Genomic DNA, 56,818 nt, shown 5'->3' on the forward strand with positions numbered 1-56,818 from the left:
CGTATACAGTTCTTTAATCATCGGGCCCATGGAATTAAAGACAGGCAGCCATTTGTGTATAGCCCACAAACGATTGATCCTCATTCCAATTATAAAAACAACGAATTCTCCCTCAATCTGAGCTGAATATCTTCCCTTATGTATGTTCGCCACGCACGTCACTTCTCCTCTCGTCAAAAACATTCGATTTCATCTGATCTGAACGACCCTTCCAATCCGCTCATAGGCATCCAAGGGGAAATCAAAACTCCACCTTTTGTGATATTCCTCGGGTCCCAGTTCCTTCAATTTGCTTAATTCCCTGTAGAACAGCTTGGTTAACTTGACCAGGGTTAGCTCTTCAGACATGAGTAACCGACCCTCTGTGACGGCTTAAGTGCTAAAGTTATCACTCATCTCATACACCATAAATTGAACGATTACCTGTGAACGTTTCTTGATCCAGAATCGATATTCTCCAGGTTCGGTCTGCATGGTCATGGTTACTTCAGCTGCTCCTTTGTGCAATGCAACGATATGCCGTGCCACCTCATCAACCGCATCCGACAAAAAAGAAACCGGAATCTCAATCTGTTCTCCTTGATTAGGTTGGATCGTAATATCCATCCATCCGTGTGGTTCAAGCGTCATAACGATGTCCATAGTCATCCTCCTTTATGCGATTCTATGATGCAGAATTAACTGAAGACCATGCCTTTCATTACAGTTATCTTCTAATGAGTCAGGTGGTAAAGCCATGCCCCGATATCCTTACCAACGGCATACACCAAATTTAACACAATGATTGTGTTCATGCCCCTTGTATTATGTTTGTTTCTCTGCTATTAAAACTCTTACGATGCTTGTCGCATTTTTGAATTTCATTCTGTTATTCTTCTGTTGGTGGTCCCAACCATGTCTTATTGCATATTGAATAAGGTTGGATATCAGTTTGGGTTCATAGACAAATATATCCCATGTATCTTCCCAAGCAACATCGAACTCTACAAATGTAGATTTAAGCGCATTCAAATATGCCCGAATGACGATATCGTACGCTTGCTCATCCACAACGTACAGGAACAGTGTATCATTCACTACAATTTTGCGTACTTGTTTCCTGTATACCTTCAGGTAAATCCCTCCCTTGCTTACACAGTGCTGCGTAAATCTTCATACACATTCCATTCTGTATACAATTGTTTTAGCGCTAATCCTGTTGTATGTATGAACTTGTCCATAACTTCCATAGATAAAATATTTAAGTCACCCAAGGGTTCGTTATCAGGATTAGCTAAAAACTCAAGCTTCTCTTCCCTATACTGATACACCTCAGATTCCAGTAATCCACCTATCTCAAATGCTTTTCCCACGTTCAGCTCATTTAACCATTCAAGGACCCCGTTCCAATTCCGTAGAATCATAAACTCCAGCTTCGTGACATCCTGTGTATACACGCTTCTTCCATTGGGGTGGACTTCATATGCAGGATAAATATCGAAAGTCCACACGCGATCCGTATAGATATGGGCGATGTAACCGCACAGATATTGCAGGAATTTGGGATCCCTATAAGCTAACTTCTTATTGGACTCAAAAAATCCTTTAAGTTCTTCGTCTGTTGCGAACCTTCCTGCCTCTGGCATGAGGTGGGTTTTTGCCTTCTCAGTACGAAGATTAGTTCTTACGTGAATGGAATCAGGAGCGAGGCTACCCAATAACAATTCAGGGGATGGCTTGGATATCAATTCGGATGCAATTGCAAAATGAACCATCGGCCAAGGCATTTACAAACTCCTTTCTTTATTAAAAGGCTCAACTATGATGTTCTACGATTTACAAAGCTAAGTGCTCACTCTCTTGTACATGTGTCAATTCAATATCTGTCCAATCCTCTTAATTCATCATAACCCATGTATTGGTAAATGGAAATTGAAAAAGATCCTGTCCACCTCCTAACTCAGGAGAAGCAAATAGGATCTTGATAATAAATTTGGTTATATTAAAAAATCTTCGGTATTCAGAAATGATGTCCCTTCTTCTCGGTACTTCTCTATAACGTCATTGGTCACATGAGCATGCCGCAATATGCCCATATAGTCTGTACCTGGTTTCTTCGGTCTATAGTCGGAATCAATCGAGTAAATATTGAAATGCACCTCATCTTCATCCTCTGACACATCTGTTTTATCGAAAAGTGCAATCACTCCATCTTTGCCAAGAAACCTAAATGGAGATTCCTGACGCTCTATAATATAAAAAGGATATGTGATATTCTCTATCTGAATGAATTCCTGATACGCCTTAAGCTCATCAGGTATTAGATCCATGTACTGTCTAGCTACATCTTCTGCCTGAAATACACCTGAGACCCACTTCCAATTCCCCTTGGTTGCTACGATAATAAACAAACGAATCACCTTCTAATTTTAATTAGGATATCTATATTCCACGCACAAAAGTCTGGGACAAAATCTGATGGCTGCCAGCGATGTTGTCAATCTCAATGCTATATTCAGACTTGGTATATTCAATCTGATGCTGCTCATAGTATTTCTTCCAGAACGAGACCGCTGCTCCATTGTTAGCAAGCTGTTCTACTTTGAATGTACCCCAAAATTGGGCAAACACCAAGTCAATCGCTTGTGCTGCCAGCCCCTGACCGCGATACTTTTTGACCAGAAATAGCTCCTGCACCGTGTAATCCACATCTTCTGGCACGTATGGAGGTGAGCACACCAACACGAATCCAATAACTTTCCCATCATATTGAATCAAAAATGGATATAATTCATCGCGTTCCAGATAGAGATACGTGTTCGTTGGATCATATGTGCCCTCTTCAAGCAGATCCTCACCAGAAAATTCGGACAGGTCATATAAATACAAGTTATACAGGTTGAGGAACAGTTCCTTCTGTTCTGCCAAAATGCTCGTGATTTGTACGTTCATCTTCATTGCACACATCTCCCTTAGTTAGTTAGTTAGTGTTCCATCACGACCTTACCGATGTCCACAGCCTGCTTGCTGTGCCCTGATCTCAATATATCGTTTCAATCACGGCAGATATAGGCAAAGTTTGATTTAAATCGTGAAGTAACCATAACTGTCGTTGTGGGGATGTACATATGTGCATAAAAATAGACCCTTTACAGGGTTGGTCAAGACCCCATTTTGTAAGCCGACAAGCTTATCCATTGAACTGAATCACTTCCCGGTAAACGGGCAAATATACTGATCTCGTGTCTCCAGGACAGCATTTTCAGCTTGGTTCGGGTACAGCACTTTATACATGGATTGTTTTGCGGCTTCTATTATTTCATCAGTCGCCAGCTCTTCCTCACTCGAAAAGCTTCGGTAAATATCCCAACGTTCTTCCGCGTAACGCCGGGGATAGTCAACGATTCTGCGTTCCCGTTCCCATTGTGTACTGGGGGGCTGTGGGGAGCTGGCTTCCGGAACAGCGTCTTTTTTCATTCTATCTTTTACGAAGGCTCCGGGGGTTAGGCCCGACTGCTCAATTTCGTTCCATTCTTCTTTTATTAGCGTGAGCGAAACTTTCTTCGTTATCCCTTGGGACGGGCGGCCAACGGGTCGCCGTTCTTGGCTATTTGGTGATCGCATTAAATGTTTCATCATTTTCGCTTATTTCTCGCTGAAAGAAAAAAAGCATCTCCAGGAGATGCCTTTTTCTTGAGTAGAAACATTGTTAGGATTGCTACTAGGAATCATGCGTCCTAAATTGAGGAAGTATAAATATATTACTCTCTTTTTTCAGCATCTAATCGCCGACGAAATACCAAAGCCGAGACAGCAAATATAATAAAAGATAATGTTGAAGCAGCAGTAACCATCTTCAACACATTTCCTATTGGGGGGTTAAATAACAGAGCAATTGAGATGATTAAAACGGCACCAGTTAAACCCATTCCCAAAATCGAGAACGCTAAAATCTTGATCATCGAATCACCTCACAGGTAATTGAAACAAGCTACTGCTCCAGCGATACCACCAACACCAAGAGCTGCATATGCACTAATACATGCAGCACATATCGGAGCAGTCACTGGTGTCGGTACTGCACACGAACCACCGCACGCAACAGCAATAATATAAGCCACCGTACCACCAACGCCAAGCACTGCTCCAAGACAACCTGCCACTGCGCCTACACTCTGCGGTTGAATTCCAGAGTTAACTGGCTCTTCTGCAAGCATTTCTTCATCTGTGATATAAGGTCTGTCAGTGTCCACGGATTTAACAACTGATCCATTCAAATACGTCTCAACTCGGAAGTTTCCTGCCTCATTCTTGGTCACCAACATTTCATTTGTATGCAATACGTATTATCCTCATCGAAGAATACTGTTACGTTACTAGGAAGGCTATAATCCCCATGCAAAGGAACTGTAACAACCGTAACTCCACCGCCAACCGTGTACACACTCGATTTTTCCAAATCAAAAGCAGACACAGGGGCGATATTCTCAATTTCACCTGCTTCTACTCCATGTAGCGTTGCATCGATCAATTCCTTGGCTTCATTACCTATAACTACAGCAAAATCTTGGCTGTTATCCGCTTGTGCTGTAACACTCAAATTTGGAGATAAACTTAAACAGAAAATAGACAAAATCATTAATACTGGCAAAAAGACCTTTTTCGCCTTTAACATAATTAAAAAAACTCCTATTTTTTAATATTTCGTCATAACATTTCCTCTTCAAGATTGATACCATCTGTATGCAATTGCTTAGATACCAGTTCGATAGCCTAGGCCCGAATTTGGATTTCTTTTCCTGCCCTGAGTTGGTCTCCTGACACGTTGCCCATTAAGCTGAAGCTTAGGGCAAACGTACCCGCAATTAACCAAGTCTTCTTAAATTTCAATAACATTCACGCTCCTTATAACCAGATTTGAGGATTCCCCTCACATATATAGACACCCAAAAGGAAAATAGTTACTTTTTTATTTATTATTTTGTCATAAAGTCCAAAAAAAAGTTAGAATAACTGCCTATAAGGACGACAAACCGTAGAAACAAATTCCACATACTAAGTACGAAAACCCGTCCCTAAAGGTATACATAAACATAAACACGAACAAAATATAGTGTTGTGGTCATGCTGCAAAGAGATTAAAAAAGACCCTAGGCGGCAAACTGGCGTCGGTACTCCACCGGCGTCAGTTTTTTTAGTTTTCGTTGTGGCCGTTTTCGGTTGTAAAAACGAATATATTTCTCAGTTTTGCTTTGTGCTTCGGCGATCGTTCGGATATGATAAGGGTAGAGTCCTTCCGTTTTAAGATGCGAGAAGAAGCTCTCCATGGAGGCATTGTCTAGGCAATTGCCTCGACGAGACATGCTGATTTGGGCGCCAACCTTTGACAGCATGTCGTGGTAAGCATGAGACGTGTACTGGAATCCTTGGTCGCTGTGAACGACCAGTCCGGTTACGTCTTTTTGCTTAGCAAACGCTTTGCTGAATGTGCGGAGCACGAGTTCATTGTCGTTGCGTTCGCCGATTTCGTAAGCCACAATTTCGTTATTATACAGATCTTTAATGGCCGAGAGGTACACCCAGCGCTCTCCAACACGATACTGGGGAATGTCGGTTACCCATTTCTGGTTTGGCTTTTCCGCAGTAAAATCCCTTTTCAAAGGGTTCTCTGCTACACGCTCAGCTACTATATACGATCCTCTAAAACGTCTCTTACGGCGAATTCGAGATTGAATCCCGAGTGCTTGCATGAGACGAAGCACCTTCTTATGATTCATCCAAATCCCTTGATCTTGCCAGAGGAATAACTGAATCTGCTGATAGCCATATTCCCCTTCATAACGCTGATAAGCTTGGAGCACTTGCTTCTTTGCCTTCGCATCGCGATCGATTCGTTTGCGCTTTAAATAGGCGTAATACCCACTTCGGGACACACCTAACACGAGAGAAAGTTTCTCGATATTTCCGCATGCGGCTACTTTTTCCATGATCTGATATCTCTCTTGTTTGCTTCCTCCTTCCAGATTGCCAAGCACTTTTTTAGCAATTCATTCTCCCGTTTCAGGTTTTGCACATACCGATCCTGACTCACATATTGCTTCCGACGCCTCCGCCCATCCAGTAGTCCAAACTCACCTTGCTCCCTATATTTCTTCATCCACTTTTTCACACGATCTGCATCCTGAATCTCCAAGTGTTCCGTAATTCGGCGATACGTCCATTTCTCTTCGACGTGAAGACGAATAGCCTCTTTTTTTCATTGCAACAGAGTACGTCTTAAACTTTTGTCCCATAAAAATACACCCCCTAGAATTTATCGGTTAAACCCAGGGTTTTTTCCAATGTCTATTCTAAGGGGTGCACTTCAGGTCCGGTCGGTGCCTTGTCTTTATTTTTCACCAAGTATCCAACTTAATGGATTAGATAATCAACCACAGGATATGAGATCACATTGCGATCCCTGTACGTTGAAGTCACAGCTTCGGGATGTGTACTAAGAATTCCATTTTGTAACATCACCGGACGGAAACCTCGCTCCATCGCACCGTTGTAGGTGAATAGAACACATTCCTCTGCAGCAAAACCGGCGATAATCACCAATTCAATTCCGTGACTCTTCAACACCTGTTCCAGATCAGTTTGCCAGAAGGCATTGGAAGCTTCTTTGGTAACTGTGATATCCTTCTCATTCACATCTACCTCGGGAATAATACGATATTCTTCCGGTGGTGCCTCCTCCATGCCCTCCACATCCTGCACGTGAACGACCACATGATCATTTGAGCGTAGCACGTTAGCCACATGGTTAATGTACTCGCAAGCATGGTCTATGGATCTTTGATCCATCTTTTTCCGCACAATACTCTCTTGCATATCAACAATTAAAAATCCTACTTTCATCCAATCTCTCCTCATAAAATGTAGTATTAATCTTGGTATCGCAATCTCAACTTAGTCTTTAAATAATTCATTCAGCATCCGGTCACGGTTCTCCAGAAAGCTGCGGGTAATCTGGTAGTGATCGGTATCCTCATAGACTACCTCTTGAATATGGTTATCGTCAAAACTTAAAATCTCCGCCCCCGGATACCCGAGTAAAATGGGTGAGTGGGTCGCAATAATGAACTGCGAAGTGCCTGACAGATCATGGAGAATCCGCAACAGGGAGAGCTGTCTTGCTGGAGATAAAGCGGCTTCGGGCTCGTCGAGCAGATAGATGCCTTTGGAACTGAAGCGGTTGACGAACAGGTTGAGAAAAGACTCGCCATGGGATTGTTCATGCAATGAACGCCCGCCATAATACGGAAGCGATGCCGGCATCTCATCGACATGCGATGCGAATTGATAGAACGATTCAGAGCGCATGAAGAAGCCATTCGTTATTTTGGGCAACCATGCCAGTCTGAGATAACTCCCGAGCGAGGATTCCGAAGCATGTGTCTCATAGGTATTATTCCTGCCGCCCCCTGCGGTATTGAATCCACATTGATGAGCGATGCCTTCCAGCAGCGTAGATTTCCCTGAACCATTCTCACCTACAAAAAAAGTAATGTTATTCGTGAGCTCCAACCGTTCCAAGGACCGGATCGAGGGGATGTCAAAAGGGTATTGATCCCGATTCTCGATCTTGGACGACAAGAGTTCCACACTTCGAAGATACATAGGCATGCTCCTATTCATGTTAGATTTGGCTCCATCTCCTTTTCGTTTACACATTCCCTATATTAAACGACGAACAGATGGATGACAAAATTATGGTTGACAGTGGCAGATCAGCTTCTATATTATGTAGGAAGAACGTTCTGCATAAAAACATAAATGAATTGGCGTGTTACCACCCCAGAGGGCATGAGCCAAGAAGCGAACATGAGACTATACTCGCTTCTTGGCTCTTTTTGCGTTCCGGAGGCATGAAAGCGTTAACTTTAGAAACGAGGAGGCGGTGAACCGTGAGTAAAGGAATGATTCTGCAGGTGGAGCGGGTCGTCGGCAGCAATATTGTTCTGGCCCGGTCGCACCAGAATACCAAGGAGTACGTACTGATCGGCAAAGGGTTGGGATTTGCGTTCAAGGTGGAAAGCACCGTTCAGGCCGATGATCCGCGGATTGAGAAAAGGTTCCGGCTGGAAGACCGGGAGGAGTGGGGGCAGGCGCAGGAGCTGATGAAGGACTTGGACCCCAATGTCATCGACATCTCTGACCGAATTATCCGTCTCATCGCTGATCAGTTTCCCGGGAAGCTGAATGACAAGATCTACCTTGCTCTTCCGAGTCATATTCAGTTCACCTTATATCGTATCCGCAACGGGATGGAGATTCTGAATCCTTTCCTTACGGAGACAAAGCTCAGTTTTCCGAAAGAATTCGAAATCGCCTTGGAAGCGGCGGCCATGATCGGAGAGGCCTTTGGCGTAGAGGTACCGGAGGATGAGGCCGGGTTCCTGACATACCATGTGTACTCCTCCGTAAATCACGTCCCTGTCGGACAGTTGGTTAAGGTATCCAATGTGATCAGCAAGCTTCAGTCCATTATTGAAGAGGAGGGTGGCGTTCGCTTTGAGCAGGGCAGCCTTAGCCAGGCAAGACTCATGATACACCTGCGCTTCTCCATGGAACGCCTGTATCAGCAGTCGATGACGGCCCCCACCTTCGCACAATATGTGAAAAATGAATATCCGTCCGAATACCAGCTGGCCAGAAAACTGAGCGCTGTAATGGCCGAGGATTTGGGTACAGAAGTGCCCGAGGAAGAAACGGCTTTTCTCGCCATGCATTTATACCGGCTTTTTCAAACCCATGCCAAAACCAACAACAGAAAGGACCACACACAATGATCTGGAAATGGAAAAACAACAAATCTGCTAAAACATCTGAAACAATATCCGTCGCCTCCCCGCTCACCGGAACCTGCGTCAGTTTGGAAGAAGTACCCGACGAAGCGTTCGCGCAAGGACTTATGGGACCGGGAGTTGCAATGATTCCCCAGGAGGGCAGGCTGGTCGCCCCTATCGACGGCACTGTGGTGCACCTGATCAAATCGCACCATGCCGTAATGATTGAGCATGCTTCCGGGCTGCAGCTGCTGCTGCATATCGGTATGAATACTGTCAGCCTGAAAGGACAGGGCTTCACACCCCAAGTGCAGACCGGGGATCAGGTCACTATCGGTCAGACCCTGATTGAATTTGACCTGAATGCGATCACTTCGGCCGGTTATCCGGTCATCACCCCTGTCATCGTTGCAAATGCGGCAGAACAGCCGTGGGAGTCGCACCCGGAGTATGGCAGCGTAGAAGCAGGCAAGGGAACTATCATGAAAGTCAGCTTGTCCAAATAACCTAAATCAAAAAAAGAAAGGAAGAACAATATGCTGAAATCACTGCAAAAGCTGGGAAAATCCCTGATGCTTCCTGTAGCAACCCTGCCTGCGGCAGGTATTCTTCAAGGCCTCGGTCTTCTTAATTATGAAAAGGACATTCCGCTCGGTCCCGTGATCGGGGGATTCCTTAATCAGTATGTAGTTCCATTCCTGAATGAAGGAGCGGGGGCGATCTTCGGTAACCTTGCGCTCATCTTCGCCATTGGGGTGGCAATCGGACTGGCGGGGGATGCGGTCGCCGCGCTTTCCGCCCTGATCGCTTATATGGTGCTGACGCGGATTCTGGGAGCCGTTCCAGGTGTATTCGGCTACATTCCTGACGATGTCAAGCTGGATATGGGCGTATTGGGCGGGATATTTGCCGGACTGCTTGCAGCCTATATGTATAAAAAATACCATAATATCAAGCTTCCTGACTGGCTCGGCTTCTTCTCCGGCAAACGCTTTGTGCCGATGGTCACCGCCGGCTCCATGCTGGTGTTGGCCATCCTGTTCGGCATGGTCTGGAGCCCGATTCAGGATGCCATCGGCGCTTTCGGCGCCTGGATTGTAGGTTTTGGCGGCGTTGGCTCCATGGTGTTCATGATCGCCAACCGCCTGCTCATTCCGCTCGGTCTGCATCATGTCCTCAACTCCATCGCCTGGTTCCAGATTGGAGATTATACCAATGCAGCCGGGGAAGTCGTGCACGGCGACCTGACCCGCTTCTTCAACGGAGACCCTACTGCAGGCATGTTCATGTCTGGCTTCTTCCCGATTATGATGTTTGCTCTTCCGGCGGCGGCGCTGGCCTTGATTCATACAGCCCGGCCTGAAAAGCGCAAAATGGTCGCTTCGATCTTTATCGGCGCAGCGGTGGCTTCGTTCTTAACGGGTATTACCGAGCCGCTCGAGTTCTCCTTCATGTTCGCGGCGCCTCTGCTGTATGTGGTGCACGCTATTCTTACCGGTGCAGCGGCCCTGATCATGTACCTGCTGAATGTTAAGCTGGGCTTCGCCTTCTCTGCAGGTCTGATCGATTACCTCGTGAACATGAAGCTGTCGACCAATCCGCTGCTCATGATTCCGGTCGGACTCGCATTTGCGGTCGTCTATTATTTCCTGTTCCGGTTCATGATTATCAAGTTCAACCTGAAAACGCCGGGGCGCGAGGATGACGCTTATGATGCCGCTCCCCCCACTGATACTTCCGCCGTGGCAGCGTCTGCCGACACCAAGGCTGGAAAAGTGCTCGCCGAGATCGGGGGAACAGATAATATCGAGAGCATTGACGCCTGTATCACTCGCCTCCGGCTAGTTGTTAGGGACGACAAAGCCGTCAACGATCGGGCGCTCAAACTGCTTGGCGCTTCCGGCGTCATGAGGCTCGGTGGTGGAGCTGTGCAGGTCATCTTCGGCACCCAGTCCGAAATCCTCAAGGATGAGATTAAGAAGCTGATGTAACGCTCGTCCTCCTGTGAGTGTAAAAGGTCGAGAACAAGGGTATGCTTACCCCTGTTCTCGACCTTTTTGGTTAACCAAGAAGCGCAGGATATTCTTTTGAAACGGTTTTGATTGAAAAAAGAGAGCAGGCTATACGCCCACTCTCTCTGTGTTAATAGACAAATCTGCGCTGCGCCCAGTAGCTGAACAGGAAGATGGATACCTCGGTCAGCAGCTTGGCTGCGAGTAGCGGGATAATCAGTTTTTCATTATAAAAATACAGTAAACCGTAGTTTAATAGCAGCACCAGAATGACCAGTGAAAAGTATTTCGGTAGTGACAGGCGCACCTTGGACGTTTTCCCGGCAGAGAATACGTACTTCCGATTCATCGTATAGTTGAAGATGGAGCTGCACAGTCTTGCTGCAACGACTGATAGAAACAGATTATGCGTGAAATACTGAATGACGAATAATAATCCAAAATCAATCAGAGCGGACAGCACCGAAGATGTGCTGAACATCAGGATTGGCATATAGATCCGGAATGAATCCACCAGTGGGCGGAAATGAGAGGACTCATTGTGATCCAGATACACCGTATCTATAAACTCTTCCGTAATTTCATACCCTTCCTTGTGTGCCGTTAACAGCATGTTCATCTCGTATTCAAACCGATCCCCCGGAATCTGGTTCAGCCAGTCCAGCATGGAGTAGGGGAATCCGCGTAATCCCGTCTGCGTGTCATATACTTTGGTACCTGTCGTGAGGGAAAAAACCGCCCGTGTGACTGTGTTGCCAAAACGGCTGCGTGCTGGGATTTTCCCGCTGAAGCGACGGCTACCGAGTACAATTCCTGGTGTCGTCTGTCCAAGCAGGACTTCGAAGATACGCTTAATATCATGTGGCAGATGCTGTCCGTCACTGTCTGCGCACACCACACCGCTCTGAGGTCCATACTCCTTAATATGCTGAAAGCCTGTCTTCAAGGCCCTTCCTTTGCCCAAATTGATGGGATGTGTCAGAACCGTACAGCCATAGGCTTCTGCCGTTTCAAAAATTCCACGGTACCCGGGGCCACTGCCATCATCCACAATCACAATGGGACCAAGTTTAAATGTTTGCAGTTGCAGAACGAGATTCAGTAAACGTACATCGGGTTCATATGATGGAATTAATATCGTCATGATCCTTGCCCCTCCGTCAGATATAGAATGTCACTTACCCCACGTTCCTGATTACGACCCAGCGGGTTATTGACGACTCTGCCCATAAAATACATTGTGGATGAACCACCGCCGTCCAGATTGTAGGCTTCGGTTGCTCCGAGGCCTTTCATGACATCAGCCAGTTCCGCTAGAGTCATGCCACGGCTGTCATCCTGCCGTCCGTCCACCACCACGAAGACGTAATGATTCGGAGCAATCATGCCGATCGCTGTTCTTGGATTCGCATCCTGGATGGAGCGGTTACCGAAGTTATTATCGATTTTCACACTGCTAAAATCACTGACGATCTCGCCATTCTGAATCAGAATCGGTCCAAAGGATAGTGTATTGGTTGCACCTTCGCCCAGCAGTTCCGAGGATGAAATCTCGTTCTCGTTATATGTTTTCATCGTACCGTCGTTGAACAGGGCAAGTGCGTCCCGCGTTGGGCTGTCCCGGTACAACGTTCCATTTCGGATAATGACACCATCTTCACGGAATCCGTAGTAGTCACCATTAATGGCAAAGATCGCATGATTTGCAGCGGCAATCTCTGACGTATTTTCGGTAATGTTCGTTCCAAAACTATTGTCCGCCAGCGCAGTTCGCAGACTGCTTGCATCCGTCAGCTGAACATCGGCGACATAATATGTAATCTGATCCGACCCGGAACCGGTCTGTACCTTTTCAATACTGACCTTCATATCATCACTCGAGTAATTCCAATCATCTGACGTTGCATTCACTTCCGTCGGGATCGTCGAAGTGCTGTTGGAATCATTGGCGTTGTCCGTTGCTGCCGTTGCCGTGTTCTCATCTGCTACAACCACCTGTACATGCCGGATCAGGTAACGGTCCGCCAGGCTGTACAGGATTCCACCTACCCCGAGCACGATGACAAGTGTAATAATGAGCCATCGGCGCTTTCTTAGGGGGATCGGTCTTTTATGTGGGTTTTTCCGGGTTGGTTTCTCATAGATCTTCATCATGTGAAGCTCACCTCTTCATCTAAGTTCTTAAGGCCATATTAGGCCTGGTAGCTTAAATGAATCTGAAACCATATCAATTGGACTAAAGATTATTTACACTGACACTACGATGACAGAACAACCTTCCAATCGCTGTTACCCCCAGATTTTCTTGATTCCCTTTTCTAAAGGGGAAAATCCGGGGATAAAGGCGAACGCTTCGCTTTTTCAGGTTTTTTCTGTCCTCTCCGTTATTGTGTAAATGAATAGTTCAATCCAAAAAGGCCATCCGTTTTCCCATTGAGGAAATCAGATCACCTGGATTTCAATCTATACAATCTTAACGGTCACTAATATCGTGTACATATTTCGTTCAACATACATATCTTCAACAGTTCTTCCTGTTATGCGTCTGCAAAAAGTGCATCGTACGCGGGACAAGGCCGCTTTTCCAGGAATTCTGTTAACGCCGGCGGCTGTTGGGCATAGATATCCTTCAACGACGTTCCATTATAGATGTTACCAATCACAACAGGGTGGCATAACTCACAGATAAGAATATCCCCGTTGCCGTGCAAGTGCAGCTGTTTCGTGCCATCCACACAATTAGAGAAATACACCCCAGGTTGTTCGCTCAAATTCAACTGTTCAGCAAAGCGATCCATACAGGTAAAATAGAGCGTTGTATCCGGCTTTTTATGTTCAATCAGCTCCTTAACAGATCGAACAAGGGACTCTCTCGAGACAATCTGACTCCAATCCGTATGTGGCATCTTAATGCTGTTCTGGATCTCATGGATGCGCACCCCCAGGTCATACACCTTATCGCTAATGGTCTGCATGTTCGCTTGGTTACCTTCAAACAGTAACGTTTCCAATACCGTCTCCAGACCGGCTTCCGTGCACAAACGGATGTTCTGCTCCAGTCTCTCATACATGCGAGGATGCACACGGTAGTACGCAGCATAGGCCTCCGCATCCGTATAATTGAACGAGATATGAATGTTGGACAAGCCTGCATCACGCAACGCAATGATCCGTTCTTCTGTCAGCAGACTGGCATTACTGTTCAATTGTGTATCGATGCCATGTGCCGCGCAGTACGTAACGATCTCCAGACAATCCTTATATTTCAGGGTTACTTCACCCCCGGACAATCGCACTCGCTTGAGACGAGGAAGCTCACTAATAATACGGATGACTTCCTGACTATTAATGCACGCTCCATCATCCCGATTGTAGGCGCAGCAATAGTCGCATTTATAGTTGCAGTTCGATGTCACTCCCACCTCAAGCCCTTCCAGCTCATATACGCCGGGTGTCTCCAGTTCGAGTGATTTATATCTGTTTTTGGCTATCAATTCGTTGTACCTCCTGGTTCCTTCATTCATTCCACGTTTGGATAACTAGAGGATTATAGAGGAAGGAGCCTAGTTGACGATATGACATTATGTACGCTTCTTGCCGGAAAACAAAATCCCCCCCCTCGCGAAAGAAACTCAACACCAAACATATTACTTGTATGGCGCTGAGTATATCATAGTCAGTTAGGGTGATTTTAGTTATTTCTTGCCTTAGAAATGCCTACTACTAAGCTAAGTATAGTAGCATTAATTATGTTTGCCCAATGATCGATCTCAACCCAAGTCCTATGCCATAATAACATATTGATTCCGATAAACAATATGGCAGAGAGTATGAAGAATCCTAAGAAGTTTTTAAGGAAAATTTTCAATTTCATTTTAATTCGCTACATACCCGTTTAATTTTTTCACAGAAAGAATCTCCCTTCAAACTTCATCATTTCACAAACAACCCTTAAATGACTATATATTCTATTTTATAGTATTAAATAGATTTATTTGTATTATTAATGTTGACATAAGGTAAAATTAGATTAATGTTCCTCGCTCACCTGACTGGAACGGATTGAATATCTATTCCCCCCTGAAAATGCAGAAGGAGGCAGACCCTATAAACCCAATCGAGATGGCATCCACGATACCCTCTTTGTAATGAATTCTCCTATCTTTGCACTGGTAGACATTCACGTTCTTTATTTAATACGAGTATAGAAGTCTTCTTTTAAAATAGCACTGGCCTGAATTCGCTCGAGTCCCACTTCGTCAAACCCAAAATGGGACGATTCGTTTCACGACTTCGGTCATGATGCCTTGATTCCAATATTGGTCAGATAAGACATATCCCAGCTCGACTCTTCTGTTATCGCTATCACACCCTAAATAGTTACAACTACCAATCAGCCTCTTGCTTTGCTTATCTTCAATCCCCCATGGGCCTATTAGATCTATCTCATACCGAGTCATGACAAAATCTAAAAAAGCTTTTGTGTCTTCTTTGCTCTGATGCGCGTCCAGGTGGTGAATTCCGAGATAGCAGGTACAGCACAGTAACTATACATATCCTCCAGATCATCATAGCTAAGCGGCCGGAGCAACGTTCGTTCGGTTTCTAATATCGGAAATGGTTCGAAGAAGCTTTCAATCGTTCTCATAGATTCATCCTCCCTTTAATTCACTACACTGACATCTATAACAGATAGACGAATATCGAAATAACCAGCACTAAATTGTAATTCTTTTTATCAAAAAAATTAATCCCTTTCCTACGTATTATCAAAGATGTCCTTCGATCTACAGATCCTTATATACCAATTCTCTATATTGTGTATATCCGTTCTTCTCATAGAAACCCTTCGCTTGATCATTCCTCGACCAGTAATCTAGTTCAATTTTCTTAATATGATTCAAGCCAGCAATTTCCTCCACTTTGTCCATCAATCTCTTCCCTAGTCCTTTACCTTTGTACTCCTTCAGAATATTGAGTTGATGAATATAAATGGAACGATATGCTTTCTTGAAAGCAGTCTCGTTATACTCCTTGATCTCAAACCAGATATAACCGAGTACATTCTCAGCTTGTTCAAGAACATAGAACTGGAAATTCGCGTTAGTCATGATAGATCTAAAGAATTGATTAACTGCATCATAATCATATGCTTTGAAATGTTCTGGATACATGGTGGCGTGCAGAGTCTGCACTTCGTGATTAAGTCGACTTATTAGCTCGTGATCCAGTGTTTGTTTGATGTTCATCTGAGTTCCCTCCAAGGTAAAACAATTAATCTAGATGACTCAAGCCATTTGCGCTGCTAAATTTCCAACCATGCCTTCCTTTTTCAACGGTATGTACACTGGTGTTGTCCATGGGATAAAAGCTGGATTTATTGCTCCATTCCCTATTCTCAAGCAGATAATACAGGATGTTAATCACTCCGCCGTGAGTAATTAACAGAACATTGGACTTTACTTTTTCCTCCTCCATACCTTTGAAAAGACTCTCGAAAGCTGTGCTTATCCGGCTATAAAAATCCCTTGGACTTTCTCCTCCCGGAAACGGGGAATCCATCTCAAGGGTGTTGAAATAAACGCCTGGGTAATTCACTTCAGCATCCTTATGTAGCATGCCTGCCAAATCTCCGTTATTCATCTCCCTCCAATCTTTCATTAAACTAGCCTGCATGTTTAATTTCTTCTCAATTTCCCGTGTTGTCTGCACTGCACGAGGAAGATCACTGCTAATAATCGTATGTATGTTGTACTCCTCAGCGTGATGATGTAACTGCTCTCCTAGTTTCTTGGATTGATTGATTCCCTGTTCCGCAAGTCCACGCTCACTCCATCCGCCTCGATACCCTTCCTCATCCATCCCATGCCTTACCAGATAAATTTTCAAGATCTCTCCTCCTTTTCACTTCTTTAATGAACAGAATACCTTTACACTGTATAACTAGCCTGGCATATATAAAATAAACCCGACCTCAGATAGCTTCTATCCAAGATCGGGTATTTCCTGCCTACTCTTTATCTTACAAATGTATTCTGAACTCGTTCAGACTTGATAAAGTAAGGAATCCAGATGGCGCAAGTGATTACAGATTTTGCAATTTCTCTGATCGAGCTTCCATCTTCCAATTCTTTTGCTAACGGAATCTGGAGTAATAATAGATAATCAATAATTCCAACAATCAGACTGAGACCATAGAAGATGATCATCAGACGGGGTAATATTGCTTTCTTGCTATAAAACGTAAAAATTGTATAGACACTGAATAATAAAAACAGCGTGTTGTACACCATCTCAAAAATAAGTACTGGGCCCCATAACGGGTGATAATAGTCCGATTGTTTGGAAGTTAGCATTTCCCAAGTCTCCGTTGTGAATGTGGGGATTATCTGTTGAAATAATTGCACTGCAAGCAGAATTACCGTAAGAAATAATCCAATCTGGATGAGAATCAGCCAACCGCCCAATCCCGACACGCCTAGGGGACGGTAATCTGTCTTTTGCTCTTCAATATGTGGTTCCATTTCGTAACACTTCCTTATACCGTTTTGTTTTTCCGAGGTGAGTTTTCTTCGTCTTCGTAACGTCTGAAATCTACAAGTGCTTCCCTCCGTTGTTCACGTACATGTATGTATGTTCTCACACTCGTTTCTAGCTGTATCTCTGTCCTCCCTCTTATATAGAATTTGACACAACTTCCTTATTGTACTACGCGTGTCAAGGAAGAAGCATCAATTTCATAACAACATACTCATTCGCTGTAAGGGCCATAGAAGACCTTCGCTATACTTCCGCCATGTTCAGCAATGTACGCGTACGCCGATTAAGCTAGAATGACAGGATTTTCGCCAACATCGTCTGCTACTCAGTGAAGGTAACTTGTTGTATCGGGTAACGATGGAGGAGATTACTTCCGCTTCTGGTTTGGATTAGTGGAACAGCGTGAAGAGGGTTATTTCTTAAAAGACATTCCCTCTTCTTCCAAAGCGTTTCGCAATTTAGGTATGGCAGATGGCCCGATTCCATGCAGCTTCAGGATCTCTTTCTCCGTGTACTCTGTAAGTTGCTGTAGTGTTGTAATCCCTTCATTCTCCAATGCAAGTCTGGCGGGAGATGACAGCAAGGCCAGAAAGCCCGATGTCGGTTTACGTTCAGCTTCGCACGTCGGACAGGTTGGGCAATCACTTTTTTTATAATGCGAATGTCCTCGTTCACATGTTCTGAGTGTTCCTTTATCGTTTGCCATATGGGCATCACTCCTGAATTAAGTATTCAACCAGTTCTTAATATCTGAAATCATATTTTCGTATTGTTTCAAAGCCTCTAAAGTCCAAATGACTTGTGATGTTCCTACTAGCTGTTCCTCTATGTCCGTACATTCAATCCACAGTGACCGTTTAAGACTATATTCGAGCCAGTCCAACTTTCCAGCAAAACCATTATCCAGAACCACTTCCCAATTGGCTGTTAGACTCCCCACTCGCTTCTTATATCCACCTATAAAAGCCAAGAACTTTTCCTTGTTTATACTTCCGGAGCTATCAACTGACCAATACACAGCTGTTTCTACCAGATCATGCATCGGATTAATATAACCTGCCGATTCCCAATCGATAATAATAGGTTTGTCTTGTCTCCACATCACATTCTTAGGTTCCAGATCTCTGTGACTAATAACATTCTCGGATGCTAGCATTGAAGATGACTTCTTAGCCTTCGTGCTCCACTCATACAGCTTATCCATACTGGAATGCAAAATCTCAATCCATTCCGAATTCTCATTTTTTCCTTTGTTCAGATAAAACATCCAATCTATTTTTTTAGAATTAGTCGCCTGTGAACTATCCAATTCTAGTTGTCTAAAATCCGTTTTGTGGATATCTGCAAGGATCGTTCCCATCAGAGAACTGTTATTGATAGTAACTTCATCTTGTTCCAAACGTTGACCCTCAATCCAATCAAATATTAGATAGAATTGATTATCAATGTTATGCATAGAAGCACCCTTTAACCTTTTTGCAGGTTGAGCATGGATATGTTCAGCTGCCACGTTGGCTATTTTTTCTGAATCAATATAATTTTGCACAGCAGTAGGTCTTATCATTATCTGGGGATTCAATGCCTTAATTGCATAATTAGCTTGCGTAGTTTCAATGGCGTACATTCGATGAAGAAGTCCACCTGAGATTGGTTTGGGCGAACTGATCAATTCACCAAGCTCTAATTCATTACACAGTTTCTCAAAATTTAAATTGTATTGAGTATCGTTCATACGTTATCCCCTTTCATTTTTGTAGTGATCGTATCCCTAGTCTTGGTTCCCCGCTATGAATCAAATTCCACATGAATGATTTGATTGACTTATTCATTTTATCTCGAATCATCATTACCTCTATAGGTGTCGGAATTAGAATATCTGTTCCTTGCCTCTCATTGTTTAGCTTCTTCTCGCAGTACATAAGCCAGTTTGTACATCTCCGCAATGTCATGTCTGTTCTGTTCCTGGAATCTTCGGATCGCTTCATCAATCTCTACCATTTCCACCGCAACCACCTGCTCGCCATCTTCCGGATTCAGCGGATCACCGACAAGTTCAACATCTCCATACCCGATGATTCGTACAAAATTGGGATGCGGGATATGCGGTCGATACGGTTCCAACGCACTGGATGTACAGTGGAATTGACCGAAAATCTGATAGGACCGCATTTCTGCCCCAAGTTCCTCCATCAGTTCGCGTTTTAACCCATCCATATACTGCTCACCTGCTTCAAGCGTCCCTCCAGGCAGCTCCCAATCTCCATTATCCAGTTGAAAGACGACACATTGATCCCCGACAAACGGAATAATGCTAATATTGCTTACCAGTTTTTCATCCACGATCTCATTCAATCTGAACTCCGCCTCAATAATTCCCCAATGAATCGACGTACTCAGCGCCGGAAATAGTTCCGCACTCAAGCTACTCATCCGCATCCGTCCCTCTCTATCTAATTCCACTATTCTTCCAATTATAGTCGAAAACACAGAAAGAAGGCCACCTTCCCACCGGGAATACGTGACCCTCTTCTTACGCGCTCTGCCCTTAAGCCTTGGAACAGTGTTCTCTCCAGACTCTCAGGCCATGACTCCTTTTAATGCTGCACCAGCTTTCCATCCTCCAAAAAAAGAACTCGGCTACAGAGCGGCAAAATCCGCTCATCATGCGTAACCATCACTGCACTCTTGCCCTGCTCCTTTACGAGCCGTGCAATCATGCCGACAATATCCAGCCCACGTTCCGCATCCAGGCTGGCTGTCGGTTCATCCGCGAGCAGGACAGCCGGATCATTCATCAACGCCCGTGCAATCGCGACCCGTTGACGTTCCCCGCCAGACAGCTTCTCGGCATACGCCCTCCGCCGATGAGTCAAGCCTACCGTATCCAATAGCTCATCCACGCGCTTCTCCGCCTTGTTTTTATCCGTTCCGGCGAGCTTCGCGACCACCATCAGTTGTTCTTCAACTTTCAGATACGGAATGAGGTTGGCACTTTGAAAAATAAAGCCGAGCTGCTGAAGCCGCATATCGGATATATCTTGTTTGCTTTTGCCCATAATAGAGGCCCCATCCAGTAGAACCTGCCCTTCGGTCGGTTCGAGCAGTGCGCCAGCAATGGACAGGAATGTGCTTTTGCCCGAGCCGGAAGGCCCCATCACAGCGACAAGTTCCCCTTCTGTCACCTCAAGGTCCAACTTGTCCAGAATCATGCGTTTGCTGCCACCATCTTCAAAAGTCTGTGTAATTCCCTGCAATACCAATCGGTTTCTCATGCTGCTGTCCTCCCAATCGCATCAAGTGCATCAATTTTGGTAACCTTCCACACCGAGAATAATGAACCCGCCATAGACATGAGTATGAATAATACACAGGTCAGCGCGAGAGTGGATAAGCCTAATTGAAACGGCATCGATGCTGGCAAGATAGACTCAAACAGTCGAACCAACAGTACGCTAATCACCAGACTACCAACCGACAGGATCAAGACTTGTAACGAAACACTGCCCGCCAGATAACCATTCCGTGTTCCGATCGCTTTCAATATACCGAATTGACTCGTTTTCTGAATCGTGATGACATAGAAGAACACCGCAAGTACAAACGCCGAAATCACATATAGAAAAGCGATCATCATGAGCAACGATCCCTGCTCTTCCTTATAACCAGGAATGGCCGATACGGCATCCGACTTTGTAATAACTTCGTTATTAGGCAATGCAGTACTCAGTTCGTCTACTTGTTCGCCTGCACCCTTGATCGCAATGGCATTGTATATCGGAGCATTAGCATTGGTGTCGGCTGAACCTTGCGAAGTTCGTGAACCTCCTTGAAGCGTAAGCCATTCCTGTTCATTCAGGAACACCACTGGGGAGTGACTGAAGGACTCATTTTGTACAACTCCACCAACGGTCCACTCCGTTCCCGAAGCTTGATCGACCAGAACAGTGCCAATTGTGACACCTGATTCAGACAACTTTTGGTCCACCACAACCTGCCCGTTCGTCTGATCCGTAATCGGAGACCCTTCGGTCACCGTTGGAGCAAGCCAACCTTCCGGGTTCACCATGAACAGCGTGACATCGATCTTCTTCGTGTCGCCGGTTGGGCTGACGGTTGTCATTTTCACACCGAGCGGTTCAGCACTCTCTTGCCCCACCACAGAGCGAGCCTGATTAAGCTGATCCTGATCCACTTGTGACCGGGTAAACCGATGATTCGAATCCTGCTCCAGCACAAAGTGGGTTGCTGCCATATTTTTGATCGAAGCCGCGTTGTCATACGCCAGCCCCTGTGCAAGACCTGTAACAAACAGTACCAGAAATGAAACCAGTACCATGATTGTAGCAATTAAGGCATACCGCCCTTTGGCATACCTCATTTCCCGAATAGCCAAGTACATGTTCTGTGACCTCCCTCTTGATAACCCAAGTATAGGAGGCGAAAATGAACGGCAAATGAATAACAGATTACATCTGCGGAAGTGTCACGGTAAAGACCGTACCCTCAGGCGAACTGGAAACCTCAATTGTACCGTCATGAATTCGTATAATTTTCTGCACAATGGCAAGTCCAAGCCCGGTTCGTCCAGAAGAACGTTCCCGCGCACGGTCCACCCGATAGAATCGATCGAACAAGAAAGGCAGATGCTCCGCAGCAATCCCGTCTCCTGTATCCCGAATCTGAATCACACACTGGTTATCCGTCTGCTCGGCATGAATCTCGATGCTTCTTCCCTGTGGCAGATGATTCACTGCATTACCCAGCAGATTCATCCACACCTGCATGAGCAGCACTTCATTGCCCACCAGCTGGATGGATTCCGGGACCGAAATCCGAAGCAGCAGTTCTTTTTCTTCGAGTTGCCATTGCAGCACCTGAACCGCTTGCCGGAATTGATCTCGCAGAGAGAACTTCACTTTGGACAGATCTTCGTTGCCTTGTTCAAGAGAGGACAGCAGAAGCAGTTGTTTGCTGAGCAAGGAGAGATGACGGCTCTCCTCCTCAATAATCGATGCATAGTGCTCCCGTTCCTGTTCAGGCAGGTCCCGATCCGCTACCAATTGGGCAAACCCCTGAATCGAGGTCAGCGGCGATTGAATCTCATGGGATACGTTGGATACAAACTGCTGCCGTGCCTGATCTACCCTCTCCAATTCACGACTCATGGTCATGAAATGCTGGGCCAGCTGACCAATCTCATCACGCCTTGAGGTAGGCAACTTCAGATTATATTTTCCTTGCGCAATCCGCTTGGTCGCCTCGGACAGACGTTCAATGGGATTAACCAGATAGCGGGTACTGATCAGAAAGATCAGGATACTAATGCCCACCGTTAATGCTCCAATCAGCGCAAAAAATATACGAAGTTCACCAAATTGCAGGATCACATCCGGCCGCATAAAAAGGGCATAATTCGCATTGTCCAGCTGTAGATGAACACCCACGGTATTGCTTAATTGATTATCGAAGAAACCGGTAATGAACGGTTTACTTGGGAACTGGGCAACGCCATGGTATACCTCACCATTCAGCACCAGTTCTACAGCTTGCTTGTCCAGATCTTTCTCCCGGAATTCACGGCCGTAGAACAGGTCATTGCCTTTTCCATCCGTCACATAGATTTCGTATCCGAGTGCAGCGGCATTGTTCAGATAATCCTCCATCGTGCCGGGTTGCTGCTCCACAAATTGCTTCATTTGCGTCGCGATGCCCACGAGCTTCTCATCATTAAAATCCTTGAGCTTCGCATGATAATAGATATTCGACATAAGAAAACCCAGCATGCCGCTGACCATAATCACCGCAATCGTAATGAGGAATACCCGGACGTACAAGGTCCTCAAGGCGTTTTCACCTCCATCTTGTAACCAATGCCCCGCACAGTCTGAATGACGAAATCATCCGTATAATCGGCAAATCGATCACGGAGTCGCTTGATATGTACATCAACGGTACGGTCATCTCCTTCGTAATCAGCCCCCCAGACGAGTCGAATGAGCTCATCCCGCGAGAACAAACGGCCTGGAAACTGTGCAAGCTGTGAGAGTAATTCAAACTCCTTCATTGGCAAAAAGAGAATGGATTGCCCGTCCGTAACCTCCATATTGTTACGGTCAATGACGATCCGGTTCATGCGGATGATATCACTGGATGTGCGATGGTACCGACGAAATAACGCCTTTACTCGATAGACCAGTTCTTCCGGTTCAAATGGCTTGGTCACATATTCATCCGTTCCTTTCAAATAACCTTCTCTCTTGTCGGATAGCTGATCTCGTGCCGTCAGTAACATGATGGGAATATCATAGTGCTGCCGAATGAAATCACATAACTCCAGTCCGTCCATGCCGGGCATCATCACATCGAGGATCGCCAGATCGATCGGCGTTTCTTGCATCCGTCTGACCGCTTCCAATCCATCCTGCGCTTCATGAACCCGATACCCTTCCTTGGTCATGACATGCCGCAGGAGTGCTCGAATGTTGGCATCATCGTCTGCCAACAGCAGATGTTTCATATCGTTGTCCGCCCTTCTATGTAGCGAGTACATCTCACTTTGATCCTGCACAGATGGTAGCATAAAAGCAATCTCATTCGCCAGCACATGCATGGAGACACACCTTGGACATGTTTATATTTTCTTAAATCTGGTTGACACTACTATGAGGCACAACTATAATAAACCCATAACATATGAACAAACGCTCATATGTTCATTTGTATTAGATTAACTATTACTAAGGATCATTTATAACCACACTAGAAATCACATTACATAACGGAGCCTTGCTCCAAAAGGAGAGGATTTATATGTCCGGACATCATCACAGTCATAACCATGGGCACGATCATGGACACAATCACGCTCACACCACCAATAACAAGAAAGTACTGTTGTTTTCCTTCATTATTATTACCATCTATATGATCGTCGAAGCCATTGGGGGATTCATCACCAACAGTCTCGCACTTATCTCGGATGCAGGCCATATGCTGTCTGACTCCATTGCACTCGGGATCGCTTTACTGGCGTTCACCTTTGGTGAAAAAGCGGTGAATACCGGCAAAACGTACGGGTACAGAAGATTTGAAATTTTGGCCGCTTCGTTAAACGGAATTACGTTAATCGCCATTGCACTCTACATTTTCTACGAAGCGATTGGTCGTTTTATCAACCCGCCAGAAGTCGCAACCGTAGGCATGTTAATTATAAGCATCATTGGATTACTCATTAATATTCTGGTGGCTTGGATCATGATGCGTGGTAGCGATACGGAGAATAACTTGAATATGCGCGGTGCTTATCTCCATGTCATCAGCGACATGTTGGGATCCGTTGGGGCTATTGCGGCAGCCTTGCTCATGATGTTCTTTGGTTGGGGTTGGGCTGATCCACTTGCGAGTGTGATTGTCGCGGTACTGGTATTGCGAAGTGGTTTCTTTGTCACCAAGTCATCCTTGCATATCTTAATGGAAGGTACTCCGGCCAATGTGGATGTGAATGAGCTGGTGCGGACCATCAAACAAGTCGATGGCGTCAAAGGTGTACACGATGTGCATGTCTGGTCTATTACTAGTAACCTGAATGCGCTGACCGCACATATCGTGGTGGATGGAACGATGGATGTCTATGCATCCGAGATCCTGGTTCAGAAGATTGAACATATGCTGGAACATAAAGAAATCAAACATGTAACGCTCCAAGTGGAGTCCGAAAAACATCTGCATGACACCTCGGTATTATGTACTGTCAAAGGCGACGCACCAGATGCTCATGCGCATCATCACCATTGAATGTTATACCAAGCATAACTGCTTCCAAATGAAAACAGGGCTGATTCCCATCACTGGGAAAGCCCTCTTTTTGATCTTTATAATTTTAGGGTATGTCCTACGGCTTGATGAACACATTCCTGTAACAATTGAATCGTATGGATTAGCTTGCATACTTCATTAATCTCCGCCACCACCACAAGATGAACAGCTGGACGAGCTGCAAGAAGAGTCGGAAGATGATCCCGAGGATGATCCGGATCCTCCCGAGGAACTGCTACTGTCCGTACATTGATCCGCATAACAGCTGGAACTGCTCGTGCAACCACTGCTTGACGAGGAACCATAGGCTGCCTTTTCCTGTGGAAGAATTTCCTGCTCTAGCTGGCCCATATGTAGCCCATATGTCGCCTCATTATGCATGGAGTAATACACCATGGCGCTAGCCATGACGAGAGCTACATCGCTACTTCCGGAAGATGCTGGAGATAGCTCTTCTTCACTTAGCGTTGCGGATCTACGTAGTTGATCAATCAAGTAGGCAATCACCTGAGCAGCTTCAGGATCCTCCTGCATGCGTCTGGCATGAAACAGCTCATTCACCAGTTCAGACTGATCTCCCTGTGCGATCAGCTTCTGTACATCACTGGATAATGGGTAAGTGAAAAAATCACCCCAGATTGCAGCACTGTAGGGAGTGAACTCGAATAATTGACAGTACACCCAGTCAAACCATGCACGTGCTCCTGGCGTTTCGCGGCGGGTGATTGCCGGCTCATGGTGCACCGTGGAACCCATGAATTCTGCACAAAAATCAGCGTAAGATTTCGTAAACATCAGCATCTCATGCCACAAATCATCAACTTCATCACTGAACATGGGCACCTGCTTAAGTAATGAAGCCATAATGAAATATCGCTTAAGCTCTATCAATTTCCACCGATACTCCAGCGTTTTCATGTGAGGATATTCCTGTTGAATTCGGATCTTGAGTTTGTTCGCAAAATGCTTATTGTAACTCTTCTCCAATTGAAGAATGGTTTGCTGATAGGGGACTTCTTCTCGAAGTCCAAGATTCAATGGTGCTTTTTTTCGTCTGTACGTAACTTTCGTCTGTTTTCTGCGTCTTCCTGCTGGACGGAAAATCTTGAGCTTGCGTCGAACCAAATAGGCTGTTAAAACCAATAAAACTGCTGCAAGGTAGTAGTAGATCGGCATAATAAAACCGCTCCTCTCCGTTGATCTTCTCTATGTAAGGGTTAAACTATCATTAGTATAAATGAGGAACGGCAGTGATTAATAGAGCCCTTTGGCATACATGCCAGGGCTCTAGTTTTGTAAATTTCGTTGTTGCTCATTGTTATGAAATGGCAATGATTATACTGGTTACCAACATCAACAACGTTACGGGCGCCCAGATTCTTCGTTCCCATACACTTCTCGTGATCAGATTCAATATCGTCCCCAACACCAAATACCCAACGATAAACCAAATTGCGATATCTGCAAATGCAGACCATTCACGAACAAGCAATCCTGATTTGCTCAGAACAACAATACCCATGAATGCCAGAATTGCGATCTGAAATATGCAGGCAAAACGCATGGATATGGGGTATTTCCCGGGAAACTTCCCACCCATGGCGTACTCTCCCCATGGCACACCTACAGCCAACGCAACCTGAAACAGAATAACGATCAGAATCAAGACGGTGAATACGATTGCCGATGTCAAGACGATGTAGATCACGCTCCAGTATTCAAATGGCGGTAAAATCGATTCTATATTAGGGATACCTCGCTTTCTGCAATCGTAGGGCTTTCATTCTCTACAGAAATACAAACCTGGCTGTTCTCTAAATTATACAGGATATGGCACAAAATCATACATTCCTTTTTTCCTTTTCGACTCCCCTGCCTCGATTGGGAATCAATACAAATAGAGACTTTCACTAAAAGAGAGTCTCTATCTGTATTCTATACTTGTATTTTACTGAGCAACTACTTCGCTACGGATAACAAGTTATAAGGACATCATTTACCCATTAAGCTGAGTCATCATTTCTTTCATATAACGTGTTCCATGGACCTCATTTTGGGGACTTACCTTTTCAATGCGAGCTAAGTCATCAGGTGTCAGTTCAATCGTTGCAGCGTTCGCGTTTTCCTCCAAATATTTGATTCGTTTCGTTCCCGGAATCGGCAATGCGTTATTAGACATTGTCCAAGCTAAAGCCAATTGTGCGGGCGTGCAACTCTTCTCCATGGCAATCTCTTTGATTTTATCCACAACTTCTATATTTTTGGCGAAATTGTCTCCTTGGAACCTCGGCATATATCTGCGCAGATCATTAACATCCAAATCCTCCAATTTCCGTATCTCACCTGAGATAAACCCTCTGCTTAATGGACTGTATGCAATATGGGTAATATTCAGTTCTCTCGCAGTCGGTAGAATCTCGTCCTCAATATCCCGGCTCCACAGGGAATATTCACTCTGCAACACAGAGATTGGATGAACGGCGTGTGCACGGCGTAAAGTGGAAGCCGATGCTTCCGACAAGCCAAGGCAGCGGACTTTCCCCTCTTTAACCAAGTCAGCCATCGCGCCAACCGTTTCCTCAATCGGAATCTGAGGATCTACCCTGTGTTGGTAGTACAGATCAATATAGTCGGTGTCCAGCCTGCGAAGACTTGCTTCTACGGCCTTTTTCACGTAATCCGGATGACCATTCAACGTCTCATAGTTTGGGGTATACGCGAATTTGGTAGCAATTATGGCCTGATCGCGACGTCCCTTCAGTGCTTTCCCCAGTAGTTCTTCATTATGACCATTACCATACACATCAGCTGTATCTAGCAGTGTAACGCCAATCTCCAACGCGTGATGGATGGTCTTCATTGACTCCTCATCATTGGTTTCCCCATACATCCCCGGAGACATGCCCATAATTCCCAATCCAATCGATGATACGACGATATCGCTATTTCCCAGCACTCTTGGCTTCATCTCTCCATCTCTCCATCCGTTAATATTAGTCTTTAGCGATGCTTTCCATTTGATCTAGCAGCTTGCTTTCTGAAGGAAGCTTTCCTGATTCTATGTCTTCATAGATGTTCAATTTGTTATTCACCGCTGAAAGTGCTTCGGCAATTTCAAGTTGGCGGCGATGTAATTCCTCTTTATATTCGTGAAGGATCGCTTTCCGTTGTGGAATCGTTGAATCACCATCCAGCGCCAGACTAACCATATGTTTCAGTGTAGATACCTTCATACCCGTTGCCCGGAAACAGGACATCAGTCTCATCCAATCCAGATGTTCTTCCTCGAACATCCGATTTCCATGCTGATCCCGTTGGATGTAAGGAAGCAGTCCCTCCTTCTCGTAGTAACGAATTTTATGTGCAGGACAACCCAGCCGCTCCGAAGCTTCTTTTATCGAGAAAGCCATAATGCTGACTCCTCCTTTATGTTCATTTTTGGATGCATTTGGCCGGTTCTTTTACATCCTAAGGCTTAATGTTCACATTAAGGCAAGCACAAATTTCAAAAAAATTAAAATCACTAACGTTCACTATTTTTAACAAATGGCGGACATCGCACACGCTTGAGTACTGGGAAATAACGAATAGAGGAGATATGTCGAAAAGATCGGTGAAAAGCTGATATTCAGAGGAGAAGAGTTTGGAGATGCTGGGCTACTGTTTCGCTTACTTTTATCGCTGGGTGCCATAAAGTACCCGAGCTTGATCACAGTTCAACGGTTCGGTAACAGGTACTTCCAGAAAATATTCCAGCTGCCATTGCTGCGTTTTTAGAGCCTGCTTACTTGTTGGCTTATCCCAAGGCGGATATACACGTATGGCACGCTTGCCACCTTTTCCTTGATTTGATACGATATCTCGCTGCAACAATACATGCTTCGGAAATACAAATTGACCAAAGTGGCTACCTGTGCGCGTACTAATGACATACATATCTGCTGGATCTGATACATCATATGGCTGTGTCGTTCCGTCCTCACTTCGCTGCCACAGAGTAACAAATTGTCCAATCTTGGTTGGTGTGGTTTTGGCAACACGAAATCGAATGGATAGAGAATTTAAGGTGAACACATATGCCCCATATTCAGCATTTTGTGCTTCTTCATGTGGTTGGGAGCAACAAAAGCCACACTTGTCATAGATAAGTTCTTTACTGGCAAGTAAGTCGCCATGAAATATATCGAAGGTCGTCCAAGCATTCGGACTATGCAAACTATTTTTGTTATCCACCTTGTGATATCTCTCCTGTCTTGTGTAGTCTGAACTAAGGAATTCGCGTTAGGGTGAAAGCTTTGCTAGATCAAAGCTTCTCACACAATCGCTTCCATTCATCCCATGCCTTCAAATATTCAGGCAGATCATCAGGATGATGCTTGTTGCTCAGCCCAATTCGGCAATATAGATGGACCAGAGCTTCCTCTATCAATCTGGATTTATCCATATCTACTTGTTCTAACAGTTCGAACGTAGCTAATAATGTTTCGGTGTTGATATCATCCGGAGAAGAGCAAAAAGCATACAAGAAATCATAGAGGATCGGTCCAACCATTGGAGATGGATCAATGACGCCGATGAGTTCATTTTCAGCAAACACAAAATTATGAACACCCGTATCGCCATGCAAAAGAAATTTCTCTTCTTGCTCATGAAACAGGTGATCCACTTTGGATTGAACCAGATTATAATCATCTGTCGTTAAAATACTTCCAATATTCATCTTTGCTTCATGAATACTAATCTGATTGAATTCTTTCCATGTCCTCTGTGGGAACTCCATTCTGCCCCATGATTTCGTATCTGAAGAACGCACATATGTATTGAATAGCTCTTTCACCAGACGAGTTAACCAGTCTCTTTTCTGTCCCCGGTTGAAATGGGTCGTGCCTTCCATATACGTATAAATAAAATAAGTATTATCCGAAACAGTCAACAAAACTTCAGGCAATAACGGAGAATTGTTATACGTGTCCAAAAACTGCTGGGCAATGTGAATCTGTTCGGGTTCATCTGATTTCAGAATATAGTGCTTATTCAGAATCGTACTCAACCGATAAACACGTCCAGCAGTGGTACCTGACAAACTTTGAATTTTAGATATTTCTTCGTTGATATGATGCATCTTGAATAGGTCATTGATCTCATTAATTGTTGGGTTAATTAACATATGGTTTCTCCTTATATAACTTGGATCTCGATTCATTTGGTAAACATAAGTTGAGTTTTAGATTCAAATTGCACAGTGGCTTATCTTTCAAAATGGGCTCGTTCTTCTTGATTGGAACTAAAAATATAATCTGGATACTGGTTTGCCATGGGTGGAAGCTGATCCTCGGGGAAAAATTGCAGATCCTTCATCTCTTCATTATCAGGTGTCAGTTGTCCAGATTTGATTCTGCATTCAAATACGATAGTCAAATATTCGACCTGATGACCATTACTGTATGTAAACCGTCTTGCTTCACCCCCGTATACTCCGATAATCTTCTCCGGTTCTACAACTAGGCCTGCCTCTTCCAGTGCCTCTCTTACCATCGCTTGAGCCGGTGTCTCACCAAGCTCAATTGCTCCAGCAATCAGCCCCCAGGTTGATTCGTTATGTTTACGGCCGAACAGAATCTCCCCTTGTTCATTTCGGATAATGCCAGCCACACCCGGCATAAAAATAAGCTCGTTGCCGATCTTTTCCCTGAGGTTTTTGTAATAGTCTGACATGCCCATACAGGTGTACCTCCTTTTTGCTTTTTATACTTTCTCATCAATCACCAGAATATCAGCACAGCGAACAATCAATTCGGGCATATTCTCTCCACCAAATAGAACATGAAGCTCATATCCGTTATCGATCCGATACAGCTCTTGATACAGCCAGTAACTGCCTACAATCTCTCCCTCTTGCTTGATGATTTCGGGTGCAACCAGTGTAAGTTTATTTATATTGGTGAAGCCACCACGAGTGTCAAAACGAATGACCACTTCATCTCCCGTCAGCAGTTCCGTCACTGTACAATCATGATATTGAACCCGGCTATGTATTTCATCGGGGATATCCTGTGCCATCATCACTTCTCTAAATTCTTTCGATGCCTGATCCACATGTCTCTTATTTTCCGCACTCTGTTTCTTTAATTGCTGTAATATCTCTCTCGTGCAATATCCCAGCGTAAACACACGAATATCCGCAATTTGTTCAACGATTTCATGTGGCAACTTCTCCGCCTTGTATTGAAAATTCCACTCCATCGATTCCTTGTATTCTTCCTTACATTTCTTCTCATCAAAAGGAGGTCGTACATCATATTCTGCAATGAGTTTCTCGATATGCACTCGTTCTTCCGGAGGCATGTGATATACGATCTGATCCTCTTCTGACACTTCTTCCCCACTGAAAGATTTGTCTACACGAGTGAGCACTTGACCATCATGCTCCAGCATGAAACGAGGATCCATATTATATAGCTCTCGCTCCTGCTTCACATGCGCTTTTTCCTTTCTTTTATACAACCTTAGAAAAAGACTCTCATCTAACTCGGAAGCTCCACTATGTACCCTCATCCCAAAATGAAGTCCCATCTGCTGACACAGCTCATACCATTCTTTCGTTAAATATCTCATTTACATCTCTCCTGGTGATTTTTAGAATCTACTTTGCTATTGAAGCATAGACTTTTTAATTTCTGACGAAAATTTAGCCGCACCTGGAATTCGTGTTCGTTTAAAAAATGCTGTTAATTGCTTAGGATGATTTTTGACAATATCATATTCAATGATCGTGTTAGCGATAACAGATCTCGTAGCCTAGCACCTCGACCACTTCAGAACGATCTCCTGCATCAGGCTCCTCGCCTTTTGGGAATTCTCCATCTGGGTCATCATTCAATTGCTCACTACATGTTAAGCGAGTCACCACATAGGACATGATTTTAGCCTGGTCCTCGACTCCTCAACGATTCCTTATATTTAACAGACGTACTGGTCTACGCCAAGGTTTGAAAAAATTTGTATTTGATTTCTTTGTCATTTCGCGCCGCCCATTCATGCACAGCTTCTACTCCTGCGGACTCCTGACCTCGTTGAAAATAAAAACATAGATCCATCGGCACTAACCGTTTACCATAGAGTTTGATGCCAATCCGTCTGTAATTCATATAAATACACTCAATCTGAGATGCATCATATCTCTGATGTTTCATAGAAGTCACATGATCGCTTTCCAGCGTAATACTGGGTTTCGTGAAAAACAAACGCCAGATCAGAAAAACGATATAACTCAGAATAAAGGTCAATATAATGATCAGGGAGTACTTCAGAATACCATTTTTATCGTATATGCCATCCCTGAAAAGTATAGCTTCAATGACCAACATACATAGTAGGCTCAACCATGCTCTTGGATAAATCGTCTTGTATGTGATGAGTTCCACCTCCTAATTATTCTCTCCATTAATCCGAAGCCACTCGGAAGGGGCTTTTCTGGCAAAATGTTTTTCAACAAAATCCAAAATGTCATCAATTCCAGGCAATGCCGCATTTTCTTTGGCTTCGTCAAACGTCATCCATTGGTACTCGGTATGTTCATGATTTAACCGGACAACCTGGCTTTCATCCACATATCCTGCGAATACGGGAGCAATATAGATATACTCCTCCATGGGTGAATAATATTGTTCGAATTGATTGGCAGAATACAACCTGACTTCCGTAATACCTGTTTCCTCATGAACTTCTCTGAGTGCAGCTTCCCATGCCTTCTCGCCCTTTTCTATCCCGCCGCCAACATAACACCACTCGTTATGCAACATACGACCAGCACGTTTCAGCATCAGTACACGGTATTGATCGAGGCTTTTCTTCAACAGAACTACAGCAATGCCTTCACAACGAATGGGAACTAGCTGTTTCATGTGCTCTGTACCATTCAATTTCTCGCCCCCTTTTCTTCAGAATCGAAGTCCTCCAATACTTTGAACTTATCCCCATGAACCTTCTCCAGATGCTCCTCTCCCCAATAGCACAAATGGTCCAGAGCAGGTTTTAATCCCCAACCGTAGTCCGTTAGTTCATATTCCACTTTGGGAGGTACTTCCGAATATACCTTGCGCTGTACGATCTCATCCTTTTCCAGTCCTCTGAGCTGCGTTGTCAGCATCTTCTGCGTAATGTCCGGTATTAACCGCCGAAGCTCCGACGTACGTTTCCGTCCTGTCATCAAGTGGTAAATAATTAAAGGCTTCCACTTCCCGCCCATCACTTCCAAGGCCGCCTCAACGCCAACTTTATATTTCTTGGGAGCACTTGTGTCTTGATGTTCCGTCATTCCGAATCCCTCCATAATTAGGCTGTATTCAAGGTAAAATCGTATCTTCTTGCTGCTCTTGTTCCGTTATTTAAGCCCATTTCGAGGCATCCATTTAGGGTACTTTGATGTTCCTATGGCACTTCATTCTTCCTATAGAACATCAAAGTGCGTACTTCCAGATGTTTTCATACCTGTTTATAATAGCATCAGCCATTGATTTATGGCTACAAGACCGCAATCCAGAAAGGTAGTGAAAGATAAGATGAACGTATTAGTTGTAGTGTCCCACCCGCGAAAAGATTCCCTGACCTTCCAGGTTGCCGATCGTTTTGTACAAGGCCTTGCCGAGGCTGGTCACGGTTATGAGATATTGGATTTGCATGGGATTGGCTTCGACCCAATTCTCCGAGAGATGGATGAACCGGACTATACCCAAGAAAATCAGGTGTTCTCGCCTGAGGTTGAAACGGAGATGGAGCGGTTGAAGAAGTACGATGCTGTGGCTTTTGTATTTCCTCTCTGGTGGTGGCATCTGCCAGCCATGCTGAAAGGCTATGTGGATCGTGTCATGAACAACGGGTTTGCCTACGGCACGAACAAACTTCCTCACCAGCAGATATTGTGGATCGCTCTTTCGGGCGTGACGGAAGAACAGATGCATAAGCGCAACTATGGTCAATCGATCGCCAATCTACTCAATGTGGGTATTGCCGATTATTGCGGCGTGTCCCAATCGAGGGTTGAGTTTTTATATGAAACGTTGGAATCCAAGCCTGAGCATTATGAGACACTGCTGAACCATGCACATCACTTGGGACTGAACTATGCCAACGATATTCCGACTCCATGATGGTATGAGAAAAAGGGTATGACCCCGAATATGAATCCTGAAGTTTTTTTGGTACGTTCAACGGCGAATCACTACATTTTAACACGGCAAAAAGGTCGCTCCGAAGAGCGACCCTGCCTGTGTGTCTTGCATTATTTTACTGTCGAGAGAAGAAACTTCTCCAGCATGGTGATATCGGTAATGCTATGGTTGCAAGCTGTGTTATCCATGCATACGTACTGGGCAATGGAAGCAAAATTGTCCGGCGAATGAGCCTTGGTCTTCACGTTGAAGAATCCGAGTTCCTGATGACGATGGCAGAACATACAGTACCCTTTCTTGTTCGTGGCTGTAATTCGTCCCTCAATACCGAGGAACTTGCCTTCGTACGGGTACACGATGAACAAGCGGTTCGTCGCAATGTCGGTCCATCTCAGATAGGTTGTATGTGCGTAGTCAATGGATTCAAGATCGGGCACTTTGAGTTTCTTGGCCTTCGGAAACAGCTTTTGGATCTGCTTTGCCGATATTTGCGGATATGGAATCAGATATGATTCCATCCGGTTCAGATACGTCTGCAATTCATGTGTCGTCTCATACGTCGATAACTGCTCCAGCAATTGCTTCTGCTCCGGAGTGAGTTCATCAAAGATGCTCACCGCACTTGTGCCGACCGTATAACGGACGGTTTCCAATACTTTTGGATCTACAACCGAGCGTAGCGTTTTGAGCAGGAAATCAGCTTGTTTTTGAATATAATTGAATTGATGATTGTGAATAAATGGTGTTTGCATGGCGTTCAGCCCCTTATTTTTATTGGAAAAACAAATAAGGTGCAAAGCCTGCGGGTTGAACCATTATGTTAATGTTGATTCCAGGGCAAACAATCTCATTTTGTCGCGCCCTACACAAAGTCCGCCCCTATTCAGGCTTTGCGTAAGGCTTTCTAGCGAACGAGCAATCCGGCATTATCCATATTGCCACGTCATAACCCCCAATGCAGTAGATATACAGGAATTATAACAGGGGTCACGTAGTAGGGCAACGGCCAAACAAAGCCTTCCCCTAGTCCAATTTTATAAACTCAGGTCTCACATATTTTATTATGCCACTCATTAGCTAACATACTATACGTCACGATATTCTCATAATGATCGTAAATCCATTGCGCTTCTCTGGAAGTACCTTCGTTTGAAAAACCAATCCTTTCAGGTATGGCCCTGCTTCTATGGTTATTTTCTGCACATTGAATAATGACTCGGTTTAACTTTAATTCAGAAAACAGAACATGAAGTAGTTCTTTAATTGACTTCGTAATAATCCCTTTTCCTTGCTCTGACTCAGCTAAAAAATAACCTATGCTGGTTGCTTTATTCTTCCAATCGATGTAATGCAATCCGATCATCCCAACCAATTTATGATTAAACCATATCCCCGCGTCAAATCCGTTTCTATCTTCATAATTTTGTGTCCACATCGCTATAATTGAATCTAAGTCGCTTGGTGATTGTCGTTTATCTACCCAGAGCAACCACTCTCGAAGATGTGTTCTATTCTCATCAATTAACATATACAACTCATCTCGTTCTTTCGGTTGTATTAGATTTATTTCAATGAATTCATTAACTTGAAAAGGAAACATATTGATCCCTCCATTAATCTATGTAGCTTCGCAGTTACAAGGTTAATATCGTTCTTTAAATCTACTTATCCACCAGTCCTTCTTCAATAAGTATTCAATTCTGATTGGCATAATAATATATTCTTCATTCACTTCAGTCGGTTCATTAGAGCCCATATAGATTAAATCAATATTTAAATGAAATGTTTTAATTTTTCTACCCACTTCATTTTCAAATTCTTGAATATAACGTATAAGATCAGGTTTGTCCTCCCAGTACTGCATAGCATTTTGGCCACCCGCAGGCATGTTCCACCAACTAATAAATGATGGCCATAGATTAACAAATGCTTCCCTTAATTCTTGTTGTTCAACTAACTCAAAATTGGGCGATCCTAGAACAAATGATGCATGATTATTATTTTTATGAGCTTTTTTCTGAATGCTACGATCCCAGAAAGATTTCCATTGTATTTCTAGTTTTTGATGAAGATGAACTGATTCTACCATTTGCCTGGATGGCCATGCATTTTGCTCATTGATCTGCTCTTTAAGAAGACCATACGCACTCGCTACATAGATCAAAAAATTCAATTTAAAGTCACTTGATATACAAACGGACCACGAGTTGTAATCTTGAATCATTGATATTTCTCCTTTCACGCAAAAACATGAGATCTACGTTTGGATAAGCTATTGTTCGGAAAATTTTCAAGGGTAACCATCATAACTTCTGCACTTCGTACACAACTCTATATAAATGAAAAAGGATATATCTTATTGTTTCTATTGTACCATTTTATTCAAATAAAGGTAATAAACTGCAAATGGGTAACTTCTTTTTCCATGCACACAAAAAGAAGCCACCTCCCTGGCCTTCCCCAGTTCAGTGACTCCATTTTACAACCCTATTCTAACCCCTACATTCAACTACTCCTTCACAGCCCCAACCACAATCCCCGTCACGAAATAACGTTGCAGGAACGGGTACACGAGCAGGATCGGCAGAGCGCTGATAAAGATCTGCGAAGCCCGAATGGTCCGTTGGGACAGGTTCGCAACTGCTTCTGGATCAAGCTTCGACATGTCGGCCTGCACGATGATCGTCTGCATGAATGTCGCGAGTGGCAGTTTTTCCGCATCACGGATGTAGATGATTCCGTCAAAGTATGCGTTCCAATGCCCGACCATCATGAAGAGCGAAACCGTTGCAATAACAGGTACGGAGACGGGCAGATAGATTTTGATAAACGTCTGAAAGTGTCCTGCACCATCGATAAATGCAGCTTCCTCCAGATCTTTGGGAACGGTACGGAAGAAATTCAGCAACAGAATGATGTTGAACACGGCAACCAATCCCGGCAAAATCAAGGCCAGCAATGTGTTCATCAGTCCCAGCTTCAGAATCAGGATGTACCCCGGAATGAGGCCACCGCTGAACAGCATCGTGATGACAAAATACCACAGATAGATGTTACGTGCGCGGAACACCCGCGTCTCTTTGGAGAGTGCATAGGCTGCAATCGTATTGACGATTAACGCAAGTCCTGTACCCAGTACTGTCCGCTCCACGGATACCCATAAGGAGGAGAGGAAGTTTGTATTGGCGAACGTTTTCGCATATGCCTCCAGTGTAAATCCAATTGGCCAGAACGTTACGAGACCCGCATTTGCAGGTGCAGATGCGCTAAGTGAAACCATGAGCAAGTGATACAAAGGCAGCAAGCAGAGCAGTGAAAGGATGGTCAATAACACATTGTTGAATATGCTGAATATGCGGTAAGGCATCGTTTTATGGTACATTCGTTTGTCATCCTTTCTAGAAAATTCGGTATCCGGCGAATCGGTAAGCCAGTCGGTACGAGATCACAATCAAGATCAGGCTGATGACCGATTTGAACAGATTCACAGCGGTAGCGAAACTGAACTGCCCACTTAGCAGACCTTCTCTATACACAAACGTATCGATAATATCACCTTGTTGGTAAATTAACGGACTATATAAGTTAAAGATCTGGTCGAAGTTGGCGTTAAGCACATTACCCAGTGCCAGGGTTGCGATTACGATCCCGATGGGAATAAGTGCCGGAATGGTAATATACATCGTTTGCTTCCAACGTCCTGCTCCATCCACTTCAGCCGCTTCATAGAGTGAAGGGTTAATGCCGGACAGTGCCGCGAGGAAGATGATCGTGTTGAATCCAAACTCTTTCCAGACATCACTGGCAATAATCGTGAATCGGAACCAGCTGCCATCCCCCAGGAAGAAGATCGGCTTGATGCCGAATACCGAAACCAGGAACTGATTGACAATACCCGTCTGGGCCAGAATGTCGATCAGGATGCCTGATAACGTAACCCAGGACAGAAAGTGAGGAAGATACACAAGCGTCTGAATCGTTCTTTTCAGTGCCATCTTCCGTACCTCATTGAGCAATAAGGCGAAGACAAACGGAATGATCAGGTTCATGACAATCTTGGAACAGGCAAAGAACAACGTGTTCCACGTAATTTGCAGGAAATAATCATTTTCCCACATGTACCTGAAGTGCTTCAGTCCTACCCATTCGGAATTGAAAAATCCCAGGGCAGGTTTATAATCCTGAAATGCCATCAAAATCCCGGACATCGGAATGTATGAAAATATAAAGACCATAATGGCCGCCGGCAACACCATGAAGTGCAGAATCCATGGCTGTTTGTAGCGTTTTTTTCTCTTTTGTTCCAGCTTGTTCCCAACGTTTGCCTGCGGGATCCGCTTACCCTCCAATTTAGCCTCCATAGCGCTTCTCCTGTTCCCAAAAAAAGTTTTTGTGTGTGATCGGGTTCTCTGATATAAATAGTATCAAGCCATTCTGAGGTCTGCTATATAACATTGTTAGGCTTGATAGTATTTTGTTAGGAATCTATAAGTTGAACTAAAAATGATTTACACGGACACTCCGATGACAGAATAACCTTCCAATCGCTGTTATCCCCAGATTTTTCTATTGTCCCTTTCTCAAGGGGAAAATCCGGTGATAAAGGCGAACGCTTCGCTTTCTCTGGTTTTTTCTGTCCTCTCCGTTTCTGTGTAAATAATTTGTTCAACCTATATAGTCTGAACACGAATTTGAAGGAGACTTTTTATGCATATATGGAAGCGCTTAAACCTATTTCCAGGCAAGACTCGATCCCCATTCAGTCTTTTTGCCAAAATAAACTTGTTAATTGTGGTCTTGTTCATTCCCATTCTAATCATGTACACCTACTCGAATAACGTCACCTATGATGTCGTCAGCAAAGAACTGCAGATCTCCAACACGAAACAGCTCACGTTTCTGTCCAGTCAGATCGACTCACGCATCAACCAGATGATGGATTTTAGTCTGATCCTCTCCCGAGATCCGAATGTCAGAGCATTCAACGGCCTCAATATGTGGGATGATCGGTATGACCGGATGCAGACCCGCTATGTCATTCAAGAGAAGATGATGCTGCAAACCGGCGTTACGGATATATGGCCCACCCGATATGCGGTGCATTCACAGCAGAATGAAGATGTCATCGCCAACTACAACCGAGCCACAGGGTATGATGAGGATTATTTGAAAAGGAACATGAGTGGACGATGGACCTATGGGGATCAGGGTGCCGCATCAGAGGACGAACTGAACTCCTTCTATTGGTTCTATACGGATTCCTTGGCACAGCCGGGGATGCTCACGGGAAGTAATCTGGTGATTGAAGCCAGCTTCAGCTACGAGAACATTCAAAATATGCTGGATACGTATAAAGCGGGTGGACAAGGCGATCCTTTCTTGTATCACAAAGGAAATTCACCCATTCTCAATCGCAGCGCGGACAAGCAATTATCCGCAGAACTCATTCAGTATCTGGATACGCACTCTCCGGAAGACACCACGCAGGATGTCGTGAAGTTGAACGGGAAGAAGTATCTGGTTAGCTCCGTGAAGTCCACTTATCTGGATTGGCATCTGGTTGACGTGATCCCGCTCTATCAGATTTTGAAACCCATCTCGCTTAGTCAGAATCTGTTCTACACCTGTATGATATTGCTGTTGGTGGTCGGCATCTCGGCATCGATCCTGCTGTACCGGAATGTTCAATATCCGATCAAAAAGCTGATCAAAGGTTTACGCCGCGTAGAGCAAGGGGATTATTCTGTCCGACTGCATAGCAAAAACCAGAATGAGTTCTCATTCCTGTTCCGCCGATTCAACGATATGTCCCATCAGATTCAAGATCTGATCGAGAATGTATTCCATGAGAAAATTAGAGCCAAGGAAGCTACGCTGAAGCAATTACAAGCGCAGATCAATCCGCATTTCCTATATAATTGTCTTGGCTATATCATCAACATGGCCCAGATGAAGGACGAGCAAGCCGTGGTCTCCATGGCGCATAACCTGAGTGCATATTATCGCTATACCACCCGTATGGAACGGGAGACATCATCACTTCAGGAAGAGATCCAGTTGCTCATCAACTATCTAGATATCCAGAAGCTGCGCAATGGTCGCATTGAATATCACATTGATATCCCTGAGGACATGCTTGCCCAGTCGGTGCCGCGATTAATGCTTCAGCCGATGGTCGAGAATTCCGTCATCCATGGTGTGGCGAAGTCCTATTCATCCGGGGAAATCCGAATTACCGGGGAGCGCTTGAATGGTTTTGGCCGAATATACATCGATGACGACGGCCCAGGCTTAAGCCCGGAACAGTACGAAGCACTAAACTTGAAGATGCAGGAACCATTACAGGAAGAAATGGGCTGCGGCCTTTGGAATACGAATCAACGAATTATGCACACGTTTGGAAGCCATTCCTACCTCCTATTCGGTCCATCCCCACTAGGCGGATTCCGAACCGAGCTCATCTGGGAGTTACCGAAAGAGGACACAGATTCCGATAAAGGTAATACCGATACGAATTAATATGATACGAACGATAAGTTGACATTTGATTTTGAACGAACCATTTACACGTAAACGCAGAGGACAGAAAAAACCTGAAGAAACGAAGTGCTCGCCTTTCAAGCACCATTTTAACCTTACAATCTTCTAATTCAGAAAATGGGGCTTGAACAGCGATCGGAAGGTTGTGCTGTCATCGGAGTGGCAAGTGTAAATATGCCTTAGTTCAACCACCAAGGGAGACAAACACAATGCAAATGATGATCGTAGACGACGAAGCACACTGGGTCGATAACCTGTCCATGACCAAGCCCTGGCACACGCTGGGGATCGAACATGTGCATAAAGCATACTCGGCACACGAAGCACTACAAATGATCGACACCCACCCCATCGATATCGTGATCTCAGACATTCAGATGCCTGAAATGACAGGCATTGAACTGATCGAACGCATCCGCATCCGGGACAAAAAGATAAAATGTATTCTGTTATCCGGGTATTCCGAATTTGATTACGCGAAAAAAGCCATCCAGTTCGAAGCCGTGGACTATCTGCTGAAGCCGCCCACAGATGATGAATTAATGGGCGCTGTGCAGAAGGCCATCGATCAATTGAACAATGAATGGGAACTTGTCAGTTCACTGACACGAACCCAGTTTACGTTGCGAGAGAATCTCCCCCATTTGCGGGGACGACTGCTCCTAGGAGCTTTGCAGGGACAACGAATCGCCGCTGCGGAATGGGAGCGGAAACTCGCCAATTACGCTCTGCCTTTTCATACCGGGGATGCCGCTTTAATGCTGGTACGATTGGAAGAAGAATTCGGACACTATGACAGCAATGATCAGACCCTGATCGAATATGCCATCATCAATATGGCGGAAGAGATTATGGGTGAGTTTATGGAAGTGTGGGGCGTTAAGGAGGAGCACGGATATCTGGTGTTTTTACTTCAGTTGAAAGATCGGAAAAGCGATATTGGCAAAGAAACCATTCTGGAGAAGCTGTCGATTCAGCTTCAATCCAAAGTAAAACAGTTTCTGAAAGGCTCCCTCTCCATCGTTATCACCGAGTGGTTCACCTTTCCGGATCAGCTTTACGATCGCTTCCGTCAGGCTTCCGCTTATTTCCGGCAGATCGTCGGCGACGAACGCGAATTTGTCATGCGTGTCAGCGATGTCGAGACTCCTGCGGCGCAAGGTCCCTTGGATGTGCTGTACACCCCGCCCACTTTCATTAGTCTGTTGGAAAGCGGACAGTGGGATGCTGCCGAAGAGAAAATACGCGCAGTCTGCGCAGAGCTGGATGAGAAATGGTCGGAATCATGGGAGCACTGTATGGAGGCAGGTTTTCTTATTACGGCTTCATTCACCAATATTGCCCACCGGAACAAGCTGACTCTGACCACTTTAATGGGAAATGATATTGAGGGTTTGCAAAGCGGCGAAGCTTTCACCACGATCAGCAAACTGCGGAAATGGTCACTCACTGTGCTCGGCAAACTCAAGGAAGGCACGTCCAACGAGATCAAGGACATTCGTTCCGAGTATGTGAAGAAGATTCAGGATTTTACAGATAAGAACCTGCATCTGGATGTATCTTTGCGTGTACTGGCCGACCATGTCAATCTGCACCCGACCCATTTGTCCAAGATCTATAAGATCGAGACGGGCGAAGGCATTAGTGATTATATCTCGCGTCTGCGTATGGATCGGGCCTGTCACAAGCTGGTCACGACCACCAAAAAAGTGTACGAAATCAGCATGGAGATTGGCTATATGGACCCGGCTTATTTTATCAAAGTGTTCAAGCGCCAGTTCGGCGTTACGCCGCAGGAATACAGAGACCAGCATAAATAACATCTTAGAGGTTGTTCAAAAAATCCGCTTTTGATTACGAAGGATGCCTCACGGCATCATCAGCATCGAATATGGAATTCAGCCGAAATGTCCGTTGCTCACGTAGTTTTCCTACGCTCCGCTACTCCATTTCTAGCTTTATCCCATCTTCTCGGTACTGAAAACCGAATTTTTTGAACTTTCACTAATAGAGTCCTATCGAAACTAACAAACTCATATAGATGCCCTCCCGCACAAATTGGTACAGTTACATTGTAAAGATCATACACCGTAGGGGGATTGAACAATGATCAAATTCAAAACATGGTGGTCACTGCTCATGGTTATCGCGCTCATCACGATCACTGCGTGCGGCAGTGGCGAGACAGCCAGTGACAATGGTAGCAATACAACGCCGGGAACTGTCGGCTCAGCTGAAGCAGAAGCTGCTTTTGCCAAAGGAAAATATGACCCACCCATCGAGTTCAGTTCGGTATTGATGCCGAAGAAATACGTGCAAGGAGATACCAAAGAAAATAACGTGCACGATCGCTGGATGCTCGAAACGCTGGGTATGAAGCATAAAGATACCTGGTATCCGGCCAATGACGATCAATACAGACAAAAGCTGCAACTGGCTATCGCCTCTGGCGAAAAGCTGCCTGATTTTGTATCCGTACCCACCAATGCGGTACTGACTAATCAGCTTATCGACTCCGGTCAATTCATCGCCATCGATGAGTTGTTCGACAAGTACGCGAGTCAGACCCTGAAAGATCACGCAGCAGCACATCCTGAACTGTGGTATCCGTTCACCAAGGACGGCAAGAAATACAACATGCCGATCATGGAGTACACCGATAACGACGATACACTGCTCTGGCTCCGCGAGGACTGGATGGAGAAGCTGAACCTGGAAGCTCCGAAAACCATTGCAGACCTTGAGAACATCATGGACAAATTCAAAAACGAGAACCCGGACGGTCTGTCTCCAGACAAAGTATTCCCGCTGGCGATCTCGCTGAAAAATAACACCAACACCTGGATGGGTCAGCTCGACTGGTTGTTCGGTGCATACGGCACAATCGAGGAACAATGGAACAAAGACGCAAACGGCAACCTTGAGTACGGCTCCGTTAACCCGGGTGCCAAACAAGCCCTTGCCAAGCTGGCTGAATGGATGGATAAAGGTTATATCCACGCTGACTCCGCTCTGTGGGACGAAGGCAAATCCGCTGAAAGCTGGACAGCTGGCAAAGCGGGCATTCTGCCTGGCGCAAACTGGGTACCGGACTGGCCTGCACCTGACCTGCTGAAGAACGTACCTGGCTCAAAATATAAAGCTTACCCTGTTCCTGCTGGCCCAGACGGCAAGATCGGTACGAAGTGGCAGAACTCTGGTGTCAACGCAAGTATCATGATTAACAAGGACGCGAAGCATCCAGAAGCCATCTTCCTGTACTACAACTACTTGCTCGATAACCTGGCTAACCCGGCTGCGGGCAGTGAGTATGAATACGGCTTCGCCAAAGGTTACGACTGGGATATCATTGACGGACAACCGACCAGTGACAAAGAGAAGATTAAAGACTTCTCCAACGAATTCCCTTTCCTGACTGGCCCAGCACGTATCCCGGATCTGTACATGAAAACACTCGTGAAGCTGGCCAACGGCGAGAAGCCTGAAACACCTTACGAGAAACAAATGGCCGAATTCCGTAAACCGGAAAACTGGTATGCTGGTAAAGTCGTTATGTCCCAGATCGACGTCCGTAAACAAAACTATTTCACTGGCGCTGCAACACCAACCATGGTATCCAAATGGAACCTGCTCCGCCAGTCCGAGATGGAGACCTTCAACAAAATCATCTACGGCAAACTGCCAATTGATGCCTTTGACCAATTCGTCGCCAACTGGAAATCCAATGGCGGAGATCAGATCACGCAAGAAGTGAATGATTGGTTTAAATCGGTAAGTGCGAATTGAAGAAGTAATATGGTTCAAAATAATAAAAAAACAAGCCGAAGCGTGCATTATCATCGCTTCGGCTTGTTTTCTATCTCTGGTTAACCTAGCACTTTAAAATACAGGAACTTCAACAGAATCTGTGCCCATAACTCTCTTTCCATCTTTCTCTTCTGATCCAACCTCAATACCAATTTTCAATGACTCAGAGGTGGACATCCCCTTTTTATCGGGACTTAATTCGATCACAATCGTTCCAGTACCTCCGCCACTTGCTATGTAATTTCGTTCTCTCCCAATTTCAATCATTGTGCGCCATGAAGAGTCATCCGAAGAATTCGTCCAGGTGGATACATACTCAGCAGGCTTCAACTTCGATTGATGTTCAGGGTAACTGCTGGTGATGCTGAAGATACTCCATTGATCAGGGATATAAAATGCAACACCACCCCAGTCAGCGGGGTCAATCTCTACATGTGCTACTATTTTGATATGATCAATATGCTCCTTCTCACCCTCAACAAATATCGATCCTTCTGTCATAGTCTTTAAATTCGTTGATTTGGCATCCAGATCAAAGTTTTTGACTTGAATGATATTGCCATTAACCACTGGCTCATTGACTTCATTTTTGTTGGTATTTAAAAAAAGCAGAACAAACACAATCGCAATAAACATAAAAAGCACGATTAAGTATTTAGATCTTTTTCTCATATAGCATACCTCACTTTTACCTTTGTTTGTTTAAACTTAACACATACTCAATGCCCTCCTTTCCTTAATTTAGAATTTGGAAAAGTAGAGCATTAAAACCGGAGCCGAAGCGATAGATTCACGCTTCGGCTCCGGTTTTTAAGTTAAGATCGAGGTAGCTTACCCTGACTTATGGGTTCGCTTGGTGGATCAAGCCTCAGTATCTGTCTCCTCTGGCATCGACTTCGACTGACCCAGCAAGGATACTGTGAGCTGAATGCCATCTCGTAGTCCCTGCATATACAACCGCTCATTTTCTATGCCTTTGCTGACAATATAACGATTCTCCCACTCGGTATATTCAGATGTTTGCTCGACATCTTTACCTGCAAACAAAACTTCAAATGCTTCGTCTGTTCCCCCACGTACTCGCCTCATTTCAGGATCATGTTCAATCCGGGCAGTCACCTCATCCAGCCTTGCTTGAATCGCTCGTTGCATCCACCCTGGAAAATCCATTGCTTCTCCTCCCCTACGCATTATGTACCTCGCTCATCATCGTACAACTCGGTTATTTCTTGCCTTCATCTCACTCACTTGGGCCACCAGTTCATCCACCCTCCGGCTCTGTTCCTGAACCTCACGGTTCTCCCACAACGGAATCGCTTGCTTCAAGGATGCCTCACCAAGCTGATTAAGCTTGCGCCGTTCATCTTCCAATAAGTCAAGCAACCGGCTCATACATCCACCTCTCTGATGGGTCTAAACTACTTCATGTCTTGGTAAGACTAGACTTGAGCAGTCATTTTAATGCGATTATCGGTTTATTTTATTTTAATTCGATATACGCATTAAAACAACCATTATTTCTCATACAATTTGGTTGAAATGAGGGGTGTACATAATGAAGCATAGACAAGAACCACCTGGCAACAAAAATATTATCGGTTCCCGAGTCGTAGCTATCCGTAAAAGTAAAGGAATCAAACAAAGAGAATTCCTCGCCAGATTGCAAACACTGGGGTTGGATATCAGTCAGACCAGTCTTTCACGTTTGGAGGGTCAGTATCGTCTTGTTCAGGATTATGAAGTAGTAATGATTGCGAGAGCTTTGGAGGTTTCTGTGGGGTATTTGCTTGGGGAAGAATAATTGATTATCTAAATTACTGTATATAAACCTTAATTCCCCTGTGAACGAATGCATTTGATTATACACACGAAAGCATCCACTCTTTTACCATCTTTCCGATTGTTATATGCATTAAAAAAGCCTGCCTAAAACTCGACAGGCAACTTAATACTGATTGTCTTATTCCCAGGCCATTGCTTTTGGGACGGATATATACGAAGATTTCTCAATGATATGAGGCATTCTCTAGAAGCTCTCTATTTTCCTCAAGAAAGTAAATTGTTGAACCGACTAAAGAAAAGTTTAAATACTACCTTTCAATTGTTGAATGAGTCTATTAGTTAATTTCCACTTTGTACTAATCATTTGAGAACAAAGAGCTAAATCTACCAAAGCATTTAAATATCTATTTAGCTTCTCTTCTTGATAACATATCTTCTATACAAAAATCATCATTTATTTTTATCACAAACAAAATCAATAATCTTAGGAAGATCATATAGTTATACTCGTGCATTTTATCATTCTCAGTACTTTTAGGTTGAGTATGGCTATATCTATTCCTTAAATCCAATCCGTTGTTAAACTGTGACTTATTAAGCGTATAATTGATATACTCTTGCTCAGGTTTTGATAGCAAGGAACTTTCAAAAACAACTACATTCTTTGTTTCAAGTTTATCCAAAGCATTTCTCATTATTAGTGGAGCTCGCCAAAAGTTAACTACTTCATTAGCAAATAAATCTTTCATTACCAAAACCACAGACTCATCTTCAAAAACAATGAATCCTTCTTCATCATTCTTGAGATAGTTCTTTTCAATTAACCATTCAATTTTGTTATGAGAGTATTCTGGATAATCAGCTAACTTGAGAGGTTGATTGCATAGTAATTCAAAGTAGTTATTGTAGCTACTCTGATTTTTTTTACTATAGCCAAGTCCACTTTGATCAGAAAAAAAGAGAAAAGATGCGTAGTCAAACTCCTCGCCTTTACCATAAGCATACTTTTTATTTACTAGTGAAGGAATATTGCTATATATAAGATGTTCAGAGCGTATTTCAAGTAAATCGAAATCAACTATACCTTCTTCAACGTATAAAATAAATTGTTTTAGAACAGACTCTACCGCTGGCATTATATTAGTGCACTTCTCGAGTAATGTAGAGTGAGTTGATGGCATATTAATATCAAAATTTGATACTAAGAACTCATTCGGCAAGTATTCTTTAAAAAACCATTCAATCACTAACTCAATACGCACTCCTAGGCTAGACAGTTCATTATAATATCCGTTTATTTGTAATAAAGATAATGAATCCTTTTGATTAAATACCATTCCTGTCAAATAAGCATTTCGAGAACGAGAATCAAGAATTTTTTCCATTACCCCCATTTGATTAGATTTGTTTACAAAATTACATCTCATTTGATAATCAACAAATTCGAATAAATATATAAAGTTATTTAATAGTGTTCCATAATCGGTATTGTTTTCAAACCATTTTGTACTGTACATAGTCTTTATTGAAAGCCCATCTATATTAGAAATAACAACTTCTTCCTGATTTTTAGAAAAACCTACGGTAGTTTCGACTAGCATCCCCGAGTCTTCAGGAAAAAGTCTTTCTTCTTCTTTTTCTACTCTTTTTTTCGCGGTTAATATAGTTCTCGGTGAGAGCAGAAGTTTGTCTTTATTACTTTGTACATTCACAATAAGCCGCAAATAATTCAAATTAGGACTTTCGCTATTAATGTAATTAAGAGTGATTCTTTCTTTATCCAAAAATGTTAGCTCTTTTGGGAAATTCAACTTTTCTTTATCTGTTGTATGTTGCATTTCATATTCATCTAACAGTAGTTCTGCTACTGAATGATCACTCAACATATATTCCTTAATAACATTACCAAAGTGTTGAACTAACGTTTTGTGCCTTAATAGTTGATATAGCCAAATATTATTTTCGGTTAAAAATTGATTAAAGCTTAAATCAGTAATTCTTTCGTATACTTTGAATTTTTCAAAAAGTGCCCAAAAATCCTCTCTGTATTCTATTTCCAATTCATTATAAAAATCTGCTAGGTTTTCACTGTTAATGGAATGAAAAAAACGTCCAATCTTTTTGAAATAAATATTAACTTGCTTCTCATATTTTTCTATCTCATTCGAAGTCCAAGTAAGGAGGTATAGCTTATGCTCAAAATATTGTTTTATATTATATATTTCAATCAGATCATTAATATTTAGTTCTTCTTTTTCTGCTCTACCCTCTATTAGATAATTTTCGATTTCTTTTAAGACAAACCCGCTTGCCAAGTCATTTCTTGAATAGAATTTAATCTCTCTCATAATCTAGCCCCTTAAATTCTATGATTTCGAATATTTTTATAAATAACTTTGAATATATTTTTCTAATATAAAACTATATTAATTTAAAATGTAATTCTCGCAAGTCATTAGCTATAGTCTTATATCTCTGATAATCTCCATTAATAAAATCATCGTAAATAAATCTAAACAAAGTAGCATAAATAAATATACATAAAATAACTATTAAAAGTATTGAAAATATTATTAGAACAGTAGTTAAATCATCAGTATATTTATTTAATATATTTGTATAAGTAGCAGAAATAATAGGCAAAAGAACAGTCAATAGGATTCCTCTCCCTACAAAGAATGGGACTTTCTGTTCTTCAGCTTGTTTTTCTACTAGCTTTATTAGCAATTCTATCTTTTTAGGATCTGTGTCAATACTCTCATTTCTCAAAAATTTCCTTAATCCTTCAATTCTAACCTGGTAATAGTTTTTTCCGTTATTATCAGATTCAATTATCCGATCTCTTTCTAATGTCAAATCTCTCAAAGAGACCAAAAAACACATAATTAAAGAAATAAAAGAAATATTACTCCATTCTGATTTGAAGTTATATTTTATTAATATGATTAAAATAATGCATGACACCAAAAAAATAATAGATCTTTTAAATCCTTGCCACTTCATTTTTTTAAACATGATGTGAAGTAAGCTTAAATCCTTTTTATAGAGTTTTAGAAGTTTGTCTGCCATCGTTTTCTCCTTTTAATCTTTCATATAACTACTTTGTTCACGTTTCACCCTATACTGGGTTCCGGCGATTGCCGGTTGTGTCCACAGCAACTACTTCACTGAAGCCGCTTCTGGGATCAAAATCGAATGTTCGATATGTGCATATTATGTTAGGTGGAATATTCCCTACCTTGGTTACTTTAGCTGCTCACAAATTATCATATCATTCACAATCCTCTATCTATAGGTAGAAGCAGAGGACTTAATTTCCAAATTATAATATCCATTTTTCTCCAAAAAAAGTGTTAAATCACGGTCATTCAATTTTGAATTAGACCCAATATATATTTCTTTTACCACTTCTTTTTGAATTCAGAAAAATTGATATCATAATAGGAAATCAACTTTTCATTATCGTTTCTGAATTGAATATCACTTACTATTAGTTGACTTTGTTCTTGATTAAACGGAGAATATTTTTCAGGGTTGTATACTAATCTTACTTCTTTTTCCTCGGAAAATGCAGGGTTTTTACAGTATATTGACTTATCTAAGATATGTTCTATTGCAATAGTAGCTGCTGTGAAAACGTGTTTCATTCTATGAAAGTTTAAATTAGTTGGATCTTCTAAACCGAAATCTATCAATGCTTTTAACAATAACTCTTTTTGTTGCTTAAGATCATAGTTTATATTAATGATTTCGATCAATTGGTGTTTTTTGAATTCTTCTAACGAGAATCCGATAGCCACTCCCCTTGAATTATCTGCATAAGAACGCCATTGGCTCAATATATCACCTTCTTCCGAAAAACAAGCGATATATGGATTTACTTGTTCAGAGTAATAACCTTCATATATTTCAGTTAAAGTCTCTATGTAAAAATATTTATATTGCTCTTTTTGTTTTTCATCTGTTAGTTCCGATACATAACTTTCAATTACTTCTGGAATGAATTTAAATAACCATTTAAACTCTTGTGTATCATTCATTTTGAAAGGATTTGATGCACGAATAGTAGAATTTTCAATGATTTTTACAAATGTATTTACAGAACAATAATGATAGTATAACTTTTCTTCATTTTCTCTTATCTTCATAACTTGCTCCTCTTAAACAATTTGTACTACTTCACCTAACGTTTGTGTATCTACAAACCCGAGAGGCCTAGGGCGCATCGCGCTAGGTCCGATGGACTTGGCCTCGCAGGGCTGTCTGCTGATTCACCGCTGTTTCTAATCCATTTTATATCTTGAGTCCTTATTAAAACTAAAATGTTTGGGGATTGCTTATGTGTAATCTGATTCTTATAATTAATAGCATTTCTAAATTCTGTATCATTCATTAATTCATTAAGTTTAAAATACATATTGTTATCTATCTTTTCCAAAGAACTTAAACGTCTCTAAAATACACTTTTTTCGTTATGCCCTTGTTTTCCCCAACAAGAGAAAATTTTAAAGTAAAATATACATCAGTGTAGTTATCAAATCTTGCTTTTATTTGATAATGATGTTCTTCAAAATCATTAAATATATCTTTATTATTTCTACTCCTTGCAGTTCATTTTTTGAGCTTGTTCCTCTAAATTGATAGGCACTTCTGAGTCAATTCTATATCTCCAATTCACAAAATCTTTTGCTAGTTCCGAAGACAATTTTTGAATATGTTCTAAAGTGATGTAAGCTCCTTCGTATCCATCAAAAACTTCATTTATTGCTTGGCGAATAATTCTATCTTGTTCTTCCTTCCTCGCTCTTTCTAAATAAATTCCCAGAATTTTATTTAATCCAGCTCTCATCCCCTCAATATTCGCCTCAAAGTAACATTTTTTATCTCTAATTACATCTGGGTTAAATTTTTGATTTTTGAGTTCGAGAAATATCTCCTCGCGTTTACTATCGATAGGTTGTCTAACTCCATAATTAAAATCAACTCCTTCATATTTGCTATGAATTATAGCTGAAAAAGATATATGCCCGAACACTATAACATGTCCATAAATAAGTTTTTGTTGCTTTGATCCTGAGATAAAAACATAGTTTGCTAAATCTCCTTCGGGAATTGAGTAAGGGATAGGATTCACATAATCAATTCCAGTATCATTATTGTCTAAATCCTTGTTGTATCTCAAATAATTTTGAATACTGCTCCAGTTAATGCTGGGCAGAGTAACTATTGACTCTCTATCTAAATAATGAATGAAGTTATACAATATTTTAGCAACAGCTTTAGTATTCTCTTCTCCTCCTAAACTCAATTCGAATTTAATAGGCTTATTAATATATGTTTTCCTTAATACTGCATCAATAGAAGAAAAACCTTTTCCATATTGCTTTTTTATATGCTCTAGTTGCTCTTTCATCTTTTCTAAATTTGGAGTTGATATTTTGACTTGAATATTACCTTCCTCATCGGTTACTTCTTGCCTTTTAGATTTTTGATGAGTAAACTTCCCACCCGGCTCTAGTAATATTGCACTACCCTCATGTTCTAGCTTTTTTATCACAGGAGGCATTTTCCCTCGATCACTTTTTATATTTAATAGATTTCTTATGATTGCAAACTGCTCAACAAATTTATTGTCCATATACCCCGACTCTTTTGTTGAAAAGTGATTATTGCACCCTTTACAGATAATCTTATTTGACTGCAAACTAGATCCTAGAGCAGAATGAATGATATGTTCATTAGACTTTTCTATTATCTCAGCATTACAATATATACATTTATCCATAAGCTTCTCCCTCGAAATAAATATATTAAGATAATAAAAACTTTACCTATCTTTCTAGTTTTTTTGAATTTCGTATAACGTTCCTGTATTACGAACCAACGAATGTTGGGTGTCTGGCGACTACCAGACCAAGAACGGATCTCCGCTGCGTGTATACTTTGTTATCTAATGTATTTGCCTTTTTGAGCTACCCTAATCTATATACGGAATTTCTTTAAGGCTATTATTTCGCAGCGAAAATTCATTTAATTCTTTTCTACTTAGTTGTCTTCGAGGATCCATCTTTAATTGATTACTTCTGTATTCAAGATAATCAAACTGAGATTTTGAGGGGTCAAACCAGTATTTATTTTTGTTGCTTTCTATTACACTTGCACCAGTTAGAGAAATAAACGATTCAAGCTGTTTTTGGCGTTCAAATATATTTGTATTTTCTCCCCAACCCATAATGATAAACATGTATGAACGAATATACACCATTCTAAATAATTCAGGGCTTCTCGCACCATATAACGGAAACAAATATGTAGCAGCGAATATGTTTGGAGGAAATTGTTCTCCTTTGTGCACTGATACCTTCATAACATTACCTAATAATAAGGTGTATAATTTAGGATTATTTCCTTCACCCAAAATGTATGGTATGTAACTTTCAAACTCAGCTGTAGACGTTTTATATGCTCGAGCTGCGTTGTAAGATATTTTAAGTATCCATCTTAAAAGCAAATCGTAGTCGTACTCAAACTCAATAGGTTGAGCACGAATAAAACTATCAAAATACTTGTCACATAAATCCTTTGCATAGGTATCTAATCCAGATAAAATTACGTTATTACAATATTGGCAAACATCTTTAATTTGATCGGCTGACAATGTATATTTTCCTATTCCACCATTATAGCCAAATTTATAGTCTGGGTTTTTTTTGAATAAAAAGTCTGGAAAAACATGTTCTTTAGTTAATGGTTCGTGTTTGTGTGACTTACAATAACTACAAATTTTCATAATTGCTCTCCTTTTCATTTACTTAATGCAAATATTAGACAACGTTCCTGTATTCACGACATCGCTCCCCCTTAGACAGCTCTTATCTTAGGGAGATCGATGTGTACGTTGAATTAGCCTCTCTGCCAATAGCCTCTAGCGGACCAAGTAGCAGCAATAGCCGATCCACAGCGTGAATATAATGTTATAAGATGTTGCGCCTTCCCCCAATTACTCTTCATACTTGATTAAAATGATTTTCTTATCTTTTATAATGATTATCGATTTTTTCAAGGAGTTTAAAGTACAATTTCATTAGTTTTTCATTATGTTCTTTCTGAACCTCTTCATAAAAGTTACAGAGAGCAATAATACCATCAATTTCTCTAACTATGACTTTGATATCTTGATCTAATAAATGATATTCTTCGAATAATAGGGGTCTTACTTTCTCATGATAATTATTAAAATCAAATTCCTCTGGATATGAAGTAACAATCATAACTTCTCCATCTACTTTAAGAACTTTATTATAAATTTTCAGCTTATCTATATACTCTTTTCTGTTAATTTCCTTTTCTAGCTTTTCCCTTTCCCATTCAATTTGTTTTTGAAACTTACTATTATCATTTTTTTGATTGTTTTTACTAATCATATACGCACCATAAAAAGTCAGTGCTGAAGCAGAAATTGTTGCTAAAGCCGTAATTGCATTTCCTAGCCACTGTGCATCTGCCATGGTATCTCCTTTTAATTCAATATATCTTTTGCGCAATTTCTTATATCGTTCCTATATTCACGACTCGACGTATGTCGAGTGTCCGGCGAATGCCGGGCCAAGGACATATGCCCACAGCGTGAATATTATGTTATACGAAGCACTTCACATCATTGAACAGAATTCAAAATCTCAATGACTAAGATAGCTTCTTCTCTATACCCCTCAAGGTCTTTCAATTTAATCCACTCAGACTCGTCATTAAATTGGTAGAATCGAATGACAACATCTTCACCTGTGATTGTAGAACTTAAAATCACAATAAATTCTCGCTCAGGATATTTCAATATTAAATGCTCTTCCCAATTAGCAATAAGTTTCAACCCTATCTTTAAGCTTTATATATGATAATGATTAACTGACGCTTCTAGATCTGTTCGATCTTGATATATGGTTTCTTCAATAGAATGTGTATTTCTTAAACTTGAAGCCTCTAGCAAAATACAATTATTCCATTCATAAAAATTGGGGTTGAGTAGATTTGAATTTATTGGTGGGCTTGAATCAGTTAAGTCATTTAATAAATTTCTCATTGCACGATTGGTTTTCATGTTTTTCCTGCTTTCGAAGTGTTTCGTATAACGCTTCTGTATCTATGAACCCTACAAGCTTAAGGGGGCGCATGCGACTGGGTCCAACGGTCTTAGCCTCGCAGGGTTGTGAGCTGATTACACTCCCTTGCTTACCACTTCTTGCGAACCAAGGGCCGAATAGCCCGAAGGCGTAGATACTATGTTATGTGTTGTATGGTTCTTCTTTGATTATCTAACAATCTTATATTTAAGATATCGCTCACCGGAACGGACAATTCATCTTTAAGCCGTATGATTGGATTATCATCCTCATCCCAGTCAGAATACCTAAGTATACTCAAATAATATAAGCAATACTTAATCAACAATTTTTTCTTTTGTTTATTGTTTAGAGTATGTTTCCTATCCTCATCAAATATGATGTTTGTAACATCAGCTTTAAAAGTTATTACGTAGGGTTTAGCACTAATAGTCCACTTTGAAATGGCTGATGCGCAGCCTAGAATGCGTAAGATATTTTCGAGAATCTCAGGTAATCGTGCAATGTGCGAGACATTTCTGTGTTTATGGATATCACTATTAAATAAGAAGCCATTTACACATTTATCAGTAACACCTTTAGAATTGCCCTCGAGTCTATTATTAACCATTCTAGCAGTAGGTCCCCAATCCCCATCAAAATATATTGCCCAATCAACGAGTTTCCCATTATAAATGGTTTTCAGTTTCTTACCAACTAATTCAAAAACTATACCTTCATTTTTTAAAAATTCTTTTAATTCAGTATCTTGAATCAGTGCATTAAATAAATTGAAAAGTTGTTGATTATGAATGATTGATGTTCTAGTAGTCAAATGTGATAGAGTTATTCCATCGAAATCAAGGGTACGGTCAAGGTCTTTATTGTATCGGGAGAGAATATTTAAGAACTCCGATAAGTCTATTGAGTCTGCTGTGCTTTCCTTTATGATTTCTATCCCATATTTCACAATGTAGTGTTTTATGTATTCTTTGTTTATACCTACTATTTCAGCCAATGAATTATAAATACTCTCTTCACTCGCTGTATTTAGAAGTTTCTTCATCGATAAGCACTCCCTTAATAACCGTATTTCACATAACGTTCCTGTATTCACGAACCCTTACTGCCTCAAGCGACCAAAGGGAGCGGCCGCGAGTCGGTTAGGCAGTAAGGGTTGTCTGCCTGATTTCGCTTCTTCGAAATGCCTCGGGCAGACCAAGCGGTGTTAGCCGCGCAGTGTGAATATTATGTTAACTGAAGTTCCTGCCTTCATAGACTATGCTAATCACCATAAGTCCCTAACATATATGCATTCATTTCCTCTATATATTTGTTGTGTAAAGGGAATTTATTACGGCACAAATCTACCAACTTATCTCTTAATGTCTGATCTTGAATCATGTACTTACACATATGCTCAAACTTTGCAAGTTCAATAGGTAGAGCTGGAATTTTTAGATTCTCATATAAATTAAATAGTTCAGTAAAAACTCCAAGTGTTACTCCCACTACATCGTCATAAACTAATTGAGCTTCTCTTTTAGTATCGTCCCTATTGAAATATTGATGGAAGTTATCATTAAACAAGTTAAAGTCTATCTGCATATAGCCATCAAAAGTATAATTCTCTTCATTCCTTGCCTTTGATAAATGATCATATTTGTTGTCAAAAAGTTCTTCATAAGTTATCTTAGTAAGTTCAAGTTCGTCATGGTCCAAGTCACAGTAAATTCTCCATGTATCATCATGCGAATTAATTCTCTCATTATCAAATATTAGATGACCCCCTTTATTTTTTATATCTAATTTCAAGTGCATAGAATAAGAAACAATGTCAGCATCATAATCAATTTTATTGGGGTTATATTTATTTGATAAAGTTTGATATCGCTTTGGATTTGTTATTTTAAACACATCTTCTATAAAAATAAATTTATCACTGGTAATTCGATAACTTTGAATGCCGCAAAGAGTATTAATTGCTCTTGCAAGATATAGCTTTGCATAATAATTTGTAATCTCTATCCAATGAAGAGCTCCTGATAAATATAGATTCTTTGCTGCTAAATAGTTGTAAAATACTTTATAGAAAGAAAATAACGATTCATGTAGCAATGTAACTCTCAAAAGTTTCATATCTTCTTCATCAAGAGGAATTATGATTTTTGTGCCATTCTTATATTTCTCAAAGAAATCTACATCTTTATTAAAATTTTCATGCATAAACTTAGGAAGATGCC

At 42.4% G+C, this 56,818-nt stretch carries 68 protein-coding genes (2 of these 68 cut by a window edge); 9 read left to right on the top strand and 59 right to left on the bottom strand.

Annotated elements, in window-relative coordinates:
• From AC4G47_RS22290 to AC4G47_RS22355, 14 genes are all read right to left on the bottom strand, one after another.
• Window positions 1-153: the 5' end (the start) of a DUF4188 domain-containing protein gene (locus tag AC4G47_RS22290; protein ID WP_491102724.1), read on the bottom strand. The gene continues 351 nt to the left of window position 1, outside the view; the window shows 153 of its 504 coding nt (coding positions 1-153); its start codon is at window positions 151-153; its stop codon lies beyond the left edge, outside the window.
• 36 nt (window positions 154-189) lie between these two features.
• A complete protein-coding gene (locus AC4G47_RS22295; protein WP_491102725.1) occupies window positions 190-348 on the bottom strand; it encodes a hypothetical protein in 159 nt (52 codons plus the stop codon).
• Between the two features lie 24 nt (window positions 349-372).
• Window positions 373-642, bottom strand: a complete 270-nt coding sequence (locus AC4G47_RS22300; RefSeq protein WP_491102727.1) for a hypothetical protein — start codon at window positions 640-642, stop codon at window positions 373-375.
• A 488-nt stretch (window positions 643-1,130) separates the two neighbouring features.
• A complete protein-coding gene (locus tag AC4G47_RS22305) occupies window positions 1,131-1,754 on the bottom strand; it encodes a hypothetical protein (protein ID WP_491102729.1) in 624 nt (207 codons plus the stop codon).
• 222 nt (window positions 1,755-1,976) lie between these two features.
• Complete coding sequence (locus AC4G47_RS22310; RefSeq protein WP_491102731.1) at window positions 1,977-2,390, bottom strand: hypothetical protein; 414 nt, start codon at window positions 2,388-2,390, stop codon at window positions 1,977-1,979.
• A gap of 31 nt (window positions 2,391-2,421) precedes the next feature.
• Window positions 2,422-2,937, bottom strand: a complete 516-nt coding sequence (locus tag AC4G47_RS22315; protein ID WP_491102732.1) for a GNAT family N-acetyltransferase — start codon at window positions 2,935-2,937, stop codon at window positions 2,422-2,424.
• Window positions 2,938-3,186: 249 nt separating this feature from the next.
• Window positions 3,187-3,618 (bottom strand): hypothetical protein, encoded by a 432-nt coding sequence (locus AC4G47_RS22320; RefSeq protein ID WP_458125912.1) that lies wholly within the window; start codon window positions 3,616-3,618, stop codon window positions 3,187-3,189.
• Between the two features lie 122 nt (window positions 3,619-3,740).
• Window positions 3,741-3,941, bottom strand: a complete 201-nt coding sequence (locus AC4G47_RS22325) for a hypothetical protein (RefSeq protein ID WP_458125911.1) — start codon at window positions 3,939-3,941, stop codon at window positions 3,741-3,743.
• 9 nt (window positions 3,942-3,950) lie between these two features.
• Window positions 3,951-4,319, bottom strand: a complete 369-nt coding sequence (locus AC4G47_RS22330; protein ID WP_491102734.1) for a hypothetical protein — start codon at window positions 4,317-4,319, stop codon at window positions 3,951-3,953.
• Window positions 4,295-4,654 (bottom strand): hypothetical protein, encoded by a 360-nt coding sequence (locus AC4G47_RS22335; RefSeq protein WP_458125909.1) that lies wholly within the window; start codon window positions 4,652-4,654, stop codon window positions 4,295-4,297. Before AC4G47_RS22335 ends, AC4G47_RS22330 begins: the two co-directional genes overlap by 25 nt.
• A gap of 475 nt (window positions 4,655-5,129) precedes the next feature.
• Window positions 5,130-5,966, bottom strand: coding sequence for an IS3 family transposase (locus AC4G47_RS22340; RefSeq protein ID WP_491102736.1), 837 nt, complete (start codon window positions 5,964-5,966; stop codon window positions 5,130-5,132).
• The gene (locus tag AC4G47_RS22345) at window positions 5,954-6,223 is read right to left on the bottom strand and encodes a helix-turn-helix domain-containing protein (protein WP_491106761.1); all 270 of its coding nucleotides are present in this window, start codon (window positions 6,221-6,223) and stop codon (window positions 5,954-5,956) included. Before AC4G47_RS22345 ends, AC4G47_RS22340 begins: the two co-directional genes overlap by 13 nt.
• A gap of 167 nt (window positions 6,224-6,390) precedes the next feature.
• The gene (locus tag AC4G47_RS22350) at window positions 6,391-6,879 is read right to left on the bottom strand and encodes a cysteine hydrolase family protein (RefSeq protein WP_491102737.1); all 489 of its coding nucleotides are present in this window, start codon (window positions 6,877-6,879) and stop codon (window positions 6,391-6,393) included.
• 51 nt (window positions 6,880-6,930) lie between these two features.
• Window positions 6,931-7,641 (bottom strand): AAA family ATPase, encoded by a 711-nt coding sequence (locus tag AC4G47_RS22355; protein ID WP_491102738.1) that lies wholly within the window; start codon window positions 7,639-7,641, stop codon window positions 6,931-6,933.
• A 287-nt stretch (window positions 7,642-7,928) separates the two neighbouring features.
• Between AC4G47_RS22355 and AC4G47_RS22360 the strand changes: the two genes are divergently transcribed.
• From AC4G47_RS22360 to AC4G47_RS22370, 3 genes are read left to right on the top strand one after another with little or no spacing between them, the layout of a single operon-like run.
• Entirely contained in the window at window positions 7,929-8,813 is an 885-nt protein-coding gene (locus AC4G47_RS22360) for a PRD domain-containing protein (RefSeq protein WP_458125904.1), read from the top strand.
• Window positions 8,810-9,316: a PTS sugar transporter subunit IIA gene (locus tag AC4G47_RS22365; protein WP_336760379.1), complete on the top strand. Its 507-nt coding sequence runs from the start codon at window positions 8,810-8,812 to the stop codon at window positions 9,314-9,316. Before AC4G47_RS22360 ends, AC4G47_RS22365 begins: the two co-directional genes overlap by 4 nt.
• A 30-nt stretch (window positions 9,317-9,346) precedes the next feature.
• Window positions 9,347-10,801 (top strand): PTS transporter subunit EIIC, encoded by a 1,455-nt coding sequence (locus tag AC4G47_RS22370; RefSeq protein WP_491102739.1) that lies wholly within the window; start codon window positions 9,347-9,349, stop codon window positions 10,799-10,801.
• 151 nt (window positions 10,802-10,952) lie between these two features.
• Here the strand turns inward: AC4G47_RS22370 and AC4G47_RS22375 are convergent, their stop codons facing one another.
• The 15 genes from AC4G47_RS22375 to AC4G47_RS22445 form a co-directional block, all read right to left on the bottom strand.
• Entirely contained in the window at window positions 10,953-11,966 is a 1,014-nt protein-coding gene (locus AC4G47_RS22375) for a GtrA family protein (protein ID WP_491102740.1), read from the bottom strand.
• Window positions 11,963-12,976 carry a phosphodiester glycosidase family protein gene (locus tag AC4G47_RS22380; RefSeq protein WP_491102741.1) on the bottom strand — a complete coding sequence of 338 codons (1,014 nt, stop codon included), beginning with the start codon at window positions 12,974-12,976 and terminating at the stop codon, window positions 11,963-11,965. Before AC4G47_RS22380 ends, AC4G47_RS22375 begins: the two co-directional genes overlap by 4 nt.
• 383 nt (window positions 12,977-13,359) lie before the next feature.
• A complete protein-coding gene (locus tag AC4G47_RS22385) occupies window positions 13,360-14,316 on the bottom strand; it encodes a radical SAM protein (RefSeq protein ID WP_491102742.1) in 957 nt (318 codons plus the stop codon).
• 765 nt (window positions 14,317-15,081) lie between these two features.
• Window positions 15,082-15,282 carry a GNAT family N-acetyltransferase gene (locus tag AC4G47_RS22390; protein WP_491102744.1) on the bottom strand — a complete coding sequence of 67 codons (201 nt, stop codon included), beginning with the start codon at window positions 15,280-15,282 and terminating at the stop codon, window positions 15,082-15,084.
• An 8-nt stretch (window positions 15,283-15,290) separates the two neighbouring features.
• Window positions 15,291-15,470 (bottom strand): GNAT family N-acetyltransferase, encoded by a 180-nt coding sequence (locus AC4G47_RS22395; protein ID WP_491102747.1) that lies wholly within the window; start codon window positions 15,468-15,470, stop codon window positions 15,291-15,293.
• A gap of 139 nt (window positions 15,471-15,609) precedes the next feature.
• Window positions 15,610-16,071, bottom strand: coding sequence for a GNAT family N-acetyltransferase (locus AC4G47_RS22400; protein WP_458125899.1), 462 nt, complete (start codon window positions 16,069-16,071; stop codon window positions 15,610-15,612).
• A gap of 25 nt (window positions 16,072-16,096) precedes the next feature.
• Complete coding sequence (locus AC4G47_RS22405; RefSeq protein WP_491102749.1) at window positions 16,097-16,711, bottom strand: histidine phosphatase family protein; 615 nt, start codon at window positions 16,709-16,711, stop codon at window positions 16,097-16,099.
• Between the two features lie 128 nt (window positions 16,712-16,839).
• Entirely contained in the window at window positions 16,840-17,346 is a 507-nt protein-coding gene (locus AC4G47_RS22410; RefSeq protein WP_491102751.1) for a DUF2569 domain-containing protein, read from the bottom strand.
• Window positions 17,347-17,774: 428 nt separating this feature from the next.
• On the bottom strand, window positions 17,775-18,068 hold the full coding sequence (locus tag AC4G47_RS22415; RefSeq protein ID WP_491102752.1) for an RNA polymerase alpha subunit C-terminal domain-containing protein: 294 nt from the start codon (window positions 18,066-18,068) through the stop codon (window positions 17,775-17,777).
• Window positions 18,069-18,086: 18 nt separating this feature from the next.
• The gene (locus AC4G47_RS22420) at window positions 18,087-19,094 is read right to left on the bottom strand and encodes a phosphotransferase (protein WP_491102753.1); all 1,008 of its coding nucleotides are present in this window, start codon (window positions 19,092-19,094) and stop codon (window positions 18,087-18,089) included.
• Between the two features lie 158 nt (window positions 19,095-19,252).
• Window positions 19,253-19,792 (bottom strand): NUDIX hydrolase, encoded by a 540-nt coding sequence (locus AC4G47_RS22425; RefSeq protein WP_491102754.1) that lies wholly within the window; start codon window positions 19,790-19,792, stop codon window positions 19,253-19,255.
• Window positions 19,793-19,956: 164 nt separating this feature from the next.
• Entirely contained in the window at window positions 19,957-20,634 is a 678-nt protein-coding gene (locus AC4G47_RS22430; RefSeq protein ID WP_491102756.1) for an ABC transporter ATP-binding protein, read from the bottom strand.
• Entirely contained in the window at window positions 20,631-21,761 is a 1,131-nt protein-coding gene (locus AC4G47_RS22435) for an ABC transporter permease (protein WP_491102757.1), read from the bottom strand. Before AC4G47_RS22435 ends, AC4G47_RS22430 begins: the two co-directional genes overlap by 4 nt.
• Window positions 21,762-21,828: 67 nt before the next feature.
• Complete coding sequence (locus AC4G47_RS22440) at window positions 21,829-23,205, bottom strand: sensor histidine kinase (RefSeq protein WP_491102758.1); 1,377 nt, start codon at window positions 23,203-23,205, stop codon at window positions 21,829-21,831.
• Window positions 23,202-23,879 (bottom strand): response regulator transcription factor, encoded by a 678-nt coding sequence (locus AC4G47_RS22445; protein ID WP_491106762.1) that lies wholly within the window; start codon window positions 23,877-23,879, stop codon window positions 23,202-23,204. Before AC4G47_RS22445 ends, AC4G47_RS22440 begins: the two co-directional genes overlap by 4 nt.
• Window positions 23,880-24,172: 293 nt before the next feature.
• Here AC4G47_RS22445 and AC4G47_RS22450 point away from each other — a divergent pair, with 293 nt between their 5' ends.
• Window positions 24,173-25,156, top strand: a complete 984-nt coding sequence (locus tag AC4G47_RS22450) for a cation diffusion facilitator family transporter (protein ID WP_491102760.1) — start codon at window positions 24,173-24,175, stop codon at window positions 25,154-25,156.
• Between the two features lie 159 nt (window positions 25,157-25,315).
• On the opposite strand, the gene AC4G47_RS22455 is transcribed toward AC4G47_RS22450, so the two are convergent.
• The 12 genes from AC4G47_RS22455 to AC4G47_RS22510 all read right to left on the bottom strand — a co-directional run bounded on the left by AC4G47_RS22455 (window position 25,316) and on the right by AC4G47_RS22510 (window position 33,494).
• The gene (locus AC4G47_RS22455; protein WP_491102762.1) at window positions 25,316-26,353 is read right to left on the bottom strand and encodes a UCP032817 domain-containing protein; all 1,038 of its coding nucleotides are present in this window, start codon (window positions 26,351-26,353) and stop codon (window positions 25,316-25,318) included.
• A gap of 142 nt (window positions 26,354-26,495) precedes the next feature.
• Window positions 26,496-26,885, bottom strand: coding sequence for a hypothetical protein (locus AC4G47_RS22460; protein WP_491102764.1), 390 nt, complete (start codon window positions 26,883-26,885; stop codon window positions 26,496-26,498).
• Window positions 26,886-27,173: 288 nt separating this feature from the next.
• On the bottom strand, window positions 27,174-28,145 hold the full coding sequence (locus AC4G47_RS22465; RefSeq protein WP_491102765.1) for an aldo/keto reductase: 972 nt from the start codon (window positions 28,143-28,145) through the stop codon (window positions 27,174-27,176).
• Window positions 28,146-28,170: 25 nt separating this feature from the next.
• Entirely contained in the window at window positions 28,171-28,587 is a 417-nt protein-coding gene (locus tag AC4G47_RS22470) for a MerR family transcriptional regulator (RefSeq protein ID WP_491102766.1), read from the bottom strand.
• Between the two features lie 265 nt (window positions 28,588-28,852).
• Window positions 28,853-29,410 (bottom strand): MepB family protein, encoded by a 558-nt coding sequence (locus AC4G47_RS22475; RefSeq protein WP_491102767.1) that lies wholly within the window; start codon window positions 29,408-29,410, stop codon window positions 28,853-28,855.
• A gap of 70 nt (window positions 29,411-29,480) precedes the next feature.
• Window positions 29,481-30,344, bottom strand: coding sequence for an aminoglycoside phosphotransferase family protein (locus tag AC4G47_RS22480; RefSeq protein ID WP_491102768.1), 864 nt, complete (start codon window positions 30,342-30,344; stop codon window positions 29,481-29,483).
• An 80-nt stretch (window positions 30,345-30,424) separates the two neighbouring features.
• Complete coding sequence (locus AC4G47_RS22485) at window positions 30,425-30,898, bottom strand: NUDIX domain-containing protein (RefSeq protein WP_458125880.1); 474 nt, start codon at window positions 30,896-30,898, stop codon at window positions 30,425-30,427.
• 24 nt (window positions 30,899-30,922) lie between these two features.
• Complete coding sequence (locus AC4G47_RS22490; protein ID WP_491102769.1) at window positions 30,923-31,792, bottom strand: DUF4085 family protein; 870 nt, start codon at window positions 31,790-31,792, stop codon at window positions 30,923-30,925.
• Window positions 31,793-31,952: 160 nt separating this feature from the next.
• Window positions 31,953-32,096: a hypothetical protein gene (locus tag AC4G47_RS22495; protein WP_491102771.1), complete on the bottom strand. Its 144-nt coding sequence runs from the start codon at window positions 32,094-32,096 to the stop codon at window positions 31,953-31,955.
• 58 nt (window positions 32,097-32,154) lie between these two features.
• Window positions 32,155-32,544, bottom strand: a complete 390-nt coding sequence (locus AC4G47_RS22500) for a hypothetical protein (RefSeq protein ID WP_491102772.1) — start codon at window positions 32,542-32,544, stop codon at window positions 32,155-32,157.
• A 60-nt stretch (window positions 32,545-32,604) separates the two neighbouring features.
• A complete protein-coding gene (locus AC4G47_RS22505) occupies window positions 32,605-33,099 on the bottom strand; it encodes an NUDIX hydrolase (RefSeq protein ID WP_491102774.1) in 495 nt (164 codons plus the stop codon).
• Window positions 33,096-33,494, bottom strand: coding sequence for a winged helix-turn-helix transcriptional regulator (locus AC4G47_RS22510; RefSeq protein ID WP_491102776.1), 399 nt, complete (start codon window positions 33,492-33,494; stop codon window positions 33,096-33,098). The genes AC4G47_RS22505 and AC4G47_RS22510 overlap by 4 nt, the downstream gene beginning before the upstream one ends.
• 244 nt (window positions 33,495-33,738) lie before the next feature.
• On the opposite strand from AC4G47_RS22510, the gene AC4G47_RS22515 reads away from it, so the two are divergent.
• Complete coding sequence (locus AC4G47_RS22515; RefSeq protein WP_491102777.1) at window positions 33,739-34,326, top strand: NAD(P)H oxidoreductase; 588 nt, start codon at window positions 33,739-33,741, stop codon at window positions 34,324-34,326.
• 131 nt (window positions 34,327-34,457) lie between these two features.
• Here the strand turns inward: AC4G47_RS22515 and AC4G47_RS22520 are convergent, their stop codons facing one another.
• The 5 genes from AC4G47_RS22520 to AC4G47_RS22540 all read right to left on the bottom strand — a co-directional run bounded on the left by AC4G47_RS22520 (window position 34,458) and on the right by AC4G47_RS22540 (window position 38,708).
• On the bottom strand, window positions 34,458-35,099 hold the full coding sequence (locus AC4G47_RS22520; RefSeq protein WP_491102778.1) for a FusB/FusC family EF-G-binding protein: 642 nt from the start codon (window positions 35,097-35,099) through the stop codon (window positions 34,458-34,460).
• A 290-nt stretch (window positions 35,100-35,389) separates the two neighbouring features.
• Window positions 35,390-35,947: a GNAT family N-acetyltransferase gene (locus AC4G47_RS22525; RefSeq protein ID WP_491102779.1), complete on the bottom strand. Its 558-nt coding sequence runs from the start codon at window positions 35,945-35,947 to the stop codon at window positions 35,390-35,392.
• Between the two features lie 42 nt (window positions 35,948-35,989).
• Window positions 35,990-36,571, bottom strand: coding sequence for a hypothetical protein (locus tag AC4G47_RS22530; protein WP_491102781.1), 582 nt, complete (start codon window positions 36,569-36,571; stop codon window positions 35,990-35,992).
• A gap of 285 nt (window positions 36,572-36,856) precedes the next feature.
• Window positions 36,857-37,729, bottom strand: coding sequence for a carbohydrate ABC transporter permease (locus tag AC4G47_RS22535; protein WP_169479013.1), 873 nt, complete (start codon window positions 37,727-37,729; stop codon window positions 36,857-36,859).
• A gap of 16 nt (window positions 37,730-37,745) precedes the next feature.
• Window positions 37,746-38,708, bottom strand: a complete 963-nt coding sequence (locus AC4G47_RS22540; protein ID WP_491102783.1) for an ABC transporter permease — start codon at window positions 38,706-38,708, stop codon at window positions 37,746-37,748.
• 346 nt (window positions 38,709-39,054) lie between these two features.
• Between AC4G47_RS22540 and AC4G47_RS22545 the strand changes: the two genes are divergently transcribed.
• The 3 genes from AC4G47_RS22545 (at window position 39,055) to AC4G47_RS22555 (ending at window position 44,673) form a co-directional block, all read left to right on the top strand.
• Window positions 39,055-40,866, top strand: coding sequence for a sensor histidine kinase (locus AC4G47_RS22545; RefSeq protein ID WP_491102785.1), 1,812 nt, complete (start codon window positions 39,055-39,057; stop codon window positions 40,864-40,866).
• Between the two features lie 230 nt (window positions 40,867-41,096).
• Window positions 41,097-42,707, top strand: a complete 1,611-nt coding sequence (locus AC4G47_RS22550; RefSeq protein ID WP_491102786.1) for a response regulator transcription factor — start codon at window positions 41,097-41,099, stop codon at window positions 42,705-42,707.
• A gap of 286 nt (window positions 42,708-42,993) precedes the next feature.
• On the top strand, window positions 42,994-44,673 hold the full coding sequence (locus AC4G47_RS22555) for a type 2 periplasmic-binding domain-containing protein (protein WP_491102788.1): 1,680 nt from the start codon (window positions 42,994-42,996) through the stop codon (window positions 44,671-44,673).
• Window positions 44,674-44,766: 93 nt separating this feature from the next.
• Here AC4G47_RS22555 and AC4G47_RS22560 read toward each other — a convergent pair whose 3' ends face one another.
• The 3 genes from AC4G47_RS22560 to AC4G47_RS22570 all read right to left on the bottom strand — a co-directional run bounded on the left by AC4G47_RS22560 (window position 44,767) and on the right by AC4G47_RS22570 (window position 46,086).
• Window positions 44,767-45,366 carry a hypothetical protein gene (locus tag AC4G47_RS22560; RefSeq protein WP_491102789.1) on the bottom strand — a complete coding sequence of 200 codons (600 nt, stop codon included), beginning with the start codon at window positions 45,364-45,366 and terminating at the stop codon, window positions 44,767-44,769.
• Window positions 45,367-45,555: 189 nt separating this feature from the next.
• Window positions 45,556-45,864, bottom strand: a complete 309-nt coding sequence (locus AC4G47_RS22565; protein ID WP_491102790.1) for a hypothetical protein — start codon at window positions 45,862-45,864, stop codon at window positions 45,556-45,558.
• A 36-nt stretch (window positions 45,865-45,900) separates the two neighbouring features.
• Entirely contained in the window at window positions 45,901-46,086 is a 186-nt protein-coding gene (locus AC4G47_RS22570) for an aspartyl-phosphate phosphatase Spo0E family protein (protein ID WP_491102791.1), read from the bottom strand.
• A gap of 163 nt (window positions 46,087-46,249) precedes the next feature.
• On the opposite strand from AC4G47_RS22570, the gene AC4G47_RS22575 reads away from it, so the two are divergent.
• On the top strand, window positions 46,250-46,495 hold the full coding sequence (locus tag AC4G47_RS22575) for a helix-turn-helix domain-containing protein (protein WP_111619945.1): 246 nt from the start codon (window positions 46,250-46,252) through the stop codon (window positions 46,493-46,495).
• A gap of 385 nt (window positions 46,496-46,880) precedes the next feature.
• Here the strand turns inward: AC4G47_RS22575 and AC4G47_RS22580 are convergent, their stop codons facing one another.
• The 10 genes from AC4G47_RS22580 to AC4G47_RS22625 form a co-directional block, all read right to left on the bottom strand.
• Window positions 46,881-48,824 (bottom strand): hypothetical protein, encoded by a 1,944-nt coding sequence (locus AC4G47_RS22580; protein WP_491102793.1) that lies wholly within the window; start codon window positions 48,822-48,824, stop codon window positions 46,881-46,883.
• 73 nt (window positions 48,825-48,897) lie between these two features.
• A complete protein-coding gene (locus tag AC4G47_RS22585) occupies window positions 48,898-49,545 on the bottom strand; it encodes a hypothetical protein (RefSeq protein WP_491102795.1) in 648 nt (215 codons plus the stop codon).
• 332 nt (window positions 49,546-49,877) lie between these two features.
• Window positions 49,878-50,624: a DUF2971 domain-containing protein gene (locus AC4G47_RS22590; RefSeq protein ID WP_491102796.1), complete on the bottom strand. Its 747-nt coding sequence runs from the start codon at window positions 50,622-50,624 to the stop codon at window positions 49,878-49,880.
• 449 nt (window positions 50,625-51,073) lie between these two features.
• The gene (locus tag AC4G47_RS22595; RefSeq protein WP_491102797.1) at window positions 51,074-52,261 is read right to left on the bottom strand and encodes an HNH endonuclease; all 1,188 of its coding nucleotides are present in this window, start codon (window positions 52,259-52,261) and stop codon (window positions 51,074-51,076) included.
• Between the two features lie 192 nt (window positions 52,262-52,453).
• Window positions 52,454-53,266 (bottom strand): hypothetical protein, encoded by an 813-nt coding sequence (locus AC4G47_RS22600; protein WP_491102798.1) that lies wholly within the window; start codon window positions 53,264-53,266, stop codon window positions 52,454-52,456.
• Between the two features lie 241 nt (window positions 53,267-53,507).
• A complete protein-coding gene (locus AC4G47_RS22605) occupies window positions 53,508-53,984 on the bottom strand; it encodes a hypothetical protein (RefSeq protein WP_113051459.1) in 477 nt (158 codons plus the stop codon).
• Window positions 53,985-54,133: 149 nt separating this feature from the next.
• Window positions 54,134-54,310: a hypothetical protein gene (locus AC4G47_RS22610; RefSeq protein WP_491102800.1), complete on the bottom strand. Its 177-nt coding sequence runs from the start codon at window positions 54,308-54,310 to the stop codon at window positions 54,134-54,136.
• Between the two features lie 51 nt (window positions 54,311-54,361).
• Window positions 54,362-54,574, bottom strand: a complete 213-nt coding sequence (locus AC4G47_RS22615; protein ID WP_491102801.1) for a PM0498 family protein — start codon at window positions 54,572-54,574, stop codon at window positions 54,362-54,364.
• Window positions 54,575-54,753: 179 nt separating this feature from the next.
• A complete protein-coding gene (locus AC4G47_RS22620) occupies window positions 54,754-55,641 on the bottom strand; it encodes a hypothetical protein (protein ID WP_491102802.1) in 888 nt (295 codons plus the stop codon).
• 218 nt (window positions 55,642-55,859) lie between these two features.
• On the bottom strand, window positions 55,860-56,818 hold the 3' portion of the coding sequence (locus AC4G47_RS22625) for a hypothetical protein (RefSeq protein ID WP_491102803.1). Its footprint extends 88 nt past the window's final position; the window shows 959 of its 1,047 coding nt (coding positions 89-1,047); its start codon lies off the right edge, out of view; its stop codon occupies window positions 55,860-55,862.

It is taken from the genome of Paenibacillus sp. Negev47, from assembly GCF_058313655.1.

Excerpts from the sequence above, each read along its gene's own strand:
- AC4G47_RS22295 (WP_491102725.1), bottom strand. The coding sequence starts at position 348 with ATGTCTGAAGAGCTAACCCTGGTCAAGTTAACCAAGCTGTTCTACAGG.
- AC4G47_RS22300 (WP_491102727.1), bottom strand. The coding sequence starts at position 642 with ATGGACATCGTTATGACGCTTGAACCACACGGATGGATGGATATTACG.
- AC4G47_RS22305 (WP_491102729.1), bottom strand. The coding sequence starts at position 1,754 with ATGGTTCATTTTGCAATTGCATCCGAATTGATATCCAAGCCATCCCCT.
- AC4G47_RS22315 (WP_491102732.1), bottom strand. The coding sequence starts at position 2,937 with ATGAAGATGAACGTACAAATCACGAGCATTTTGGCAGAACAGAAGGAA.
- AC4G47_RS22320 (WP_458125912.1), bottom strand. The coding sequence starts at position 3,618 with ATGATGAAACATTTAATGCGATCACCAAATAGCCAAGAACGGCGACCC.
- AC4G47_RS22325 (WP_458125911.1), bottom strand. The coding sequence starts at position 3,941 with ATGATCAAGATTTTAGCGTTCTCGATTTTGGGAATGGGTTTAACTGGT.
- AC4G47_RS22335 (WP_458125909.1), bottom strand. The coding sequence starts at position 4,654 with ATGTTAAAGGCGAAAAAGGTCTTTTTGCCAGTATTAATGATTTTGTCT.
- AC4G47_RS22340 (WP_491102736.1), bottom strand. The coding sequence starts at position 5,966 with ATGGAAAAAGTAGCCGCATGCGGAAATATCGAGAAACTTTCTCTCGTG.
- AC4G47_RS22350 (WP_491102737.1), bottom strand. The coding sequence starts at position 6,879 with ATGAAAGTAGGATTTTTAATTGTTGATATGCAAGAGAGTATTGTGCGG.
- AC4G47_RS22355 (WP_491102738.1), bottom strand. The coding sequence starts at position 7,641 with ATGTATCTTCGAAGTGTGGAACTCTTGTCGTCCAAGATCGAGAATCGG.
- AC4G47_RS22365 (WP_336760379.1), top strand. The coding sequence starts at position 8,810 with ATGATCTGGAAATGGAAAAACAACAAATCTGCTAAAACATCTGAAACA.
- AC4G47_RS22370 (WP_491102739.1), top strand. The coding sequence starts at position 9,347 with ATGCTGAAATCACTGCAAAAGCTGGGAAAATCCCTGATGCTTCCTGTA.
- AC4G47_RS22375 (WP_491102740.1), bottom strand. The coding sequence starts at position 11,966 with ATGACGATATTAATTCCATCATATGAACCCGATGTACGTTTACTGAAT.
- AC4G47_RS22380 (WP_491102741.1), bottom strand. The coding sequence starts at position 12,976 with ATGATGAAGATCTATGAGAAACCAACCCGGAAAAACCCACATAAAAGA.
- AC4G47_RS22390 (WP_491102744.1), bottom strand. The coding sequence starts at position 15,282 with ATGACTCGGTATGAGATAGATCTAATAGGCCCATGGGGGATTGAAGAT.
- AC4G47_RS22395 (WP_491102747.1), bottom strand. The coding sequence starts at position 15,470 with ATGAGAACGATTGAAAGCTTCTTCGAACCATTTCCGATATTAGAAACC.
- AC4G47_RS22400 (WP_458125899.1), bottom strand. The coding sequence starts at position 16,071 with ATGAACATCAAACAAACACTGGATCACGAGCTAATAAGTCGACTTAAT.
- AC4G47_RS22410 (WP_491102751.1), bottom strand. The coding sequence starts at position 17,346 with ATGGAACCACATATTGAAGAGCAAAAGACAGATTACCGTCCCCTAGGC.
- AC4G47_RS22415 (WP_491102752.1), bottom strand. The coding sequence starts at position 18,068 with ATGGCAAACGATAAAGGAACACTCAGAACATGTGAACGAGGACATTCG.
- AC4G47_RS22420 (WP_491102753.1), bottom strand. The coding sequence starts at position 19,094 with ATGAACGATACTCAATACAATTTAAATTTTGAGAAACTGTGTAATGAA.
- AC4G47_RS22425 (WP_491102754.1), bottom strand. The coding sequence starts at position 19,792 with ATGAGTAGCTTGAGTGCGGAACTATTTCCGGCGCTGAGTACGTCGATT.
- AC4G47_RS22430 (WP_491102756.1), bottom strand. The coding sequence starts at position 20,634 with ATGAGAAACCGATTGGTATTGCAGGGAATTACACAGACTTTTGAAGAT.
- AC4G47_RS22435 (WP_491102757.1), bottom strand. The coding sequence starts at position 21,761 with ATGTACTTGGCTATTCGGGAAATGAGGTATGCCAAAGGGCGGTATGCC.
- AC4G47_RS22445 (WP_491106762.1), bottom strand. The coding sequence starts at position 23,879 with ATGAAACATCTGCTGTTGGCAGACGATGATGCCAACATTCGAGCACTC.
- AC4G47_RS22450 (WP_491102760.1), top strand. The coding sequence starts at position 24,173 with ATGTCCGGACATCATCACAGTCATAACCATGGGCACGATCATGGACAC.
- AC4G47_RS22455 (WP_491102762.1), bottom strand. The coding sequence starts at position 26,353 with ATGCCGATCTACTACTACCTTGCAGCAGTTTTATTGGTTTTAACAGCC.
- AC4G47_RS22465 (WP_491102765.1), bottom strand. The coding sequence starts at position 28,145 with ATGAAGCCAAGAGTGCTGGGAAATAGCGATATCGTCGTATCATCGATT.
- AC4G47_RS22470 (WP_491102766.1), bottom strand. The coding sequence starts at position 28,587 with ATGGCTTTCTCGATAAAAGAAGCTTCGGAGCGGCTGGGTTGTCCTGCA.
- AC4G47_RS22480 (WP_491102768.1), bottom strand. The coding sequence starts at position 30,344 with ATGTTAATTAACCCAACAATTAATGAGATCAATGACCTATTCAAGATG.
- AC4G47_RS22485 (WP_458125880.1), bottom strand. The coding sequence starts at position 30,898 with ATGGGCATGTCAGACTATTACAAAAACCTCAGGGAAAAGATCGGCAAC.
- AC4G47_RS22490 (WP_491102769.1), bottom strand. The coding sequence starts at position 31,792 with ATGAGATATTTAACGAAAGAATGGTATGAGCTGTGTCAGCAGATGGGA.
- AC4G47_RS22495 (WP_491102771.1), bottom strand. The coding sequence starts at position 32,096 with ATGTCCTATGTGGTGACTCGCTTAACATGTAGTGAGCAATTGAATGAT.
- AC4G47_RS22500 (WP_491102772.1), bottom strand. The coding sequence starts at position 32,544 with ATGTTGGTCATTGAAGCTATACTTTTCAGGGATGGCATATACGATAAA.
- AC4G47_RS22510 (WP_491102776.1), bottom strand. The coding sequence starts at position 33,494 with ATGACGGAACATCAAGACACAAGTGCTCCCAAGAAATATAAAGTTGGC.
- AC4G47_RS22515 (WP_491102777.1), top strand. The coding sequence starts at position 33,739 with ATGAACGTATTAGTTGTAGTGTCCCACCCGCGAAAAGATTCCCTGACC.
- AC4G47_RS22520 (WP_491102778.1), bottom strand. The coding sequence starts at position 35,099 with ATGCAAACACCATTTATTCACAATCATCAATTCAATTATATTCAAAAA.
- AC4G47_RS22525 (WP_491102779.1), bottom strand. The coding sequence starts at position 35,947 with ATGTTTCCTTTTCAAGTTAATGAATTCATTGAAATAAATCTAATACAA.
- AC4G47_RS22530 (WP_491102781.1), bottom strand. The coding sequence starts at position 36,571 with ATGATTCAAGATTACAACTCGTGGTCCGTTTGTATATCAAGTGACTTT.
- AC4G47_RS22535 (WP_169479013.1), bottom strand. The coding sequence starts at position 37,729 with ATGTACCATAAAACGATGCCTTACCGCATATTCAGCATATTCAACAAT.
- AC4G47_RS22540 (WP_491102783.1), bottom strand. The coding sequence starts at position 38,708 with ATGGAGGCTAAATTGGAGGGTAAGCGGATCCCGCAGGCAAACGTTGGG.
- AC4G47_RS22545 (WP_491102785.1), top strand. The coding sequence starts at position 39,055 with ATGCATATATGGAAGCGCTTAAACCTATTTCCAGGCAAGACTCGATCC.
- AC4G47_RS22550 (WP_491102786.1), top strand. The coding sequence starts at position 41,097 with ATGCAAATGATGATCGTAGACGACGAAGCACACTGGGTCGATAACCTG.
- AC4G47_RS22555 (WP_491102788.1), top strand. The coding sequence starts at position 42,994 with ATGATCAAATTCAAAACATGGTGGTCACTGCTCATGGTTATCGCGCTC.
- AC4G47_RS22560 (WP_491102789.1), bottom strand. The coding sequence starts at position 45,366 with ATGAGAAAAAGATCTAAATACTTAATCGTGCTTTTTATGTTTATTGCG.
- AC4G47_RS22565 (WP_491102790.1), bottom strand. The coding sequence starts at position 45,864 with ATGGATTTTCCAGGGTGGATGCAACGAGCGATTCAAGCAAGGCTGGAT.
- AC4G47_RS22570 (WP_491102791.1), bottom strand. The coding sequence starts at position 46,086 with ATGAGCCGGTTGCTTGACTTATTGGAAGATGAACGGCGCAAGCTTAAT.
- AC4G47_RS22575 (WP_111619945.1), top strand. The coding sequence starts at position 46,250 with ATGAAGCATAGACAAGAACCACCTGGCAACAAAAATATTATCGGTTCC.
- AC4G47_RS22580 (WP_491102793.1), bottom strand. The coding sequence starts at position 48,824 with ATGAGAGAGATTAAATTCTATTCAAGAAATGACTTGGCAAGCGGGTTT.
- AC4G47_RS22585 (WP_491102795.1), bottom strand. The coding sequence starts at position 49,545 with ATGGCAGACAAACTTCTAAAACTCTATAAAAAGGATTTAAGCTTACTT.
- AC4G47_RS22590 (WP_491102796.1), bottom strand. The coding sequence starts at position 50,624 with ATGAAGATAAGAGAAAATGAAGAAAAGTTATACTATCATTATTGTTCT.
- AC4G47_RS22595 (WP_491102797.1), bottom strand. The coding sequence starts at position 52,261 with ATGGATAAATGTATATATTGTAATGCTGAGATAATAGAAAAGTCTAAT.
- AC4G47_RS22600 (WP_491102798.1), bottom strand. The coding sequence starts at position 53,266 with ATGAAAATTTGTAGTTATTGTAAGTCACACAAACACGAACCATTAACT.
- AC4G47_RS22605 (WP_113051459.1), bottom strand. The coding sequence starts at position 53,984 with ATGGCAGATGCACAGTGGCTAGGAAATGCAATTACGGCTTTAGCAACA.
- AC4G47_RS22615 (WP_491102801.1), bottom strand. The coding sequence starts at position 54,574 with ATGAAAACCAATCGTGCAATGAGAAATTTATTAAATGACTTAACTGAT.
- AC4G47_RS22620 (WP_491102802.1), bottom strand. The coding sequence starts at position 55,641 with ATGAAGAAACTTCTAAATACAGCGAGTGAAGAGAGTATTTATAATTCA.